This is a genomic window from Polynucleobacter sp. MWH-Jannik1A5, from assembly GCF_018881795.1.
In the GTDB taxonomy this organism is placed as follows: Bacteria; Pseudomonadota; Gammaproteobacteria; order Burkholderiales; family Burkholderiaceae; genus Polynucleobacter.
Window position 1 is genome coordinate 1,227,976 of the sequence record NZ_JACVPQ010000001.1, and the last position, 46,534, is coordinate 1,274,509.

The 46,534-nt window shown below is 46.2% G+C and carries 51 protein-coding genes and 1 pseudogene; 33 read left to right on the forward strand and 19 right to left on the reverse strand.

What is annotated here, in order from left to right:
* The first annotated feature begins 110 nt into the window (after positions 1-110).
* From ICN23_RS06280 to ICN23_RS06300, 5 genes are all read left to right on the forward strand, one after another.
* Positions 111-2,345 (forward strand): NADP-dependent isocitrate dehydrogenase, encoded by a 2,235-nt coding sequence (locus ICN23_RS06280; protein ID WP_216231370.1) that lies wholly within the window; start codon positions 111-113, stop codon positions 2,343-2,345.
* 108 nt (positions 2,346-2,453) lie between these two features.
* Positions 2,454-2,861 (forward strand): BLUF domain-containing protein, encoded by a 408-nt coding sequence (locus ICN23_RS06285; RefSeq protein ID WP_216231371.1) that lies wholly within the window; start codon positions 2,454-2,456, stop codon positions 2,859-2,861.
* A 56-nt stretch (positions 2,862-2,917) separates the two neighbouring features.
* Positions 2,918-3,880, forward strand: coding sequence for a protein-methionine-sulfoxide reductase catalytic subunit MsrP (gene msrP, locus ICN23_RS06290; protein ID WP_216231372.1), 963 nt, complete (start codon positions 2,918-2,920; stop codon positions 3,878-3,880).
* Positions 3,881-3,882: 2 nt separating this feature from the next.
* Positions 3,883-4,449, forward strand: a complete 567-nt coding sequence (locus ICN23_RS06295; protein ID WP_216231373.1) for a lipocalin family protein — start codon at positions 3,883-3,885, stop codon at positions 4,447-4,449.
* A gap of 30 nt (positions 4,450-4,479) precedes the next feature.
* Positions 4,480-5,403 carry an MBL fold metallo-hydrolase gene (locus ICN23_RS06300; RefSeq protein ID WP_216231374.1) on the forward strand — a complete coding sequence of 308 codons (924 nt, stop codon included), beginning with the start codon at positions 4,480-4,482 and terminating at the stop codon, positions 5,401-5,403.
* Positions 5,404-5,412: 9 nt separating this feature from the next.
* Here the strand turns inward: ICN23_RS06300 and ICN23_RS06305 are convergent, their stop codons facing one another.
* Together ICN23_RS06305 and ICN23_RS06310 are read right to left on the reverse strand one after the other, a co-directional pair.
* Entirely contained in the window at positions 5,413-6,210 is a 798-nt protein-coding gene (locus tag ICN23_RS06305) for a hypothetical protein (protein ID WP_255532719.1), read from the reverse strand.
* 18 nt (positions 6,211-6,228) lie between these two features.
* Positions 6,229-6,762, reverse strand: coding sequence for a DUF2889 domain-containing protein (locus ICN23_RS06310; protein ID WP_216231375.1), 534 nt, complete (start codon positions 6,760-6,762; stop codon positions 6,229-6,231).
* A 101-nt stretch (positions 6,763-6,863) separates the two neighbouring features.
* Between ICN23_RS06310 and ICN23_RS06315 the strand changes: the two genes are divergently transcribed.
* Positions 6,864-7,589, forward strand: a complete 726-nt coding sequence (locus tag ICN23_RS06315; protein WP_216231376.1) for a pseudouridine synthase — start codon at positions 6,864-6,866, stop codon at positions 7,587-7,589.
* A 32-nt stretch (positions 7,590-7,621) separates the two neighbouring features.
* Positions 7,622-7,894 carry a 4a-hydroxytetrahydrobiopterin dehydratase gene (locus ICN23_RS06320; protein WP_255532720.1) on the forward strand — a complete coding sequence of 91 codons (273 nt, stop codon included), beginning with the start codon at positions 7,622-7,624 and terminating at the stop codon, positions 7,892-7,894.
* Here the strand turns inward: ICN23_RS06320 and ICN23_RS06325 are convergent.
* Complete coding sequence (locus tag ICN23_RS06325; RefSeq protein ID WP_068322043.1) at positions 7,891-8,106, reverse strand: hypothetical protein; 216 nt, start codon at positions 8,104-8,106, stop codon at positions 7,891-7,893. The two genes, ICN23_RS06320 and ICN23_RS06325, sit on opposite strands and share 4 nt — an antisense overlap.
* A gap of 103 nt (positions 8,107-8,209) precedes the next feature.
* On the opposite strand from ICN23_RS06325, the gene msrQ reads away from it, so the two are divergent.
* The gene (gene msrQ, locus ICN23_RS06330; protein ID WP_216231378.1) at positions 8,210-8,803 is read left to right on the forward strand and encodes a protein-methionine-sulfoxide reductase heme-binding subunit MsrQ; all 594 of its coding nucleotides are present in this window, start codon (positions 8,210-8,212) and stop codon (positions 8,801-8,803) included.
* A 13-nt stretch (positions 8,804-8,816) separates the two neighbouring features.
* Here the strand turns inward: msrQ and ICN23_RS06335 are convergent, their stop codons facing one another.
* A complete protein-coding gene (locus ICN23_RS06335) occupies positions 8,817-9,707 on the reverse strand; it encodes a transporter (RefSeq protein WP_216231379.1) in 891 nt (296 codons plus the stop codon).
* Positions 9,708-9,765: 58 nt separating this feature from the next.
* On the opposite strand from ICN23_RS06335, the gene ICN23_RS06340 reads away from it, so the two are divergent.
* Entirely contained in the window at positions 9,766-10,092 is a 327-nt protein-coding gene (locus ICN23_RS06340; RefSeq protein WP_255532721.1) for a hypothetical protein, read from the forward strand.
* On the opposite strand, the gene ICN23_RS06345 is transcribed toward ICN23_RS06340, so the two are convergent.
* Positions 10,089-10,709 (reverse strand): SOS response-associated peptidase, encoded by a 621-nt coding sequence (locus ICN23_RS06345; RefSeq protein ID WP_216231380.1) that lies wholly within the window; start codon positions 10,707-10,709, stop codon positions 10,089-10,091. The two genes, ICN23_RS06340 and ICN23_RS06345, sit on opposite strands and share 4 nt — an antisense overlap.
* 84 nt (positions 10,710-10,793) lie before the next feature.
* Between ICN23_RS06345 and ICN23_RS06350 the strand changes: the two genes are divergently transcribed.
* The gene (locus ICN23_RS06350) at positions 10,794-11,636 is read left to right on the forward strand and encodes a peptidylprolyl isomerase (RefSeq protein ID WP_255532722.1); all 843 of its coding nucleotides are present in this window, start codon (positions 10,794-10,796) and stop codon (positions 11,634-11,636) included.
* A 43-nt stretch (positions 11,637-11,679) separates the two neighbouring features.
* On the opposite strand, the gene ICN23_RS06355 is transcribed toward ICN23_RS06350, so the two are convergent.
* Genes ICN23_RS06355 through fdxA form a run of 4 tightly spaced genes read right to left on the reverse strand, consistent with a single transcriptional unit; the run spans position 11,680 to position 14,409 of the window.
* Positions 11,680-12,168 (reverse strand): dihydrofolate reductase, encoded by a 489-nt coding sequence (locus tag ICN23_RS06355; RefSeq protein WP_216231381.1) that lies wholly within the window; start codon positions 12,166-12,168, stop codon positions 11,680-11,682.
* An 11-nt stretch (positions 12,169-12,179) separates the two neighbouring features.
* Positions 12,180-12,974: a thymidylate synthase gene (locus tag ICN23_RS06360; protein WP_068322059.1), complete on the reverse strand. Its 795-nt coding sequence runs from the start codon at positions 12,972-12,974 to the stop codon at positions 12,180-12,182.
* Between the two features lie 45 nt (positions 12,975-13,019).
* On the reverse strand, positions 13,020-14,066 hold the full coding sequence (locus ICN23_RS06365; protein ID WP_216231382.1) for an FAD-dependent oxidoreductase: 1,047 nt from the start codon (positions 14,064-14,066) through the stop codon (positions 13,020-13,022).
* A gap of 19 nt (positions 14,067-14,085) precedes the next feature.
* Positions 14,086-14,409 carry a ferredoxin FdxA gene (gene fdxA / locus ICN23_RS06370; protein WP_068322070.1) on the reverse strand — a complete coding sequence of 108 codons (324 nt, stop codon included), beginning with the start codon at positions 14,407-14,409 and terminating at the stop codon, positions 14,086-14,088.
* Positions 14,410-14,528: 119 nt separating this feature from the next.
* On the opposite strand from fdxA, the gene ICN23_RS06375 reads away from it, so the two are divergent.
* Positions 14,529-15,542: a D-glycerate dehydrogenase gene (locus ICN23_RS06375; RefSeq protein ID WP_216231383.1), complete on the forward strand. Its 1,014-nt coding sequence runs from the start codon at positions 14,529-14,531 to the stop codon at positions 15,540-15,542.
* A gap of 88 nt (positions 15,543-15,630) precedes the next feature.
* On the opposite strand, the gene ICN23_RS06380 is transcribed toward ICN23_RS06375, so the two are convergent.
* The 5 genes from ICN23_RS06380 to ICN23_RS06400 form a co-directional block, all read right to left on the reverse strand.
* Entirely contained in the window at positions 15,631-15,924 is a 294-nt protein-coding gene (locus ICN23_RS06380) for a hypothetical protein (protein WP_215348514.1), read from the reverse strand.
* A 12-nt stretch (positions 15,925-15,936) separates the two neighbouring features.
* On the reverse strand, positions 15,937-17,253 hold the full coding sequence (gene glp / locus ICN23_RS06385; protein ID WP_216231384.1) for a gephyrin-like molybdotransferase Glp: 1,317 nt from the start codon (positions 17,251-17,253) through the stop codon (positions 15,937-15,939).
* Positions 17,250-17,855 carry a molybdenum cofactor guanylyltransferase MobA gene (gene mobA / locus ICN23_RS06390; protein WP_216231385.1) on the reverse strand — a complete coding sequence of 202 codons (606 nt, stop codon included), beginning with the start codon at positions 17,853-17,855 and terminating at the stop codon, positions 17,250-17,252. Before mobA ends, glp begins: the two co-directional genes overlap by 4 nt.
* Positions 17,855-18,970 carry a GTP 3',8-cyclase MoaA gene (moaA, locus tag ICN23_RS06395; protein WP_216231386.1) on the reverse strand — a complete coding sequence of 372 codons (1,116 nt, stop codon included), beginning with the start codon at positions 18,968-18,970 and terminating at the stop codon, positions 17,855-17,857. Before moaA ends, mobA begins: the two co-directional genes overlap by 1 nt.
* 93 nt (positions 18,971-19,063) lie before the next feature.
* Complete coding sequence (locus ICN23_RS06400; RefSeq protein ID WP_216231387.1) at positions 19,064-21,700, reverse strand: Rne/Rng family ribonuclease; 2,637 nt, start codon at positions 21,698-21,700, stop codon at positions 19,064-19,066.
* A 464-nt stretch (positions 21,701-22,164) separates the two neighbouring features.
* Here ICN23_RS06400 and ICN23_RS06405 point away from each other — a divergent pair, with 464 nt between their 5' ends.
* The 3 genes from ICN23_RS06405 to ICN23_RS06415 are packed head-to-tail and all read left to right on the forward strand — an operon-like array spanning position 22,165 to position 24,821.
* Positions 22,165-23,172: an RluA family pseudouridine synthase gene (locus tag ICN23_RS06405; protein ID WP_216231388.1), complete on the forward strand. Its 1,008-nt coding sequence runs from the start codon at positions 22,165-22,167 to the stop codon at positions 23,170-23,172.
* Between the two features lie 8 nt (positions 23,173-23,180).
* Positions 23,181-23,861 (forward strand): HAD-IA family hydrolase, encoded by a 681-nt coding sequence (locus ICN23_RS06410; protein ID WP_216231389.1) that lies wholly within the window; start codon positions 23,181-23,183, stop codon positions 23,859-23,861.
* A gap of 12 nt (positions 23,862-23,873) precedes the next feature.
* A complete protein-coding gene (locus ICN23_RS06415; RefSeq protein ID WP_216231390.1) occupies positions 23,874-24,821 on the forward strand; it encodes a S49 family peptidase in 948 nt (315 codons plus the stop codon).
* Positions 24,822-24,863: 42 nt separating this feature from the next.
* Here the strand turns inward: ICN23_RS06415 and ICN23_RS06420 are convergent, their stop codons facing one another.
* Positions 24,864-25,634 carry an SAM-dependent methyltransferase gene (locus ICN23_RS06420; RefSeq protein ID WP_216231391.1) on the reverse strand — a complete coding sequence of 257 codons (771 nt, stop codon included), beginning with the start codon at positions 25,632-25,634 and terminating at the stop codon, positions 24,864-24,866.
* A gap of 23 nt (positions 25,635-25,657) precedes the next feature.
* Positions 25,658-26,257: a Maf family nucleotide pyrophosphatase gene (locus ICN23_RS06425; RefSeq protein WP_216231392.1), complete on the reverse strand. Its 600-nt coding sequence runs from the start codon at positions 26,255-26,257 to the stop codon at positions 25,658-25,660.
* A gap of 43 nt (positions 26,258-26,300) precedes the next feature.
* Here ICN23_RS06425 and ICN23_RS06430 point away from each other — a divergent pair, with 43 nt between their 5' ends.
* The 17 genes from ICN23_RS06430 (at position 26,301) to nagZ (ending at position 41,621) form a co-directional block, all read left to right on the forward strand.
* A complete protein-coding gene (locus tag ICN23_RS06430; RefSeq protein WP_216231393.1) occupies positions 26,301-26,876 on the forward strand; it encodes a DUF177 domain-containing protein in 576 nt (191 codons plus the stop codon).
* Between the two features lie 105 nt (positions 26,877-26,981).
* Positions 26,982-27,161 carry a 50S ribosomal protein L32 gene (gene rpmF / locus ICN23_RS06435; protein ID WP_011902241.1) on the forward strand — a complete coding sequence of 60 codons (180 nt, stop codon included), beginning with the start codon at positions 26,982-26,984 and terminating at the stop codon, positions 27,159-27,161.
* Between the two features lie 83 nt (positions 27,162-27,244).
* The gene (gene plsX, locus ICN23_RS06440; RefSeq protein WP_216231394.1) at positions 27,245-28,258 is read left to right on the forward strand and encodes a phosphate acyltransferase PlsX; all 1,014 of its coding nucleotides are present in this window, start codon (positions 27,245-27,247) and stop codon (positions 28,256-28,258) included.
* Complete coding sequence (locus tag ICN23_RS06445; protein ID WP_216860545.1) at positions 28,255-29,241, forward strand: beta-ketoacyl-ACP synthase III; 987 nt, start codon at positions 28,255-28,257, stop codon at positions 29,239-29,241. The genes plsX and ICN23_RS06445 overlap by 4 nt, the downstream gene beginning before the upstream one ends.
* 43 nt (positions 29,242-29,284) lie before the next feature.
* Complete coding sequence (gene fabD / locus ICN23_RS06450; protein WP_216231395.1) at positions 29,285-30,220, forward strand: ACP S-malonyltransferase; 936 nt, start codon at positions 29,285-29,287, stop codon at positions 30,218-30,220.
* Between the two features lie 41 nt (positions 30,221-30,261).
* Entirely contained in the window at positions 30,262-31,005 is a 744-nt protein-coding gene (fabG, locus tag ICN23_RS06455; RefSeq protein WP_216231396.1) for a 3-oxoacyl-ACP reductase FabG, read from the forward strand.
* Positions 31,006-31,107: 102 nt separating this feature from the next.
* Entirely contained in the window at positions 31,108-31,347 is a 240-nt protein-coding gene (acpP, locus tag ICN23_RS06460) for an acyl carrier protein (RefSeq protein WP_028819177.1), read from the forward strand.
* Positions 31,348-31,368: 21 nt separating this feature from the next.
* Positions 31,369-32,616, forward strand: coding sequence for a beta-ketoacyl-ACP synthase II (gene fabF / locus ICN23_RS06465; RefSeq protein WP_216231397.1), 1,248 nt, complete (start codon positions 31,369-31,371; stop codon positions 32,614-32,616).
* A 50-nt stretch (positions 32,617-32,666) separates the two neighbouring features.
* On the forward strand, positions 32,667-34,115 hold the full coding sequence (locus tag ICN23_RS06470; RefSeq protein ID WP_255532723.1) for a DegQ family serine endoprotease: 1,449 nt from the start codon (positions 32,667-32,669) through the stop codon (positions 34,113-34,115).
* 136 nt (positions 34,116-34,251) lie between these two features.
* A complete protein-coding gene (lepA, locus tag ICN23_RS06475) occupies positions 34,252-36,057 on the forward strand; it encodes a translation elongation factor 4 (RefSeq protein WP_216231398.1) in 1,806 nt (601 codons plus the stop codon).
* Positions 36,057-36,863 (forward strand): signal peptidase I, encoded by an 807-nt coding sequence (gene lepB / locus ICN23_RS06480; protein WP_216231399.1) that lies wholly within the window; start codon positions 36,057-36,059, stop codon positions 36,861-36,863. Before lepA ends, lepB begins: the two co-directional genes overlap by 1 nt.
* A gap of 5 nt (positions 36,864-36,868) precedes the next feature.
* The gene (rnc, locus tag ICN23_RS06485) at positions 36,869-37,660 is read left to right on the forward strand and encodes a ribonuclease III (protein WP_216188027.1); all 792 of its coding nucleotides are present in this window, start codon (positions 36,869-36,871) and stop codon (positions 37,658-37,660) included.
* 44 nt (positions 37,661-37,704) lie between these two features.
* Positions 37,705-38,598, forward strand: coding sequence for a GTPase Era (era, locus tag ICN23_RS06490; protein WP_216860546.1), 894 nt, complete (start codon positions 37,705-37,707; stop codon positions 38,596-38,598).
* A 5-nt stretch (positions 38,599-38,603) separates the two neighbouring features.
* On the forward strand, positions 38,604-39,338 hold the full coding sequence (recO, locus tag ICN23_RS06495) for a DNA repair protein RecO (protein WP_216231401.1): 735 nt from the start codon (positions 38,604-38,606) through the stop codon (positions 39,336-39,338).
* A 12-nt stretch (positions 39,339-39,350) separates the two neighbouring features.
* Entirely contained in the window at positions 39,351-40,100 is a 750-nt protein-coding gene (pdxJ, locus tag ICN23_RS06500) for a pyridoxine 5'-phosphate synthase (protein ID WP_216231402.1), read from the forward strand.
* A 21-nt stretch (positions 40,101-40,121) separates the two neighbouring features.
* Positions 40,122-40,514: a holo-ACP synthase gene (acpS, locus tag ICN23_RS06505; protein ID WP_216231403.1), complete on the forward strand. Its 393-nt coding sequence runs from the start codon at positions 40,122-40,124 to the stop codon at positions 40,512-40,514.
* A 30-nt stretch (positions 40,515-40,544) separates the two neighbouring features.
* On the forward strand, positions 40,545-41,621 hold the full coding sequence (nagZ, locus tag ICN23_RS06510; protein ID WP_216231404.1) for a beta-N-acetylhexosaminidase: 1,077 nt from the start codon (positions 40,545-40,547) through the stop codon (positions 41,619-41,621).
* Between the two features lie 36 nt (positions 41,622-41,657).
* Here nagZ and ICN23_RS06515 read toward each other — a convergent pair whose 3' ends face one another.
* The 3 genes from ICN23_RS06515 to earP form a co-directional block, all read right to left on the reverse strand.
* Positions 41,658-42,656, reverse strand: a complete 999-nt coding sequence (locus tag ICN23_RS06515; RefSeq protein ID WP_216231405.1) for a GNAT family N-acetyltransferase — start codon at positions 42,654-42,656, stop codon at positions 41,658-41,660.
* Between the two features lie 78 nt (positions 42,657-42,734).
* Complete coding sequence (gene efp / locus ICN23_RS06520) at positions 42,735-43,295, reverse strand: elongation factor P (RefSeq protein WP_012357464.1); 561 nt, start codon at positions 43,293-43,295, stop codon at positions 42,735-42,737.
* Between the two features lie 87 nt (positions 43,296-43,382).
* Positions 43,383-44,453 (reverse strand): elongation factor P maturation arginine rhamnosyltransferase EarP, encoded by a 1,071-nt coding sequence (gene earP / locus ICN23_RS06525; RefSeq protein WP_216231406.1) that lies wholly within the window; start codon positions 44,451-44,453, stop codon positions 43,383-43,385.
* Between earP and uvrC the strand changes: the two genes are divergently transcribed.
* Both uvrC and ICN23_RS10025 read left to right on the forward strand, forming a co-directional pair.
* Positions 44,452-46,362: an excinuclease ABC subunit UvrC gene (gene uvrC / locus ICN23_RS06530; RefSeq protein ID WP_216231407.1), complete on the forward strand. Its 1,911-nt coding sequence runs from the start codon at positions 44,452-44,454 to the stop codon at positions 46,360-46,362. The two genes, earP and uvrC, sit on opposite strands and share 2 nt — an antisense overlap.
* A gap of 30 nt (positions 46,363-46,392) precedes the next feature.
* A pseudogene (locus ICN23_RS10025) lies at positions 46,393-46,534 on the forward strand (CDP-diacylglycerol--glycerol-3-phosphate 3-phosphatidyltransferase); the annotation flags it as partial.

Here is a 46,534-nt window from a genome sequence, read left to right on the forward strand (position 1 = left end):
ACTCGCCTCATTGGCAATAAGTGCGCTAAAAGCGACTTGCAAAATGGGGATTTGAGGGCGACAGGGTAAAAACCTGACTCTGTAATTTTTTCAAAATTGAGGAAACATTCATGGCTTCAGAGAAATCAAAGATTATTTATACGCTGACAGATGAAGCGCCGCTTTTGGCGACTTGCGCATTTCTGCCAATTATTCGTACTTTTACGGCACCTGCTGGCGTAGAGATTGTGAAGAGCGACATTTCTGTTGCCGCACGTATCTTGGCTGAGTTTTCTGATTGCCTAACTCCTGAGCAGCAAGTTCCAGATAACTTGGGTGCGCTCGGTAAGATGACTTTATTGCCTGACACGAACATCATTAAGTTGCCAAACATTAGTGCTTCTGTACCTCAGTTATTGGCGGCTATTAAAGAGTTGCAATCTAAAGGCTATAAGATCCCGAATTTCCCTGAAGATCCAAAAACAGATGAAGAGAAGGCAATTCGCACTCGTTACTCTAAGTGCTTGGGTAGCTCGGTTAACCCAGTGTTGCGTGAAGGCAATTCAGATCGCCGTGCGCCACCCGCTGTAAAGCGTTACGCTCGTAAAAATCCGCACTCCATGGGTGAGTGGAGCCAAGCTTCACGTACACACGTATCTCACATGCATGGTGGCGATTTCTACTCTAGCGAGAAGTCCATGACAATGACCAAGGCTTGCGATGTCAAGATGGACTTGGTAACCAAGAGCGGCAAGACTATCGTCCTGAAGCCAAAAGTTTCCTTGTTAGCTGGCGAAATTATTGACAGCATGTACATGAGCAAAAAAGCGCTATGTGAGTTCTACGAGAAAGAAATCGAAGATGCTTACAAGACTGGCATGATGTTGTCCTTGCATGTGAAGGCAACCATGATGAAGGTTTCACATCCGATCGTATTTGGTCACGCCGTGAAGATTTTCTACAAAGACGCCTTTACTAAGCATGCTAAGTTATTTGACGAGTTGGGTGTGAATGCCAATAACGGTATGAGCAGCTTGTATGAAAAGATCAAAACTTTGCCAGAATCTAAGCGCGAAGAAATTATTCAGGACTTGCATGCTTGCCACGAACATCGTCCAGCATTGGCGATGGTTGACTCTGCTAAAGGTATCACCAACTTACACTCTCCAAGCGACGTGATTGTGGATGCTTCTATGCCTGCCATGATTCGTGTTGGCGGCAAGATGTGGGGTGCAGATGGTCGTTTGCATGACACCAAGGCTGTTATCCCAGAAAGTACTTTTGCCCGCATCTATCAAGAAATGATTAATTTCTGTAAGACACATGGCAACTTTGATCCGAAAACGATGGGCACTGTACCTAACGTTGGCTTGATGGCTCAGCAGGCTGAAGAGTATGGCTCACATGACAAGACTTTTGAGATTCCAGAAGCTGGTGTAGCGCGTATTGTTGCGGATGATGGCACTGTATTGCTCGAGCAAAATGTAGAAGAGGGCGATATCTGGCGTATGTGCCAAGTGAAGGATGCGCCAATTCGTGATTGGGTCAAGTTGGCTGTTAACCGTGCGCGACTCTCTGACACTCCAGCAGTCTTTTGGCTCGATGAGTACCGTCCACATGAAGCCGAATTAATTAAGAAGGTAAAAACTTACCTTAAAGATTACGACCTCGAAGGGGTTGATATTCGGATCATGTCTCAGACTCGCGCAATGCGCTACACCTTAGAGCGTGTGATTCGTGGCAAGGACACCATTTCTGTAACTGGTAATATTTTGCGTGACTACCTTACCGACTTGTTCCCGATTATGGAATTAGGAACTAGCGCGAAGATGTTATCTATCGTGCCTTTGATGGCTGGTGGTGGCTTGTTTGAAACTGGTGCAGGTGGTTCTGCTCCAAAACACGTTCAACAGTTAGTGGAAGAAAACCATTTACGTTGGGACTCACTGGGTGAGTTCTTGGCTTTAGCGGTGTCTCTTGAGGATATCGGCGATAAGACAGGTAACAATAAAGTGAAAATCTTGGCGCGTACATTGGATGAAGCGACTGGCAAGTTGTTGGATAACAATAAGTCACCTTCACCGCGTACAGGCGAGTTAGATAACCGCGGTAGCCAGTTCTACTTGGCAATGTACTGGGCTGAGGCTCTGGCTGCTCAAACTGAAGATAAAGAATTGCAGGCCTTCTTTGCACCTTTAGCTAAGACTCTGATTGCGAATGAGCAAAAGATCGCAGATGAACTCAAGGCTGTTCAAGGTAAACCAGCGGATATTGGTGGTTACTTTGTAGCTGACCCAGAAAAGTGCAAGGCTGTAATGCGTCCTAGCCCTACTTTCAATGCAGCCCTCAAGGCCGCAAGAAGTTAATAGGTAAAAATGCTAAGTACTTAATTTTTGAATTAGGTATAGTATTTATAGGCAAACCTTCGGGTTTGCCTTTTTAATTTATAAATCCTTACTTACTATCTTTGAGTAATGCCAAAACCAAAAGACCTGGTGGAATTGAGTTATCTGAGCGAAGCAGTCTCGAATATGTCTTTTCTTGGCTTAATGCGTTTGCTAGAGTCTGCACGTGCCTTCAATCAAAAGCACGGCGTCACCGGTATTCTTTTGTATGACAACCAGCAGTTTGGACAAGTCATTGAAGGCGAGCGCGCCAATGTAATGAAAGTGTGGAAGCGCATTCAGGAAGATAAGCGTCATCATCGGGTCGAGCTCTTGGAAATTCGCGAAATCTCAGAGCGTAGCTTTCCAGATTGGTTGCTACGCTTCTACGGCGGTGAAACACTGACTCGAGACTATCCCGCTCTCGCTGAGATGGTCGGTGGTATGGATAAACATAGCCTAGCTTTGATGAATAGAATGCGCGAGAGCCAGTCTTAAGCAAGAAATAATTATCGGTAGCAAAATAGGAGAATTACAGTCCTAAGGGGTGCGGCATGCGCTTTATCGATAAGACCATTCATGCGAGTGACATTACTCCACAAGCCGTTTTTGAAAATCGTAGAAATATCATTAAGACTGCAGCCGCTGGTGGCTTTGGGTTAGCCTTAGCCCCTTGGTTTTCACGGCAGGCTCTGGCGGCGACCCCAGAAAAACTGGCAGCTACATTGAATCCAGCTTTTGCGGATATGGATGGGTTGACCTCATACAAATACGTGACTGGCTATAACAACTTTTATGAATTTGGCACGGATAAAGAAGATCCAGCAGTCAATGCAGGAAGTTTACAAACTCGACCTTGGACAATTTCTATTGAGGGTTTAGTTAAAAAACCCATGACCTTGGATATTGATGCGCTGCTCAAATTGGCGCCAATCGAAGAACGTATTTATCGGATGCGTTGTGTCGAAGGTTGGTCGATGGTCATTCCTTGGGATGGCTACTCACTCTCTAAGCTTATTAATAAAGTAGAGCCACTGGGATCGGCCAAGTATGTGGAGTTTGTTTCATTGGCTGATCGCAAGCAAATGCCAGGGATTAAAAGCAATATTATTGATTGGCCCTATCGCGAAGGTTTGCGTATGGATGAGGCTATGAATCCCTTAACGCTACTAACCTTAGGCTTGTATGGCGAAGTCTTGCCCAAGCAGAATGGTGCTCCAGTACGCATTGTGGTGCCTTGGAAGTATGGCTTCAAAAGCGCGAAGTCTATTGTCAAAATTCGCTTTACCGAAGAGATGCCCAAGACTAGCTGGAGTCAGTTTGATGCCAGAGAATATGGCTTTTACTCTAACGTTAACCCCCAAGTAGATCATCCACGCTGGAGTCAGGCGACTGAGCGGCGTATTGGTGATCCAAAAGGGATGTTCGCACCGAAGATTAAAACCCAAATGTTTAATGGCTATGGTGAGCAAGTCGCCAGCATGTATACGGGCATGGATCTGAAGAAGTACTATTAGTGATGAGCAAAATTTATTTAGCATTATTTGGTGCATGCATTTTTTTAACTAGCCTCTCTACTTATAGTCAGACATCTGATGTAGCGGTAAAGACAATTCCCTCTCTGGACGTGCCGCGCTATTTGGGCACTTGGTATGAGATTGCTAAATATCCCAATTGGTTTCAAAGAAAGTGCGTCAGTAATACCAAGGCGGTTTACTCCCCTAGGGCTGATGGCACACTCAAGGTATTGAATAGCTGCAAAACTGCTGAAGGCGAGATTTCTGAGGCAGAAGGTACCGCTCGCCAAATGGGGCCAAAAGACTCGCCTAAATTGGAGGTGCGTTTTGCTCCAGCCTGGCTATCATTTATTCCATTGGTATGGGGTGATTATTGGGTTGTTGATCTAGACCCTCAATATCAAGTTGCAGTAGTGAGTGATCCACGCCGTGAATACCTCTGGATTCTGTCGAGAACACCGCAATTGGATAAAAAAGTTTATGAAGATACGCTGCAGCGCATACAAGCTCAGCAGTTCGATGTTCGTAAGCTAGAGTTAACGATGCAAACTCCCTCCCAAAAGAATTAAATCATTCAAAGCCAATAAAAAACTGCAAGCATGACGGCGCATTTATTACCACCTGGAATTGAAGTTTTTGAGAGGGGGTGGCTCTCCGCAAATAATATTTTTCACTTTGGTGATGGTGATGTTTCCTTGGTGGATTCAGGTTACTGTGCCCATCAAAAGATGACTTTAGATTTAGTAAATAGCGCTCTAAAAAAACATCACTTAATCACGCTAAATAAGCTAGTAAATACACATCTTCATTCGGATCACTGTGGAGGCAATGCTGCTCTAGCAGAGGCGTTTGATTGTGAGGTCTATATTCCAGCGGCTGAAGCATTAGCAGTGAAGAACTGGGATAGTGCTTTATTAAGTTATGACAATCTAGGGCAGGAATGCCCACAGTTTTTACATCATCAAGTATTGGTGCCTGGTGAGGAAATATTGCTGGGAAGATACCTCTGGAAAATATTGGCCGCTCCCGGACATGATCCCCATTCCGTGATGTTGTATCAAGCTGATCATCGTATTTTGATTTCTGCGGATGCTTTGTGGGAAGAGGGTTTCGGGGTTATTTTTCCTGAGCTATGGGGTGAGGCTGGATTTGAAGAGGTGGCACAAACTTTAGATCTGATTGAGACCTTGCCAATTGATTTAGTGATCCCGGGTCATGGTGCACCATTTTCGGATATTACGAAGTCGCTTGCTACGGCTCGTTCAAGACTGGATTACTTGGCATCTGATCCAGATCGTAATGCGCGTCATGGCGCTAAAGTCTTGCTGAAATATCGCTTATTGGAGTGGCGTAGTCGCGATATCAAAGATGTGAATGATTGGATTATTAATACGCCTGCACTCATCAGTACAGCAAAATTACTGAATATGAGTATGGATGAATTTACACAGTGGCTACCCAAGTCTCTAGTGAAGTCAGGTGCTGCAAAATTAGAGGGTAACTTCTTGCTTGATCTTGCTTGAATGTTTATTTTAAAAGCTCAGCGAAATCTTTCCGTATAGAGACCAATTATAAAGTTGGTAGGTTTGCACCACTTGTTTAGCGCCACCAACTGCAACTAAAAGATGTTTATTAAATCGGTGGGTCACCATCGCATCGATCGGTACAAACCACCCACCACCCGCAGCGTTATAGACTGCGCCATTCTCATCCCAAAATCTTAGCTGCGTGCTAGGTCCTAAGTTCAGACCTACGGTTGGATATAGCTCAAGACGGCTTGCCAGTGGCGGTGGGCTAACGCCAGATGGCGCTTTAGAATTAAACCCAAACATATATCTAGCAAGCGGTGAAATATCTGAGAGTACTTTTTGCTCACTACTAGCTGGTGCAAATGAGGTGCTTACTTGTGGTCCGGCCAGCCATTGGCCTAAATTACTCAGTGGCGCGAATAATCTTGCGCCAACATTGCCAAACCAGCCAGCTTGACCACCCCAAATCGTGAGCATTGCATTATTAGCTGAAAAAGTTCCGGTGGATTGAGCGGGAAGCTGGGGGCCATAAGCAGCTGAATAAGCCGTATCAAGTCTCATGGTGCCGTGCCAATCCCCAAGGTTTACGGGATTGTAATAACGGAGTTTGAGAGTATCGATATAGTTCTCGGAGCCTTGAGAGTCATGGTAGCCCCAGAATTCAAGTATGTGATCTGATGACCTTTGTTGTGATGTATTGACGAGTCCTAGAATGGGCGCGGATGTACTGGGTTCTGTAACCGCCATCAAGGTAGCGGGAATACATAATGAAAGCAGGACCAGTGTGCGTAGAAATATCATGAAGGTCCGCTCTAAATTTTACGGCTTCCAGCGATAAAATTTAGGGAAGACACGCATCACCACTGGCCCATTGAAGTCCCAGGATTTGCAGGTGCCCAAGTACAGTGGTGGCTTTTCTCCGGTGGGATCAAAAAATGCTCCCGGAATAGATTGATAGGCTGCTGTAGCAAGGCTCGTGAGGAGCTCGCGTAAATGCGTACAACCCTTGATTCCGCCAAGATGGGTATCAATTGTCTTGCGCCAACCTTTGCCTATCTGTGCTCCAATGAGTGAATCCATTGGTGGAATCACAGCAGTACATTCTGCATGTGGGTGACCATCCATCACTGCTTCAATATCTTGAATCACAAATTCTTTATCAAGTGTCACGCGCACCCACATGTCATGAAAAGCCTCACCAGGCCCCCAGACTTTTGCACTTGTTTTAAAGGGGTTGGTTTTGAAATCTTTTAAATGCCCTTCAATATCCCATAAGCCATCTTCCCGCGCGTAACCCTGGAAAGTGATTTCACGGGTATGCAGCAAGGATCTTGGTTTGGGGTTAGAGAGCATGGTTTTTATGTTGTGTGAAGTTATTACTTCTAATGATAATGAATTGGGTAAATAAATGAGGGGCTTAATAGAGTCCTGCTCTGTAGTATCCTTTGCAGCATATGGCAAAACCTATTTCTCTCGAAAAAATTCTTTTTAGCCAAGGCTTTGGTACGCGGCGCTACTGTAGTGATTTGGTATATGCAGAGCTGGTAAAGGTAAATGGCGTTTTAGCTGAGGACCCGGAAGAAAGAATAGCCACCGAGAATCTCATGCTTAATGTAGAGGGCAGGGATTGGGAGTACCACGAGAAGGCTTATCTAGCATTTAATAAGCCGGCTAATTATGAATGCTCCCATAAGACGACACACCACCCGAGTGTGTATAGCTTATTGCCTAGTCCCTTTATTGAAAGAGGTTTGCAATGTGTGGGGCGCTTAGACTACGACACCACGGGTTTGCTCTTGATTTCTGATGATGGTCAATTCATTCATAAGATGACGACTCCTAAGAAAAATATTGGGAAGGTATATCAAATCACTACCCCAGAGCCCATCACCCAGAAGCAAATCGATCACTTATTGAATGGCGTTGTATTGGATGACGATCCTAAACCTTGCTTTGCCACTGCCTGTAAGCAGATTTCAGATCATGTTCTGGCAATGACGATTGTGGAGGGGCGCTATCACCAGGTAAAGCGCATGATGGCTGCGGTTGGTAATCACGTTGCCCAATTGCATCGTACTGAAATCGGCGCCTATCAGATGCCTGTTGATTTGGCAGAGGGTGAATGGCGCTGGCTGTATCCAGAAGATTTGAAGCAGCTTTCTCAAAGTGTTGCTACCTAAAGGAGCGTATCTTGATAGTTCAGGGTATTGATATGGAAAAAGAACTTCCTCTGTGGACTCTTGAGCTTGATGGAAAGGCGATAGGTCGCAATTTTGTTTTTACAAACTTCAAACAGGCGTTTGAATTTATGACGCTAAGTGCCGAGTACGCAGAAGAAATCGACCACCACCCTGACTGGTCAAATTCTTGGAATAAAGTTTCGGTATCTCTGTCCACTCACTCTGCTAGCGCTTTGACAGCACTGGATATTCAGTTAGCAAAAGCAATGGATGCTTTTGCCTCCCAAGTGAGCTCTAAAAATTAGTGCTCATCACCTTCATGTTCTTCCTCATTCATGCTCATGAGGATAGTTGCTAGCAAACCGTAGACTACTTCGGTCGAGATCATGCCATCTTCATCGAGCTCATCAATTAAGTCATTCAGACGATCCTCAGTGGGCTCGTTGAGCAAGGTCATTGCACACTCGCACCCATAGTCAAAATCTTCATCATTCTGGGTTTGGTTTTCTTCGGTCATATTTATCCTTAATTGAGCCCTCAGAATAGCAAATTAAAGTCTAATTCGATAGAGCTAAATAACCAAAGGGGCTCTTCACCATGCTTGGTTTACAGTGATGCTTATGAAGCTATTAAAACCGGCCATCTTTCTTCTCTGCTTGCTACCGCTGGCGCGCTTAGTTTGGTTCGGAATTCATGACGACTTAGGCGCCAACCCCATTGAATTCATCACTCGCTCAACCGGTACCTGGGCGCTTGTGTTTCTGTGTATTACCTTGGCAATGACCCCATTACGCTTAATCACGGGTTTAACTAGCTGGATCAAGTTGCGCCGTATGTTGGGCTTATTTTGCTTCTTTTATGCCAGTATTCACTTCTCTATCTGGTTTTGGTTGGACCAAAATTTAGACCTGCAATCCATGTGGAGTGACGTTGTTAAGCGTCCATTTATTACTATGGGCTTTCTGACTTTAGTGCTGTTGATTCCTCTGGCGCTAACCTCTAATCAGTGGTCGGTTCGCCAATTGGGCAAACGCTGGTCTTTATTGCACAAGCTGGTGTATTTACTTGCGTGCACTGTAATCGCTCACTATTGGTGGCACAAGGCGGGTAAAAATGATTTGGATACTGTCTCAATCTATGGAGCAGTCATTTTGATGTTGCTAGCTTGTCGGTTGCCAGTAGTGAAGAGCTTTCTACAGAGACTCAGAGGTTAAAAGCTTTGCGACCTTAAAACTCGGTTGTATACCGAATGGCCAGCCGCCGTGTCTCCACAAAGCCATTCTTAATTTCCATATCGCGTCCGTATTGGAGGCTAATTCTGCCAAATGGGTAGTAGGCTAATGCACTCAATAAAAATCGTTGAGTGTTGACGACATTATTTTGATAGGTATTACCAATCGTCGTTGCGCCCCCAGCTACATAAAAGTAAGAAGCGCCAAAAGTGTAGTTTTGGTTGAGTTTATAAATGGGGCCGAGCTGAGTGGTTGTGAGCGGCTTCTGATTGAGGGAGGTATTGCTGGTAGATAAACAGGCTGCAGCGCATTGGCCATTGCCCCCAAACCACATGGTGTCGACGGCAACCATTCCATCCAGGCTCCCAACAATAGGTTGCTGATAGCCCATCTGAATATCTGATCTGTAACGGTTCTCACCCATATTAAAAGCTTGTTGACTGTTATAGCTACCAGTCGGCGCTGTTAAGTAGCCTGCCACACCAAAGTATTTTCTTTGCTCTCTATCGGCATAGGGCCAAATAGCTGTTGCAAAAGTAAGATCACCAATTCCGGTGCTAGCAGGCGATGATGCTAATGATCCCGCGGGCTTGATTGTGCCGTAAGGTAGTTGAAGATAAGAAATGGCTGGTAAGTCCGTAATAGAGTAGCTAGTGCTGATACGGGCAATCGCACTTTGAATACCAATAACGGGACTGCCAAAAGGTCTACTAGAAACTACGGAGCCATTTCTATAGTAAGTACCACTCTCTGAATTGACATAGCTGATCATTGCATGATTTTTGCCTGGTAGTGGCGCAACAATGTCATTTGGTTGTAAATCAATGGCCAAGCAAATTGATGGAAGCATCAATAAAGTGATTACAAAGGCTCGGCAGAAATTCATCGGAGTATTGTAATTAATATAAAAACAAGATGTATGTGCTTGCCATACAATGGGCCTTATGAATACATACGCCCTACGGCTAGCACCCTGTCTAATATTGATGAGTATTTCGGCCTGTACTCAAGCGCCTCCCAAGCCCCCCGGTTCGACCACTTTCTCCCCTTACACCCCTCAGCAGATTCAGGAATTTAATAGACAGTCTCTGTCGCCGGTAGAGGGGCCATTTGGTCCCGTTGACCCAGAGGCAGAAGATCTGCGTTTGGCTAAACAACGCTCGTTGGATGCAAAATTTTATAATCAACCTCAGGGTGAGGAAGAGGCTGAGGCGATAGAAACACAATCCGCCGATCCATATCAATCAACGAAACCTATTTTGACTTTCTAGGCGATTGCAATTTCAGGAATGGAATCCAATTGCATTAAAGCCTGGGCTTCTTCTGGCGTAGCATTAAGCCATGCGTTAAAAAGCTCAGGGCGTAACGGAACCACAGTGCGTTTTTCATCTTCAGGTTTATGCATGCGTTTCATTACCGGATGATCACTAGCATCAATGGTGAGCATAGAAAAAGAAACAATGAGTTCGCCCGTCTCAGGTTCAGTCCAGGTATCCCAGATTGAAGCAATTGCCATGGGCTCTTGATTGACTTGTTTAATGGCAGTACGCACTGCCTTGCCCGATTCATAACAGGGCTCATAAAAAGAATCTGCAAGAGCTAAGGCGTAATGTCGCTTTACCCAGGCATTTTTATAGGATGGTTTTTCGGCTACAGTTTCTACTCTGGCGTTATACGTTTTTCTGCCAAAAGTTTCCTCTTTAGCCCAGGAAGGCAGTAAGCCAAAGCGCGCCAAGCCGATCGCTGTACGGCCAGTATTGTGACTTTTCAAGATGATGGGTCCTGGATAAGTCGGAAATACATCATGAGCGGGGGATGCGGGTAAATCTAGGTCAAAATGGGCTTTAACCCATTCAACATTGGCGGTCGAGAGATATTGAACACACATAAAGTCATTTTACTGTGGCTTATTATGAACCGCCCTATGCCTGCTGGTAGTATTGAGGCTAAATTTTAGAAAGACATTCTTCATATGAAATCCTTTTCCCCTGCATTCAATCCGATGATCGTGCGCTTTCTTGCAATCGGTCTCCTGACTAGCGTTTTTGCTGGCAGCTCCATCGCACAGCAAAGTGGCTTGCCAATTAATGCTGCAGCCTCCGTAAACGGTACCATCATTACCAATGATATGGTTGAGCAAGGAATTAGAGCTGCTATTGCTCAAGGACAAAAAGAATCTCCTCAGCTGCGCGGTGCGGTGATTGAAAAGTTTATCGAGGTATTGCTACTTTCTCAGCAAGCAGAAAAAGATGGCTTAGCGAATTCAGAAAGAGCTAATACCCAGCTGGCGATTATTCGTCAGAATTATCTAGCCGATCTTGAGTTATCTACTTATATGTCTCAAAACCCAGTTACTGATGCTGATGTACAAGCTGAATACAACCGAGAGCTTGCCTCTTTGGGCCCCCAAGGGATGATCGTGGAATATAAGGTGAGCGATATTGCGGTTGCCTCTGAAGCGGATGCTCAAGCTGCTTTGGCGCGTATTAAAAAAGGTGAGCCATTTGATAAGGTTGCTAAGAGCGTTTCTTTAGCCCCGAATAAGGTGCAAGGTGGCGCTGTAGGCTGGATTCAGCCCGGTCAGGTTGCTCCTCAATTGGCTTCGGTACTAGTGACCCTTTCTAAGGGGCAAGTATCACCATCACCAATTCAGATGCAGCAAGGTTGGTATTTGCTGAAGTTGGAAGATAAAAAATCAAGTAAACCACCAACATTTGAGCAGGCTAAGCCGGCTATTCGAGCAGGTTTAGTGCAAAGAAAGCAGTTTGATTTTTTAGGAAAACTTGCAAAAGATGCAAAAATTATTGTTCAGTAAAAAAGCTTGCTCTCAATATAAAAAGGGCCCCTTAGGGCCCTTTTTATTTGCGCTCTAAGGTAATAAAGCTAAAGGTAATATTGCCTTCAGACCCGGGCGTACGCTCTACCTCTTTCCAGGCGGATGCATTGGGCACCTCAAAGAAGGTATCACCGCCTTCAATATCTAAATCGATTTCAGTAATGTAAAGACGGTCTGCTTTATCAAATGCCTGTGTAAAGAGTTGTTCGCCGCCAATCACAAATACCCGCGGAAATTCGCTTAAGCTCTTTAAGGCTTCATCAAGTGAGCCCACTAGTTCGCCACCAGTTAAAGAATAGTTAGCATTGCGGCTCACTACGATATTGCGACGACCGGGAAGTGGACGGCCGATAGATTCCCAGGTCTTGCGGCCCATGATGACGGGGTGACCCATCGTCACGCGTTTGAAGAACTGTAAATCAGCTGAGATCTTCCAAGGCATTTGATTGTCACGGCCAATGACGTGATTGCGCGAGCGCGCAACAATCATAGAGATAGCTGGTTGAGTCATAGAGGCAATTCTTAAATGGCTACAGGAGCCTTAATGTGAGGATGAGATTCATATCCAACAATTTCGAAGTCTTCAAACTCGTAATCAAAAATTGAATCAGGCTTGCGCAAGATATTCAGCTTAGGTAGAGGAAAGAAGTCCCGAGACAACTGTAGCTCTACCTGCTCAAGGTGGTTACTATAAAGATGGCAATCGCCACCAGTCCAGATAAAGTCGCCTACTTCTAAATTGCATTGTTGCGCCATCATATGAGTGAGAAGGGCATAGCTGGCAATATTAAATGGAACGCCTAAGAAAATATCTGCACTACGCTGATAGAGTTGGCATGACAATTTCCCGTCAGCCACATAGAACTGAAAGAATGCATGACAAGGCGCTAAAGCCATACGGGGAATATCAGCAACATTCCATGCAGAGACAATTATGCGACGCGAGTCTGGATTCTTTTTGATGGTTTCTACGACTTCGGAGATTTGATCAATATGTTGACCGTTTGGAGCAGGCCATGAGCGCCATTGATACCCGTAGATTGGACCTAAATCACCATCAGGTGCAGCCCATTCATTCCAGATAGAAACACCACGTTCTTTGAGCCAGTTGTTATTTGTGCTCCCTTTGAGGAACCAGAGCAATTCATAAATGATGGATTTGAGGTGCAGCTTTTTGGTCGTCACCATCGGAAAGCCATCGGCTAGGTTAAAGCGCATTTGGTGTCCAAAAACGGAAACGGTGCCCGTTCCGGTTCTGTCGGACTTTTGCACCCCTTTAGCGAGGACTTCCTTCATGAGATCGTGATATTGACGCATATATATTGGCTAAAAATGATTGTGTATTAATGAATTATGGATAGCTTACTCGAATGTTGGCGACTTCACCCCCAGAGCCTTGTGAAGCTTTGGTGAGGTCGTGGTGTATTGGAGCTGAATCTGCTTTTCGGGGTTGAGGTACTCTGCGGCCGCAAAGGCGGCTAAGGCAGCCTCATGAAACCCGGAAAGGATTAGTTTTTTCTTGCCTGGATAGACGTTGATGTCGCCAACTGCATAAATACCTGGGATGCTGGTTTGGAATTTATGAGTGTCCACACAAATTTGTTTGCGATCGATATTCAGGCCCCAATCCGAAATGGGCCCTAATTTAGGTGAAAGTCCAAAAAACACCAGCAGATCATCCAGCGGTATCTGTTTTGTTTCGCTATCAATATTCGTGAAGGTAATTTCTTTTAGCTGATCATCGCTAGCCTCATAGCCGCTCACTTGTCCAATCAGTAGTTCCAATTGATGATTGGCACAAAGCTCACGCATTCTCGCAATCGATTTAGGTGCAGCCTTGAATTCATCACGGCGATGAATTAAGGTCACGCTAGCAGCAATTTCAGAAAAATGAATAGCCCAATCTAGAGCAGCATCGCCGCCTCCACAAATCACAATTCTTTTGCCTGTAAATTGCTCTGGGCTTTTAACATGGTAGAAGAGTTGTTTGCCGATAAAGCGATCAATACCATCAAGATTGATGGTGCGCGGCTGGAAGGCGCCAACTCCTGCTGCAATAAAGACGGTCTTGCTGAGGAAGTGCTTATCTTGCGAGGTGATAATAAGAAATCGACCATCGGCTTGGCGCTCAAGCTTGGTCACCTCTTGACCGAGATGAAATTGCGCACCAAAGGGCTCAATTTGCTTCAGTAAATTATTGGTGAGTTCACGTCCAGTGCAAACTGGAATAGCGGGGATATCGTAGATGGGTTTATCTGGATAAAGCTCGATGCATTGACCGCCAACTTCTGGCAGAGAATCAATCACATGAGCTTTGATTTCTAGGAGCCCTAACTCAAAGATCTGAAAGAGACCCACAGGACCGGCGCCAATGATGACAGCATCGGTTTGTGTGGGTGAGTGTGACACGAATTATTTTGCTAGAAAATTACTTTACTAGCTGATCGAGTTTGTTTTTAACGTCTTTCCATTCCTCGGCATCAGGCAGCGCTGCTTTAGACTTGGTAATTGAAGTCCAGGAAGGAGAGAGTTCAGCATTGAGCTTAATAAATGCTTGTTGATCGCCAGGCACATCATCTTCAGCGTAGATTGCATTGACAGGGCACTCAGGAACGCAAACTGCGCAATCGATGCACTCGTCTGGGTCGATCACGAGAAAATTGGGACCCTCGCGAAAGCAGTCAACTGGGCAAACATCAACGCAGTCGGTGTATTTGCAGCGGATACAAGATTCGGTAACAACGTAAGTCATGGTGGATTTGTTTCAAGAGCCCCAAAAAGCCGGGTGCTAAGTTATAAAAGCTCAATTTTAGCTGAAATAGCCTATTTTTCAGGTCAAAGCGTCAATTTACTTGAGGTAAAGTTCCTCCTATGAATACACAGTCCAATACCCAATTTAACAAGCAAAAACCCAAAATTTTGGTTGCGAGAGCCATTTTTCCTGAGGCTCTGGCCAAGTTGGAGGAATCTTTTGATGTGCGGTCTAACCAAGAGGATCGAATTTTTAGTCCAGAAGAGTTGCAAAAAGAACTCTCTGGGGTTGTAGGGGCTTTAGTTGCGGGGAGCGAAAGAATTGATGCGAATGCCCTAGCTCTCGCTAAAGACCTAAAGATCGTAGCCAATATCTCTGTGGGATATAACAACTTTGATGTTCCGGCAATTACAGCTGCTGGTGTGATGGCTACCAACACCCCAGATGTATTAACAGATACAACCGCTGACTTTGGATTTGCATTGTTGATGGCAACTGCAAGACGCATTACTGAATCAGAGCACTGGGTTCGTGCTGGTCATTGGGATAAGTGGTCTATCGTGAATAATCCTCTTGGGATGGATTTGCATCACAGCACAGTAGGCATCATTGGCATGGGCCGCATCGGTCAAGGCATTGCTAAGCGCGCATTGGGTTTTGGAATGAATGTGATCTATCACAATCGCAGCCATCTATCTGATGCTGATGAAAAAGCCTGCGGTGCTAAATACGTTTCTAAAGAAGAGTTGCTGCGCACTGCAGATCATGTTGTCTTGGTATTACCATACAGCGCTGAGAGTCATCATACGATTGGCGCCAAAGAAATTGCGCTGATGAAACCGACTGCAACCCTGATAAACATTGCGCGTGGTGGCATTGTGGATGATGCTGCGCTGGCTCAGGCGCTTAAAGAAAAGAGAATATTTGCAGCCGGTTTAGATGTCTTTGAAGGGGAGCCCAACGTGCACCCAGATTTACTAAAGCTCAGCAATGTTGTGCTGGCTCCGCATATTGCAAGTGCGACAGAAAAAACACGCAGAGCGATGGTTGATCTAGCAGTAGATAACTTGCGTGCTGCACTTGATGGTAAAAAGCCGCCTAGCTTGATTAATGCGGAAGTTTATATAGCTTAGTTGAATCAGATTTACTAAGCAGCAAAAAATAAAGCCGAGTGAGAACTCGGCTTTATTGCCTGGAGTAGAACTCCAAATATCAGCTCATTTATTCAGCGTCAATTTCTTCTGGTAGTTCGCGCATTGCTAATTCGATACCGCCGAACTTACCTGCAACCCAGTTGTAGACTTTGCATGCAATCCACAGCAATCCAAAGCCGAGTAATGCATTCAGAATCAGGGCTGATAGCACGGTAAATCCAGGGATAGCACCGTCACGAATGAAGGCAACAAATAGCGCCAACAAAACGATTGGAACGGAGAAGCAGAGGTAAACCAAAACTAATGTTTTGGCGGTATGCATTGGGTCAAGAAAGACCAGTTCTTTTTTGCTAAGTTTCATGATGACGCAATCTTAAAGCAGTCCATCAAAAAGTGCTATATCTACCCAGTCCCCAGCGGCAACATTTCCTTGATCATGACCAAGGATGACAAAGCAATTAGCCTCACTCATAGAGCGTAAGATCCCAGCGCCTTGGCTGCCGGTCAGTTTGACCGTTGGCTTGCCATCAGCGTTACGTCCCAAGATGGCACGCTGAAATTCAGTGCGACCAGGCTTTTTCCGAATGGGGGCTTCGGCCACAGCCTGGGTTAGCAGCGGCTGTGTTTGATTGGCGCCGTTAAGTTGCAAGAGGGCGGCGCGAACAAATTGATAGAAGGTCACCATGACTGCTACTGGGTTTCCGGGCAAGCCAAAGAAGAGCGTTTTTCGAGCAGGGGATTTTCCAGCGACTGGCTTAAGTACACCAAATGCCATTGGCCGTCCTGGACGCATGGCGATTTTCCAGAAGCCCACATCACCTAACTCTTGCATGATTTGCTTTGTGAAATCCGCTTCACCAACAGATACGCCGCCAGATGAAATTAGTACATCCGCTTTATTAGCGGCCTCAATAAATGCTTGCTTCAAAGAGGCGGGGTCATCACGCACAATGCCGCAGTCAATGATTTCTAAATTCAATCGATTCAGTAAGCCTGTAAGACTATAGCGATTACTGTCGTAAATGCTTCCAGCATCCAATGCTTGATCTAAAGATCGCAGCTCATCTCCGGAAGACAGAATAGCTACTTTCAGTTTTCGTTTTACTTGTAGCGTTGGAATACCCAATGAAGCTGCGAGACCTAAATCGGATGGACGGAGCAAGCGGCCTGTAGCAATAGCGGGTTTACCTTGTTGCAGATCTTCACCGCGTAAGCGTCTGTTCTCACCAAGCTTTAGTTGATCTTGTTTAAATTCAATGGTGAGCTCGTCTTTTGCAGCAGTGAACTCTTGAGGAATTACTGTATCGCAGCCAGCAGGCATCACTGCGCCCGTCATGATCTTCAGGCATTCGCCGGGCCCTACTTTGCCTTCATACGGCTTGCCTGCTAAGGCGGTCCCGACAATACGCAATGAAATAACTGGACTGCTTGTATTGAGGCATATGCCATTAAAAGCAAAGCCGTCCATCGCTGAGTTATCTGAGGACGGAACATCAATTGGCGAGAGCAGGTCTACTGCCAAGATGCGGTCAATGGCTTTGTCTAGAGCTACTGTTTCAATATCAGCCGGATTATTAATGGCCCTGGACTCTTGAATGAGGTCATCTACTAACGCTGCAATTGCTTTGCGCGCATCATCAACATGCAGTGATGAAGTCAAAAGGATTGGCTGATTTGGGGAGTGACTCATGCAGACACTTCTTCTAATGCTTTAAGTTCTTCAGGAGTATTGACGTTGGCAAATACTTGCGGATCATCAAAAATGACTGTGCTACTACGCAACTCTTTAAACCAGCGATCAATTTTCAGATCACCCTTTTGGAGGAATTGATTTAAGGAGTCTTGTAAATTACTACGCATTAAGCAGAAAACCGGTTGTGCCCATACTTTGCCGTCCGCCTCTTTGCTTGAGGCATAAACTAATTGAAAGTCACCGCGCTCCATCTCAGCGATTAATAGTTCAGAAAGATTGCTGGGTAGTAGCGGTGAGTCGCAAGGTGAAGTCATCAGGTAAGAAGTCTTACATGCTTTCAAGCCCACTGAGAATCCAGCCAATGGCCCTGAAAAATCAGGCGTCTCGTCCATGATGACAGAGTAGCCATAAGTTGCATACTTTGTGATGTTGCGATTGGCATTAATCACAATGGTTTGTACCTGGGGCTTGAGTTTTGCAATGGCAGATTCGATTAGTGGTTTGCCGTGAAATGGGATCAGACCCTTATCAATGCCACCCATGCGTTGTGCACGTCCGCCTGCAAGGATTAGCCCAGTAATATCTTTAGTAGAAATCATTAACCACCAATATAAGACATTTCAACCTTGCGATTGCCTGAGGTTAGTTTTGCGGTATTAGAGCCTCTAATCTCAGAATAGTGATCCTCGCGGGCTGCCCAGGTATTCATCACGGCGTTGGCAATTTCTAAATCAGATTTGCCAGAGCGTAACAAGGTTTTGAAATCAAAGCCTTCGTTAGCAAAGAGACAGAGGTACATTTGCCCATCAGTGGAGATGCGTGCTCTAGAGCATTCGTGACAGAAGGTCTGCGTGACACTGGAGATCACGCCAATCTCACCTGATTCATCAACATAGCGCCAACGCTGTGCAACTTCGCCAGCGTAGTTCGCCTCAATAGCTTCCAATGGAAATACTTCTTGAATGCGGGCAATGACTTCTTTAGAAGGAAGGACTTGCTCCATATTCCAGCCATTAGAGCTACCTACATCCATAAATTCAATAAAGCGCAGAATGACTCCGCTGCCTTTAAAGTGTTTGGCCATTGCAACGATCTCATGATCATTAGTTCCTTTTTTAACGACCATATTGACTTTGATGTTCTGAAAGCCTACCTCTTGTGCTGCGGCAATTCCATCAAGTACATCCGCCACTGGAAAATCAACGTCATTCATTTTCTTGAAGATGGCGTCATCTAAGCCATCAAGGCTGACGGTTAATCTCTGTAAGCCAGCCGCTTTCAATGCAGCGGCTTTCTTACGCAAGATACTGCCGTTAGTGGTGAGAGTGAGATCTAATGGCTTGCCATCTAGTGCTGAAATTTTTGCCAGCATCTCAATGAGCACTTCTAAGTTTTTACGAAGCAAGGGCTCACCACCAGTCAGTCGAATTTTTTCAACACCCAGGGTGCTGAAGATGGATGTGAGTCTGGTGATTTCTTCGAAGCTCAGTAATTCTTTGTGAGCAAGATACGGATAGTTTTGATCAAAGACTTCTTTAGGCATGCAATAGGTGCAGCGGAAGTTGCAACGATCAGTAACAGATATGCGTAAATCTCTTAAGGTGCGCCCCCGAGTATCTTTAGTATGACCATGGGGTGTGACAAGCTGCGCGCCAATAGATGGCGTCAGGCCTTTGCCTTCGTCAAGTCGGATGGGGATTACTTTTTCAACCATGTTCGCAATTATGGCTGTGAAACGGGGTTTCTGCCAAACCGCCAAATATCCTTTTGGGATAAATGGCAGTCTGGAGAAAAAGCTTTAGATGGCTTAGACCGTTTTTTCTTGGCCGCCGGTTTCAACTAAAACCATTGGGCCTTCAGGAAGTTGGGCAGCAGGCTTAGGTGTTCTACCTAAGTTATGTGCCATAGGCTCTGCCTGAATCTGACTTTGCGCTTCAGCATGCTTTGACGAGTCTGTGGCGACCCAGATCATGCCAGCAGATTGCACAACACTATGCAATGGAGTTTCTTCAAGCGCCTGGAAAGACACCTTTGGAAGTTCTGGCGCAGGCTTGCTGATGACTTCAGCTGCAGCAGCCATTACTACGGCAACTGGTGCTGTAGTTTGGGCAACTGGAGTTGCGGTAGGCGCAGAGGTAGTATTTTGCGCAGGGCGATTAGATTGACGTGGGGCACGGGGTGCGCGTTCCTGCCTTTCCTGTTTCTGCGCAGCAGGCTTTGCATTACCAAAACTATTGGCAAGGTTTTGAATTGGCATTGATGCAGATGCACCAGCCATTCCCGCTGGAGGGCCTGCAAATGGACTTGCTGACACAGCAGTAGCTGGTGCGTTAGCAGCGTCATTGCCGCCCTCTGCACGCTCACCACGTTGACCACGTCCACGACCACGACGATTGCGTCCACGACCACGACGCTCTTCACCATCTGCGCCTAGAGTGGCTTCACCACCAGGTGCAGCTTCAGTTGCAGGTGTTACTGCGGCTGGATTGGCTTGACGCTCTGGCTTAGGACCATTTTGATTGCCCTGATTGCGGTTACCGTTTCGGTTGTTGCGGTTGCGATTATTGTTACCACCTTCGCTTGGCGTGCCTTCAGCTGCATTTGCTGCAGGACGCTCAGTGCGCTCGCCGCGACGATTGCGACCACGATTGCGATCACCGCCGTTGCCGTTACGACCTTGGTTACGACCACGATTGTTGCTTGGTGCTGGCTTTTCTTCAACGGCTGGAGATGAGCCAAAGAGGCTCTTAATAAATCCAAAGAATCCGCCGGAGCTTTCTGCTTTTACTGTTTCAGTACGAGCAGGGCGTGGTTGGCTAATTGGCGCTGGTTGTGTTGGCGTAATGCCTTTAACTGCTGCCTCAGGACGCACTTTGACATCAGCATCTTTCTTGCTAACGGTTGTGTCTGTCTCGAGTTCACGAGCAGCTTCTTCAGCCATGACATAACTTGCTTTTTGATCGTCAAGACGTGGATCATCATGACGTAAACGCTCTAGTTTGTAATGCGGCGTTTCTAAATGCTTATTTGGAACCATCAAGACGTTCACTTTGAAGCGAGTCTCAATCTTGATTACTTCAGCGCGTTTTTCATTTAAGAGGAACGCAGCCACTTCGACTGGTACCTGAGTATGAATCGCTGCTGTGTTTTCCTTCATCGCTTCTTCTTGGATGATGCGTAGAACTTGCAATGCAGAAGACTCGGTATCGCGGATGTGGCCAGTGCCATTACAACGTGGGCAGGTTACATGGCTACCCTCAGACAATGCTGGACGCAAGCGCTGACGTGACATTTCCATCAAGCCAAACTTGGAGATCTTGCCCATTTGAACGCGGGCGCGGTCATGACGCAGAGCATCGCGCAAGCGATTCTCAACATCCTTCTGAGCCTTGCTTGATTCCATGTCGATAAAGTCAATCACGATCAATCCGCCCAAGTCACGTAAACGTGCTTGACGGGCGATTTCATCGGCAGCTTCTAAGTTGGTGCGCGTCGCAGTCTCTTCAATATCAGAGCCGCGAGTTGCGCGTGCGGAGTTCACGTCTACTGAAACCAAAGCTTCAGTGTGGTCGATCACGATTGCGCCGCCTGATGGCAATGGCACAGTGCGTGAGTACGCAGTTTCAATTTGATGCTCAATTTGGAAACGTGAAAACAAAGGCACATCATCTTGATAGCGCTTTACGCGTGGCAAGTTGTCTGGCATTACAACAGACATAAATGCAGCAGCTTGTTCGTAGATATCATCGGTATCGATGAGAATCTCGCCGATATCCGGCTGGAAGTAATCGCGAATCGCACGAATGACCAAGCTAGATTCAAGGTAGATCAATAGTGGCGCTGAGTTGCCTTTAGCAGCTTCATCAATCGCTTTCCACAATTGCATGAGGTAACTTAAGTCCCACTGCAATTCAGTAGCATCGCGACCGATACCAGCAGTACGAGCAATGATGCTCATACCATCAGCCACTTCTAATTGAGACATGGCTTCACGGAGTTCTTGACGGTCTTCACCTTCAATACGGCGGGATACGCCACCTCCACGTGGGTTGTTTGGCATCAAGACCAAATAACGACCTGCCAAGGAGATAAAGGAGGTGAGGGCTGCACCTTTTTGGCCGCGCTCTTCTTTTTCTACTTGAACAATGATTTCTTGACCTTCGCGCAAGGCATCCTTGATGGAAGCATTGCGAACGTCGATACCTTCTTTAAAGTAACTGCGGGCTACTTCCTTGAATGGCAAGAAGCCATGACGCTCTTCGCCGTAATTGACAAAGCAGGCCTCAAGGGAAGGTTCAATACGGGTAATGACACCTTTGTAGATATTGCCTTTGCGTTGTTCACGGCCGGCAGCTTCAATATCGATATCAATGAGTTTTTGACCATCAACGATGGCAACTCGCAACTCTTCTTGTTGAGTTGCATTAAACAACATGCGTTTCATAACACTCTCCTATGGGGGAGGGTGACCTTGCGCGCTGCGTTAGGGGACAAGTTAAATACCACTTAGGACTGAGCCTAAGGCGGTTTATGAGTGTGGATCATGCAAATCTAAGCACTTTTTGCTTAGTTCACCCAGTTAACGGTTGGTTAAATCGGTGCCACACTTGACGATCGCCGCAGAGACCTCCTTTAGGTCATCAATGCAGGCGCGCGCCTGAAAACTGTCTTCTAATCGCGGGTCGCGGCATACGGCACACCAACCCTGCGCCTCATTGCAACGGGGGAGGGGCAACCCCGGGAGTCTTTTAAAGGGCGACTCCAAGCTCCACGATTCAAACCTGACTTCAGGTTGGTCTCGGGCCAATGAATTGGCTAGAGCGTTGATTATACGGCACAAGTTGCGTGACAATGGGGTATTGTTGAGTCCCTTGTCGTCCCCTGCCGGGGTCACAAGAGAGATAAATCATGAAATCTGAACCTATTTCCAAGCCTTCCAAGGTAAAAACGTCCGCTCCCGCAGCAGTCCACCTCCAGACAATTGGTCCGGAAGAGGCTGGCCAGCGCTTGGATAACTATTTACTACGTTGGGCCAAAGGGGTCCCAAAAAGCCACGTTTACCGAATTATTCGATCTGGCGAGGTCCGGGTTAATAAAAAACGGGCTGAACCGACAACCCGACTGGTTGAGGGTGATGTGGTGCGCCTCCCCCCTGTTCGCATTGCCGAACCTGCTCAAATGGCTGCTGTTAACTCCGCCCAAACCAAGTCTCGGGCGCATAGTTACTCAGACAAAATGCCAATTCTGTTTGAAGATGAAGCACTCTTAATAGTGAACAAGCCAGCAGGTTTGGCTGTGCATGGTGGTTCTGGTATTGCACTTGGGGTAATCGAAACTTTGCGTATTACTCGCCCCGAACTCAAATTTTTGGAATTGGTACATCGCTTAGATCGAGATACCTCAGGCGTTTTGCTTTTGGCTAAAAAACGAAGCGCCTTGGTTGAGTTGCATCGCCAAATTCGTGAAGGTCAAACAGATAAGCGCTATTACTTGCTTGCACATGGTGAAATTGTTCAGGGCGCGCAAACTATGCAGCTTAAATACCCGCTACATAAATATCTTCTTCCGAATGGCGAACGCCGTGTGAAAGTTGACCCAGATGGGTTACCGAGTCATACCGCATTAAGGGTGACTAAAACGCTCAAGCGTGAAGATGCCACTATTACCTTGGCTGAGGCGCAACTCAAAACGGGGCGCACCCACCAGATTCGAGTGCATTTATTAAAGTTGGGCCACGCGATTTTGGGTGACGATAAGTATGGCTTTGAAGATTTAGATAAAACGATTAAATCTAAGCGCCTTTATTTACATGCCCATCTAGCTGGATTTACACATCCTCGTACTGGCGAAAAGATGCGCATTGAATCACCATTGCCCCCAGAATTTACCGCCATGATGAAAACCTTTGAGCAGTAAAAATAAAAATGCCTCAAACAAATAAATTGAATCGACCGTATGACCTGATTGTTTGGGATTGGGACGGAACTATTATGGATTCCACGCCAACGATCGTGCATTGCATTCAGCAGGCCTGTCGTGATCTAGGCTTTAAGGCGCCAGACGATACCCTGGCAAGTTCAGTGATCGGCTTGGGAATTCAGGACTCATTGAGAAGAGCGGTGCCTTGGATTGAGCCGGCTCATTTTCCAAAGCTAACTGAACGTTTTCGATATCACTATTTAGCAAAAGATCACGAGCTCGATTTGTTTGTTGGCATTCGTGAGCTTTTAGAAGAATTGCATGCTCAGCAATATTTATTAGGCGTCGCTACTGGTAAATCACGAGTAGGCTTAGATCGCTCACTCAAGCATCATCAGATTGGTCACCTCTTCCACGAGACCCGTACAGCTGATGAGTCATTCTCCAAGCCCCATCCAGGAATGCTGTTGGAGTTATCGGACGTTACTCAGGTTCCTACACGCCGTATGCTCATGATTGGCGATACCACGCATGACTTGGACATGGCTGCTAATGCTGGTGTAGATGCTGTAGCTGTTACTTATGGCGCCCATCCCCCAAGCGCTCTGAAAGAATCGCCATCATTGGCGCATGTTGATGATGTTGCGCAGCTCTCGCAATGGCTTAAAAATAAACTGCAACACTAAGGAAGTAAAAAGATGGAAAACAATCCAAACCCAAATTGGGAGCGTCAAGCTCTAGAGCATCTCTTATTAGAAAATTTAAAAGAGACTCGTAAGGCACGTCGTTGGAAAGCGGTATTACGAGTGCTGACTTTGTTGGTGATCGTAGGCGCCCTGCTAGCAATATTTGATTTTCATCTTCCGGGCAAAGGTATGGGAGTTGAAAAACATACTGCGCTAGTCACTCTTGAAGGTGAGATCTCTTCTAGTTCATTGGCCAATGCGATGGATGTGAATTCATCCTTATTGGCAGCATTTGAAAATGAAAGTAGTGCCGGTGTTGTATTGCGCATCAACAGCCCAGGTGGCTCCCCTGTACAAGCGGGGATGATTAATGATGAGATTCATCGCTTACGCAAGCTCTACCCCAAAAAACCATTTTATGTAGTGGTAGAAGATATCTGCGCATCTGGCGGCTACTACGTTGCTGTGGCAGCAGATCAAATCTTGGTAGATAAGGCAAGCTTGGTGGGTTCCATTGGTGTGATCATGGAAGGCTTTGGTTTTACAGGCTTGATGGATAAATTAGGTGTAACTCGCCGTATGATCACTTCCGGCTCCAATAAAGGCATGCTGGACCCATTTAGCAAAGAAGATCCTAAGCAAGTGGAGATGGTGAGAACCATGATTGATGAGATTCATCAACAATTTATTGCGGTAGTTAAGGAAGGTCGAGGTGATCGATTAAAAGATGTTCCGGATTTATTTTCTGGACGCATTTGGAATGGCGAGCAAGCGGTGAAGATTGGCTTAGCTGATGGATATGGCACGGTGGATACAGTAGCACGCGATATCTTTAAAGCCCCGGATATTCTTGATTACACCTTGAAAGAAAATTTTGCTGAACGTGTTGCTAAACGCTTTGGTGCAGAAGCTGGAGCTGCTGCTGGCAAGGCTTTAGTTAAGGCGCCTGATCTTAAATAAACTAAGCAAAAAAACGTAACCTAAAACTAAAGCATTAAAGACTTAGGCCAATAGTAGAAATACTGTTGGCCTATTTTGTAATGAGGCGCAAGCAGCTTCATTGGGGTAGCGCTTACGCCATTCTGCAACCGACAACGTGGCAATCATTTCTGATGGGAGGCTCAAATCTACGCCAAGACATAGCAAGCTCTGAGGTGCTAAAGAGTTCATGCAAGCCATCAGCATTGCGGTATTGCGATAGGGCGTCTCAATCCAAATTTGGGTTTGCTGCAATTTACGAGACTCAGCTTCCAGCTGCTTGAGTTTTGCTGTGCGCTCATGAGTATCGTGAGGTAGGTAGCCTTGAAATGCAAAGCGCTGGCCATTGAGCCCACTAGCCATGAGCCCTAGCAAAATTGAGCTTGGCCCAACCAATGGCTTTACTTGTGCGCCTAACTTATGAGCTGCTAGAACCAACTCTGCGCCTGGATCAGCCACGCCAGGTACTCCTGCTTCTGACATGAGGCCCATATCGTTTCCGGCAAGCAGAGGTTTTAGTAAGTCAGCAGGTTTTACTGAATCACCATACTTCGCATTACGCGCTGCACCGCGCCATTCGCTCATCTGCATTTCTTGAATAGTGCAGACTACTGGTGAAACAGAATCAATTGCTTTTAATAGGGCGCGTGCTGTTTTAGCGTCTTCCACAATCCAATGTTTGAGCTTGGCTGATTGTGTAATTGTTTCCGCAGGAAGCACCCAGGGCAGTTGTTCAGCACGGCCATCATCACCTAAGGTATTGGGAACTAGATATAGAGTGCCGAGTTTGCTCATAAATAAACTTCTTTGTTTTTTAATTACTTAGTATTTGATGGGATTACAAAGCCAGCGTCTCGTAGTAAACCTGTTAATGCAATGAGAGGTAGACCAATGAGTGCAGTAGGATCATCGCTCTGAATGGATTCCAGCAGGCTAATACCAAGGCCTTCAGACTTGGCGCTACCAGCACAATCATATGGTTCTTCCGCGAGTAAGTAGGACTCTAAGACGCTATCTGGAAGTTTGCGAAAGGTGACTTTGGTAGGAACGCATAAAGTAGTTTGGGTATCACCCTTCATTAAGCAAAAAGCTGTTTGAAAAATGACTGTTTGACCGCGCATGAGTTGTAATTGCGCTAGCGCTCTTTCGAAATTACCTGGCTTACCAATTGCTGCGCCACAAAGATCTGCAACTTGATCAGATCCAATCACCCAAGCATCGGGATGTTCATTTGCAACCGCAGCTGCCTTTGCGTGCGCGAGACGCATTGCTAAATCGAGAGTGCTCTCACCAGTGAGGGGTGTTTCATCTACCTTTGGTGAAATGACTTCAAAAGGAATCCGCAGGCGCTCTAAAAGTTCGCGGCGGTATTTGGAGGTAGACCCCAGAATTAAAGGTGGGTTTTGGAAACTACTCATCGTGTTCTGTGCTTTCTAGTGCCGCTTCATTTAGACTGATGCTATGAATCGTAATCAAGTTTTACCTCAAGTCGAACTATCTTCTGAGCCTAGTGCCTTAAAGAGGATAGATTTTTGTGCCCCTCAATCTTATAAGGGTGCTGGTTTTTTAAGCATCCCAGATCTGCCAAGAGTGGCTGAGGAGGCTTCAATTATCAATCCGGGTGACGGGTTTGACTGGTCGGTTCAAACACATTTTGAAGATTCACCTGGCAGTGAGCCGCGTCAAATCCTCGTATTGGACCTAAAAGGCCGTCTGCACCTAGTTTGCCAGCGCTGTTTACAGGATTGCGCGGTGGATTTGGAAGAAAAGCGGCGTTTTGTCCTTGTGGCCACTGACGAAGAGGCTGACGCCTATCCCTTGGAGGATGAAGAGCAAGAGCCTTTGGTCATTAGCCAGCATTTCAACCTCCTGGAAACCATTGAGGACGAGATTTTGCTGTCTTTACCCTTGATTCCTAAGCATCCAGAAGGCTTTTGTGAGCCTCATGCCTCTACTTTCGGGGGTGAGGGGGATGAAACGGCCGAAAATGAGCGGGAAAACCCCTTTAACATATTGAAAAATATGAGGAAAAACTGAAATCAGGAGTTTGATTTCAGTTGTTGTTTTGCGTGCCTTTTGTCAATAAATCAAGCATTTAGGCGCTTTTCCATGCTAGAATGTCGCCTTGCTTAGGAGTTCAATATGGCCGTTCAACAAAACAAAAAATCACCTTCCAAACGTGGCATGCATCGTGCGCACGACTTTTTGACCGCACCTGCTACGGCTGTTGAAGCCACAACTGGTGAGGCTCATTTGCGCCACCACATTTCACCTAACGGCTACTATCGTGGTCGTAAAGTTGTTAAAACTAAAAACGACTAATTTTTTAGTCTAAACAGATAGAAGCGGCTCCAGTAAAAGCCGCTTTTTTCTTGGATAAATCACTTGCAGCAATCAATGAGTTTATGAGCGTTACTCTAGCTATTGATGCCATGGGCGGAGATCATGGAGTCGTCGTGACGGTTCCAGCTGCCTGCGATTTTTTAGAAAAACATGCTGATGTGAAGATCGCCCTTGTCGGCGATCCCGATTTAATCAAGCAAGTCTTGAGTAAATCTTCTAAAGCTCCCATGGAGCGCATTCAAATTATTCCCGCTAGTGAAGTGGTCTTGATGGATGATCCCATTGAGGTAGCTTTGCGTCGCAAAAAAGATTCTTCAATGCGTGTTGCCATTGAGCAAGTAAAAGAGGGTGCGGCAGACGCAGTTATCTCTTCTGGTAACACTGGTGCACTCATGGCGATCTCTCGCTATATCCTTAAAACCCTTGAAGGTGTTGATCGTCCGGCGATTGCTACAGCTATCCCCAATGAATTAGGACGCGGCACAACGATGCTGGATTTGGGTGCGAACGCTGATTGTGAGCCAATGCACTTGGTTCAGTTTGCTCAAATGGCCAACGTGATGGTTCAAGTAGTTGATGGTAAGCAAAATCCTTCGATTGGCCTTCTCAACATTGGCGAGGAAGTCATTAAGGGGAACGAAGTTGTGAAGCAAACCAGCGAGTTGCTACGTGAAACTTCCTTAAACTTTTATGGCAACGTAGAAGGTAATGACATCTTTAAAGGCACAACAGATATTGTTGTGTGCGATGGTTTTGTGGGTAACGTTGTTTTAAAGGCTAGCGAAGGCTTGGCAAAAATGATGAGCGGCATGATTCGAGAAGAATTCAATCGCTCATGGTTAACTAAGTTAATGGCGATCTGTGCAATGGTGCCATTACTCAGGGTGCGTAAGCGCGTTGATCATCGTCGTTATAACGGTGCAGTATTGTTGGGTTTACGTGGTTGCGTCATTAAGAGCCATGGCTCTGCTGACCGCTTTGCGTTTGGTTTTGCTTTGGATCGCGCCTATGAGGCGGCCAAGAATCGCATGGTAGAGCGCATTGCTGCAGCCTTTGTGGTGGAGACAAAAGAATGAGTATCTTTGCAAGAGTAGCTGGCACTGGAAGTTATCTTCCTGAACTGCGTTTAACTAATCAAGATTTAGTAGAGCGCCTCGCTAAGTCAGGCCTAGAGACTAGCGACGAATGGATTAAAACGCGCAGCGGTATTTCCGCGCGTCACTTTGCGGCTGAGAATGAGCTCACAAGCGATTTGGCTGTAAAGGCTGCAGAGGCTGCACTCACTAGCGCTGGGATTACCTCTGAAGATTTAGATCTCATTATTTTGGCTACTTCTACACCTGATCATTTGGGTGGATTTCCAAGCACGGCTTGTGTAGTGCAAGATAAATTAGGTGCGCATACATCTTGCGCGGCTTTCGATGTACAGGCAGTTTGTGCCGGCTTTACTTACGCACTCGCTATTGCAGATGCTTTTATCCGCTCTGGCACATACAAAAAAGTACTGGTGATTGGTGCTGAAACCTTCTCACGTATTCTGAATTTTCAAGACCGTGGCACTTGTGTTTTGTTCGGCGACGGCGCTGGAGCAGTTGTACTTGAAGCCTCAAAAGAGGCCGGCATCCTATCTACAGCATTACATGCTGATGGTAGTCAACGCGATATCTTGTGTGTGCCTGGGCGTGCTGGTAATGGCGAAGTCCATGGCTCACCATTTATGACTATGGATGGTCAAGCAGTATTTAAATTGGCGGTTAAAGTTCTCGAGCAGGTAGCTCATGAGGCGCTTGATAAAGCCAATCTCAAAGCAGAGCAGATCGACTGGTTAGTTCCTCATCAAGCTAATATTCGCATCATGGAGGGCACTGCCAAGAAGATGGGCATGTCAATGGATAAGGTCATTGTGACTGTGCATGAGCATGGCAATACATCTGCAGCCTCTATTCCATTGGCCTTAGATTCTGGCGTGCGCTCTGGACAGATTAAGCGTGGTCAACATCTCTTATTAGAGGGTGTTGGTGGCGGCTTTGCTTGGGGTGCGGTAGCTCTCAAGTATTAAAAATTTTTCCTTCATTAATTTAATTATTTAGCGAATTATTCTCATGACATTTGCATTCGTATTCCCAGGTCAAGGTTCTCAATCTGTTGGCATGCTCAATTCCATTGCCGAGCGCCCAGAAGTGCGTACAACATTGCAAGAGGCGTCTGATGCCTTGGGTGAAGATGTCACAAAACTGATTGCCGAAGGCCCTGCTGAAGCATTGTCTTTAACAACCAATACTCAGCCTGTAATGCTGACTGCTGGCGTGGCGTTTTATCGCGCCTGGTTGGCTGCTGGTGGTACTGCTCCTAAAGTGATGGCGGGCCATAGTCTTGGCGAGTACTCTGCCTTGGTTGCTGCAGGCGTGATTTCATTTAAAGATGCTGTACCTTTGGTGCGTTTTCGTGCTGAAGCAATGCAAAGTGCCGTCCCGGTTGGTACTGGCGGTATGGCTGCTATTTTGGGCTTAGATGATGCAACCGTGATTAAAGTTTGCGCTGAAGCAAGTGCTGCTTCTGGAGGTGTGGTTGAAGCGGTCAATTTCAATGCGCCAGGACAAGTGGTGATTGCAGGTGCAAGCGATGCTGTTACTAAAGCGTGTGAGCTACTAAAAGCTGCAGGCGCTAAGCGTGCTTTGCCATTGCCAGTGTCAGCACCATTTCATTCTTCCTTATTGCAACCTGCTTCTGAAAAGCTACAAGGTTACTTGGCAAATATCGAATTTAAAGCGCCGACTATTCCGGTGATTAATAACGTCGATGTCGCCATCTTGAATGATCCGATTGCCATTAAGGATGCTTTAGTGCGGCAGGCCGCCAAGCCTGTGCGTTGGCAGGAAACGATTCAGGCGATGGCTGGGCAAGGTATTACTCAGGTTGTAGAGTGCGGGCCAGGCAAAGTATTGGCAGGCTTGACTAAACGGATTAATGATCAGGTCACTGGTGTGCCAGTGTTTGATGAAGCTAGCTTGACTGAAGTTCTCGCAAGCCTTAAATAAAATCCAGATTACAGAAATAAATAAGACAGCGGAAGATAAATATGAATCTCGACTTAAGCGGACAAATTGCCCTCGTAACAGGTGCCTCACGTGGCATTGGCCAAGCGATTGCAGATGAGCTGGTAAAGTGCGGCGCCAAGGTAATCGGTACTGCCACATCTGAGAGTGGAGCTCAGGCTATTGATGAGCGTTTAAAAACTTCGGGCGGTGCAGGGAAGGTATTGAATGTCACCTTACCAAATGCTTGCGAAGAAATGATTGATTTGATCGTCAAAGAATATGGTGGCATCAATATCTTGGTAAATAATGCCGGCATCACTCGTGATAACTTGGCAATGCGTATGAAGTCAGAAGAGTGGACTGATGTGATCGATACCAACTTAAGTTCAGTTTTCCGTCTTTCTCAAGCTGTATTGCGTCCAATGATGAAGGCGCGTGCCGGACGCATTATTAACATTACCTCCATCGTTGGTCATATGGGCAATGCAGGCCAGGCAAATTATGCTGCCGCAAAAGCGGGTGTTTCTGGGATGACTCGTGCTCTAGCCCGGGAAATCGGAAGCCGAAACATCACCGTGAATTGCGTGGCGCCTGGCTTTATCGATACTGATATGACCCGTGCTTTGAGCGAAGAGCAGCAAAATGCCCTAAAAGTGAACATTCCTTTGGCTCGATTGGGCAGCCCAGAGGATGTGGCTCAGGCAGTGGCGTTTTTAGCCTCTCCAGCTGCTGGGTACATTACGGGTAATACCCTACACGTCAATGGCGGACTATATTTAGCCTAACGGCAAAGCGAGGATTTGGTCATTTTTAGGCGAATTTGCTAATTCGGTCCGCCAAACTGATAAAATCCTTTTCATCGTTTTTTACAACCCCTGGGGAAATTAATGGACAACATCGAACAACGCGTTAAGAAAATCGTCGCTGAGCAATTAGGCGTCGCAGAAGGAGATATCAAGAATGAATCTTCTTTCGTGAACGACTTGGGCGCTGACTCTCTTGACACTGTTGAGCTGGTTATGGCTTTGGAAGATGAATTCGGTATCGAAATTCCTGATGAGGAAGCTGAAAAGATCACTACAGTTCAGCTCGCGATCGACTTCGCTAAATCAAAAGCTCAGGGTTAATTCCCTAGCCTAGGTATTACTGTGTCAGCATCAAATGGCCGACGCCGGGTAGTAGTTACCGGCCTTGGTCTCATCTCACCTGTTGGTAATTCAGTTGATGTAGCTTGGTCTAATTTGCTCGCGGGCAAATCAGGCATCGCTACCATCACTAAGTTTGACCATACTCCGCTAAGCGTTCATTTCGCTGGAGAGGTGAAAGATTTCAATGTCGAAGAATATGTTTCTGCCAAAGAGGCGCGCCATATGGATACCTTTATCCATTACGGTATCGCTGCTGGTACGCAAGCACTACGCGACAGTGGTTTAGAGATCACCGAACAAAACGCCGAGCGTGTTGGCGTCATGGTTGGCTCCGGTATCGGCGGCCTGCCAATGATTGAAGAAACAGGCGCTGAGCTTTTAGCTCGTGGCCCGCGTCGTATCTCACCATTCTTTGTTCCAGGTTCAATCATTAATATGATTTCTGGGCATCTGAGTATTTTGTTTGGCCTTAAGGGTCCAAACGTTGCTGCGGTGACTGCCTGTACAACTGGTTTGCACAGCATTGGTTTGGCTGCGCGTTTAATTCAGTATGGCGATGCTGATGTCATGGTTGCCGGTGGTGCTGAATCAACTATCTCTGCTTTGGGTGTTGGCGGTTTTGCCTCTGCAAGAGCGCTGTCTACACGCAATGATGATCCCGCAACTGCATCACGCCCTTGGGATAAAGACCGCGATGGTTTTGTTCTCGGTGAAGGTGCTGGCGTTGTGGTACTAGAAGAATACGAACATGCAAAAGCTCGTGGTGCAAAAATCTATTGCGAACTATTAGGCTTTGGCATGAGTGGTGATGCTTATCACATGACTGCTCCCAATATGGATGGCCCACGTCGTTGCATGGTCAATGCGATGCGCGATGCCAAACTGAATCCAGATCAGATTCAATACCTGAATGCTCATGGTACTTCTACGCCACTAGGTGATAAGAATGAAACTGAAGCAATCAAAGCTGCTTTAGGCGATCACGCTAAAAAGGCTTTAATTAACTCTACCAAGTCGATGACTGGCCACCTTTTGGGCGGTGCAGGTGGCTTAGAGTCTGTATTTACTATTTTGGCGCTTCATCATCAGAAATCGCCGCCTACCATCAATATCTTCAATCAAGATCCAGAGTGCGACTTGGACTACTGCGCCAATACCGCTAGGGATGTGAAGATCGACCATGCAGTCAAAAACAATTTTGGCTTTGGGGGTACTAACGGTACCTTGATTTTTGGCAAACTGACCTAATATTCTTAGTATCTTCATTGTTGGTCTTTACCAAGTAGGTCTATAGCATTATGAAAAAGTACTTAATTGCGCTCATGGCTATCTTTAGCTTTGGGCAAGTTGCATTTATTCCATCAGCCTCTGCGCAAAATCCACGGGTAACGATTCCTGATTTTGCTGATTTGGTTGAGCGTGCGAGCCCAGCGGTTGTGAATATTCGCACGACTGAAAAGGTTGTCCAACAGCAGGCTCAAGGCGGCATTCCTGGGATACCCGAGGATCAAGCTGAATTCTTCCGCCGTTTCTTTGGCGTGCCTATTCCTGGAATTCCAAATAGTCCTAAGCAAGCGCAACCGAACTCCGGTAAGCCGCAAGAAGCGGATCGTGGTGTGGGCTCTGGTTTCATTATTGAATCTAACGGCTTAATTTTGACAAACGCTCACGTAGTCGAGGGTGCAACCACTATTTATGTCACCTTAACTGACAAGCGTGAATTCAAAGCAAAGTTACTTGGTATGGATAAACGTACCGATGTTGCTGTTGTCAAAATTGAAGCACGCGATTTGCCTAAGCTGCCTTTAGGCGACTCTTCAAGAGTGCGTGTGGGTGAATGGGTTTTAGCTATTGGTTCCCCGTTTGGCCTTGAGAATACGGTCACCGCAGGGATTGTGTCTGCGAAGAGTCGTGATACTGGTGACTACTTACCATTTATTCAAACAGACGTTGCAGTGAACCCAGGAAATTCTGGCGGCCCATTGTTAAATACTGCTGGCCAAGTGATTGGTATCAACTCGCAAATCTTCAGTCGCTCCGGCGGTTATATGGGAATCTCTTTTGCGATTCCGATTGATGAAGCAATGCGTGTTGCAGATCAATTGCGTACGAACGGAAAGATGACGCGTGGTCGTATCGGTGTAGCTTTAGGTGAGATGACTAAAGATGTTGCTGAGAGTCTTGGCTTAGGCAAGCCTCGTGGCGCATATGTTCGTAACGTTGAGCCAGGTGGCCCAGCTGCTGCTGGCGGAATTGAATCCGGCGATGTGATTCTGAGTTTCAACGGGCGTGAAATTGCTAGATCAACTGATTTACCGAGAGTGGTGGGTGAAATTAAACCGGGCACTTCAGTGCCGTTGCAAGTTTGGCGTAAAGGAGGCACTCGTGATTTAACGGTTACCGTAGCCGATGCTGAATCGAACCAAGCTGCCAATAAGAAATCGGATGCTCCAGCTGCGACTGGCAATAGTATGAATGCCCTTGGAGTGGCTGTGGGAGAGCTTTCAGATGCCAAAAAGAAGGATTTGAATATCAAAGGCGGGGTTGAGGTTACTGGATTAGGGGATGGCCCCTTGGCTAGAGCCGGAATTCGGCCGGGCGACGTCATTATTCGGGTTGCAGATGCTGATATTACTGGCGTCAAGCAGTTTGAGTCCTTGGTCAAAGGCCTAGATTCCAATAAGGCTGTGCCGGTCTTTATACGCCGCGCTGATAGCACCTTGGTAGTCCCTGTAAGGCCAAAATAACCCTATTTTGAGCTTAAAAATGAGGTTCGGCGCCTTTTGGGCGCCACCCATTACAATCACTTTAAGACACCTTTTTGCAGCGCATCATTGTGGTGCGTTCTGACAAGGCGTTTTTTGAATGACCTATTAAGACGCTATGGATTTAATCCGCAATTTTTCTATCATCGCCCATATTGATCACGGCAAATCGACGCTTGCTGATCGTATTATTCAACTCTGTGGCGGCCTTTCTGATCGCGAAATGGAAGCTCAGGTGCTCGACTCAATGGATATTGAGCGTGAGCGTGGCATCACCATTAAGGCCCAAACGGCTGCTTTAAATTACAAAGCCAAAGATGGCAAGATCTACAACATCAATTTGATCGATACCCCGGGACACGTTGACTTCTCTTATGAGGTTAGCCGCTCTTTATCAGCGTGTGAGGGTGCTTTATTGGTGGTTGATGCTAGCCAAGGTGTTGAGGCGCAAACAGTGGCTAACTGTTACATGGCTCTGGAGTTGGGTGTCGAGGTGGTGCCAGTACTGAATAAGATCGACTTACCTCAGGCTGATCCTGACCGCGCTAAAAAAGAAATTGAAGACGTCATTGGTATTGATGCATCAGAAGCGGTCACCTGCTCAGCTAAGACAGGCATGGGCGTTGAGGATGTGATCGAAGAAATGATTGCTAGAGTACCTCCGCCAACGGGTAACGCAGCAGATCCCTTGCAAGCCTTAATTATCGACTCTTGGTTTGATAACTACGTTGGTGTTGTTATGTTGGTGCGCGTTGTGAACGGCACTCTGAAACCAAAAGAAAAAATTACCTTAATGGCTAACGGTTCTAGTCATTTAGTTGAGCATGTTGGTGTATTTAGTCCGAAGTCAGTAGATCGTCCAGAGTTATCTGCTGGTCAAGTTGGTTTTGTGATTGCTGGTATTAAGGAATTAAAAGCTGCCAAGGTTGGTGACACCGTTACCCATTCACCGGGACAGCAAGGTCGAGTTCCTGCAGCTGCGCCACTTCCTGGTTTTAAAGAGGTTAAGCCACAAGTATTCGCTGGCTTATATCCTGTTGAATCCAGTGAATACGATCAGTTGCGCGAATCTTTAGAAAAGTTACAACTGAATGATGCTTCGCTCTTGTATGAGCCAGAGGTATCACAAGCTCTTGGATTTGGTTTCCGCTGCGGCTTCTTGGGTTTATTGCACATGGAGATTGTGCAAGAGCGCTTAGAGCGTCAATACGGCATGAATCTCATCACTACTGCTCCAACGGTGGTGTATCAAGTCGAGCAGTCCGATGGAACTATTGTGCTGGTTGATAACCCATCAAAGATGCCTGAGGCTAGCAAGATCAATACGATTCTTGAGCCTATCGTGACAGTCAATTTGTATATGCCTCAAGAGTATGTGGGCGCAATTATTACCTTGTGCGTTGGTAAGCGCGGCATTCAGATGGATATGAATTATCTCGGTCGACAGGTAAAGCTCACTTATGAGTTACCGATGGCTGAGATCGTTTTGGATTTCTTTGACAAGATGAAGTCCATTTCACGTGGGTATGCCTCGATGGACTATGAGTTCAAAGAATATCGTCCAGCAGATGTAGTGAAGGTCGACATTCTCATTAATAGTGAGCGGGTTGATGCACTTTCAGTGATTGTTCATCGCAGTAATAGTCAACATCGTGGTCGCGAAGTTGTAGCGAAGATGCGCGGCATTATTCCCCGTCAAATGTTTGATGTAGCAATTCAGGCGGCTATTGGTAGCAATATTGTTGCCCGTGAAAACGTGAAGGCATTGCGTAAAAACGTTTTGGCTAAGTGTTATGGTGGCGATATCTCACGTAAGCGTAAGCTTCTAGAGAAGCAAAAAGAGGGTAAGAAGCGCATGAAGCAGGTGGGTAACGTAGAGATCCCACAAGAAGCCTTCTTGGCTATTTTGCAGGTGGAAGATTAATGAACTTTGCTTTAATTCTTTTTATCCTCGTAGTCATTTCTGGCATCGCTTGGGTTGCCGATAAGCTGCACTTTGCACCGCAAAGACGTTTAGTGGGCAATGATCGTATGCCCTTATGGCTTGAGTACACGGCAGGATTTTTCCCTGTTATTTGTGCAGTTTTCATATTGCGCTCTTTCATTGCCGAGCCATTTAAGATTCCTTCTGGTTCGATGATTCCGACATTGCAAATTGGCGACTTTATCTTGGTCAATAAATTTACCTATGGAATTCGTTTGCCGGTATTGAATCAAAAAGTAGTGGATTTGGGTGCTCCAAAACGAGGTGATGTGGTGGTCTTTCGCTACCCACGTGATGAATCAGTCGATTACATCAAGCGTGTAGTGGCTTTGCCAGGCGATGAAATCACTTATGAAAATAAGCGACTCACAATTAATGGTCAGCCCTTGCAATACAGCGGTGGCGAGTCCTATCTTGATCCCGAGAATATGCGTTATGCCAAGCGTTTCACAGAAACCTTCCCAGCAGACTTAGGGGGCAATCGCCATGAGATCCTCAATGATCCAGATCGTCCAGCTAAAGTGTTTCCAACCGAGCGCTTCCCTGGCTCTGAATTTTGTCGCTATCAACAGTCCGGCATGACATGCAAGGTGCCTGCGGGACATTACTTCGCTATGGGCGATAACCGCGACAACAGTGCAGACTCCCGTTATTGGGGTTTTGTGCCAGATAAAAACATTGTCGGTAAGGCATTCTTCGTTTGGCTTAACCTTGGTAACCTTGGCCGTATAGGCGGATTCGAGTAATCATCATGAATGCGCGCGCCGTTATCGAAACCGGACCACTGCAAGAGCGCCTCGGCTATACATTTAAGAAGCCTGAGTTACTAAATCAAGCTTTAACTCATCGCAGTCATAGCAAAAAGAATAATGAGCGCCTAGAGTTTTTGGGCGACTCTATTCTCAATTGCGTTGTCGCTGAAATGCTCTACGAGCGCTACTCCGATTTGGATGAAGGTGATTTATCTCGCGTGCGTGCGAATTTAGTAAAGCAGCAAGCCTTATATGAAATTGCTCAAACCCTTTCTTTGTCAGATTACTTGCGCTTAGGCGAGGGTGAATTGAAGAGCGGTGGATTTCGTCGCCCTTCAATCTTGGCAGATACTTTAGAAGCCGTCACTGGCGCCATCTTTATGGATGGTGGATTTGAAGCGGCTAAGACAAGCTTACGTAAGCTGTACTCCATCATTTTGGAGCATGTTGATCCCAAAACCTTAGGTAAAGACGATAAAACGCTTTTGCAAGAGTGTTTACAAAGCTATCAACTGCCTTTGCCCGCCTATAACGTCACTGGCACTACTGGCGCAGCGCATAACCAACAATTTGAAGTGGAGTGCTTAATCCCTAGCCATAAGGTGGCGGTAAAGGGTGAGGGTGCTTCACGCCGTGCTGCCGAGCAAGCGGCTGCAAAGTTGGCCTTGATAGCCATGCTCAAAGCTTTGCCACAAGAATCTCGTAAACCCAAGAAGACTCGGTCGGCGAAAAAGAAAGCAGCAAAAAAAGAAGTAACCGAAGAGCAGTTCAATCTTAAGCTGAAGGGCTAATCGTGTTTAGATGCGGCACCATCGCCATTGTTGGGCGTCCTAATATGGGTAAATCAACGCTGTTAAATGCGTTGGTTGGCCAAAAGATCAGCATTACTTCTCGTAAAGCACAAACTACGCGCCATCGTATTCTGGGAATCCAGAATCGCGAAGAAGCTCAGTTCATATTTATCGATACACCTGGTTTTCAGACGCGTTTAATGAATACGCTGAACAAAGCGCTCAACCGTACCGTTACCACTGCGTTGCAGGATGTGAATGTCGCTTGCTTTGTGATTGAGGCGGGTTATTTTGGTGAAGATGACAAGAAGGTATTGAAGTTGTTGCCAGATGATCTACCGGTTGTGCTGGTGCTGAATAAGTTGGACTTATTCAATAGCCGCTTTCAGACACCATCAGAGCGTGATCAGGCCTTACTAAACTTTATTAAAGATATGGCTCGCCCTTGGTGTGAATTAGGCGGTCATGAAGATCAGAAGTGCGAGTTTGCAGAAATTGTTCCGATGAGTGCGAAGAGCCCGGGGGATATTGAAAGATTGCTAGACGTGCTTGAGGGTTACCTGCCTGAGGCACCAGCTGTATACGACGGCGACACTATCACCGATCGCAGCGAGCGTTTCTTGGCTGCCGAGATTTTGCGTGAAAAAGTTTTCCGCTTCACTGGCGAAGAGTTGCCCTACACCAGTACGGTAGTAATTGATCAGTTCAAGATGGATGGCAAGATGCGTCGTATTGCTGCAACTATCCTGGTTGATCGCGATAGTCATAAGGCGATGATCATTGGTCAAAAAGGCGAACGTCTGAAAAAGATCTCAACAGATGCTCGCATTGATATGGAAAAGCTCTTTGATGGCAAAGTCTTTTTAGAGACTTGGGTAAAGGTCAAGCGTGGTTGGGCTGATGATCGTGCCGAATTACGGGCGCAAGGGCTGGAATAAATTCAATGGCCTCGATTCGAGTTGCTGACGAACCTGCTTTTGTATTACACAGCATTCCCTATAAAGAGACTAGCTTAATTCTGGATGTATTTACTCGGCAATATGGCCGTATGGCTTTAATTGCCAAGGGCGCTAAACGTCCACATTCCACATTGCGTCCCGTTTTGCAGCGTTTTCAGCCATTACTGGTTTCTTGGAGCGGCAAGTCTGAGTTACGTACCTTAACCAAGTCAGAGTGGGTGGGTGGCATGCCCTCTTTAGTTGGCGATGCCCTGCTTTGTGGTTTCTATTTAAATGAATTACTCGTCAAGTTTTTAGCGCGTGAAGATGATTACGAAAAGCTTTACGACCGCTACGCAGAAACGATTAATGCTTTATCTAATTTGGAGTTTGAATCTAAGGGGCTTGAAGAAATTCTGCGTCCATTCGAATTATCGCTCTTACAAGAGACGGGCTATGCGGCAGCCTTGGATCGTTGCGTTGAGACTAATGAAATTCCACTGGCGCACGAGCAATATGTTTATCAACCGGAGCGTGGTGTACGCCCAGTGCAAGTGGATGACCCTGGGCATTGGCCTGTTCTTACTGGAAAATCGTTGTTAGCGATTGCAGTTAGTGATTTTTCGGATCCCGAGACGCTTTCCGAGAGTAAGCAGTTAATGCGTTTTCTGCTGGGCTTGCATTTACAGGATCAAGTTCTGACTACGCGTCAAATTTTGATTGATCTGAAGAAAATCTAGTAATCTACAGAGATGAGCAGCCACCCAAGCCTTGAACTAGGTATCAATATCGACCATGTCGCCACCTTACGTAATGCACGAGGAACGGTCTATCCCGATCCATTAAGAGCGGCAGCGTTGGCTGAGGAGGCTGGCGCAGATCTCATTACCTTGCATTTGCGTGAAGATCGTCGACATATTAAAGATGCCGACTTATTAGCTTTGCGACCGCTGATTAAAACCCGCATGAATCTTGAGTGTGCAGTAACGCCGGAGATGATTGATATTGCGTGCCAAGTAAAGCCACATGATGTGTGTCTAGTTCCGGAGAAGCGTGAGGAAGTGACAACTGAAGGCGGCTTGGATGTTTTAGGTCATTTTGATGCAGTAAAAGCTGCCACGAAGAAATTGGTCGATGCCGGAATCCGAGTCTCTTTATTTATTGACCCAGAAGAAAAGCAAATTCAGGCAGCTAAAGATGTGGGTGCAACTGTAGTGGAGTTGCATACCGGTCGTTATGCAGACTTATCTGGCGCTGATCAAGTGAAAGAATTAGAACGTATTCGTAAGGCGGCAATCTTTGGAAAAAGTATTGGTATGAGAGTCAATGCGGGCCACGGCTTACATGAAGGCAATGTAAAGCCGATTGCGGCTATTGCTGAATTATCGGAGCTCAATATTGGTCACGCTATTGTTGCTGAAGCCCTATTTAAGGGTTGGCAAAAGGCAATCATCGATATGAAAACCTTGATGGCCCAGGGTAGAGCGCTCGCACAAGAATAATCAATAGCTACAAATTAAAAAATGATCATCGGTATCGGTACAGACATTCTGCAGATTGAGCGCTTACAAGCGGCTTACGATCGCACTAATGGCCGTCTTGCTGAAAAAATTCTGGGGCCTGATGAGATGTTGATTTTCAAGCATCGTCTCGCTCGTAATCACAAGCGCGGCATTGCTTTCTTGGCTACACGTTTTGCTGCAAAAGAAGCCTTCTCCAAAGCAATTGGCTTGGGCATGAGAATGCCCATGACGTGGCGTTCACTCCAGACTTTGAATGAGCCTAGTGGTAAGCCTGTCACCAGCTACTTAGGTGCTTTGGCGCAATTTATGCAAGAAAAAAATTGGGAAGCTCACGTTACTGTGAGTGATGAGCAGGATATGGCAATTGCACATGTCATCGTTACTCAAAAGTAAATAAAAAATAAAATTGAAATAGAGGAAGAAATGAGCAAGACAACGATGGCCCCTGGCCCAGTTACCTTAGATGTAGTTGGTTTGGAATTAAATGCCGAGGATCGTCGACGTATCTTGCATCCTCTGACTGGCGGGGTTATTTTGTTTGGCCGAAACTTCGCCAATCGCCGGCAACTCACCAAATTGACTGCCGCCATTAAGAAGCTTCGCCCAGATGTGCTCATCTCTATTGATCATGAGGGTGGACGAGTACAGCGCGCCAAGACTGATGGCTTTACTCATTTACCTGCAATGCGCAACTTGGGTGAATTGTGGGGTGCCAAGAGTAAATCCAGCCATCCTGCTGAATCCGCTGCGATTGCCATGGCTGCAGCTACAGCCTGTGGTTATGTATTAGCATCTGAGCTACGCGCATGTGGTGTTGATTTCAGTTTTACGCCAGTTCTTGATTTAGATTTTGGTCGCAGTGGTGTTATTGGTGATCGATCTTTTAGTCGTGACCCACAAATTGTTTTTGCTTTATCAAAAAGCTTGAATGAGGGTTTACGTCTCGCAGGAATGGCTAACTGTGGCAAACACTTTCCAGGGCATGGTTGGGCTGAAGCAGATTCACACGTGGCTATTCCGGTGGATGAGCGTAGCCTCAAAGAAATCTTGAATGATGATGCCAAGCCATATGAATGGCTCGATCTAAGTTTGGCTTCAGTAATGCCAGCGCATGTGATTTATCCAAAGGTAGATAACAATCCAGCAGGCTTTTCAAAAGTTTGGCTGCACTCCATTCTTCGCCAGGAGCTAGGTTTTGAAGGTGTGATCTTCAGTGATGACTTATCTATGGAAGGTGCCAGCGTGGCAGGATCGGTAGTGAAGGGTGCAGAAATGGCTCTTGAGGCTGGCTGTGATGCGGTGCTGATCTGTAATCGCCCAGATCTGGCTGATCAGTTATTGGGTAAATTAAAAGTATCAAAAGCGAAGTTGCAAGAGTCAACGGGGCGCTTAAATAAGCTCATGCCAACAGCTTTGGCATTAAATTGGCAAGAGCTCCAAATTGAGCCTCAGTATCAGCACGCTAAGGGATTATTAGAGCAACTCAATCTAATTAACTAAGCTAACCCAGTAAGTTAATTAACTAGGGTTTAGCTATTACTTTGAAACTCTTTTCCACTCGGAGACAACATACTTCTTGACGTTTTCGCCTTGCTCGCGTGCGCAGATAATTTTATTCACATCGACGGATTGATAGATTTTCTGTAACCGCAAAATATCTTTATGGCCAGTGTAATTTGGTATCCAAGAGCCCCAAAAAAAGCCTAGTTCTTCTAGTTCGGCATAGGCGCTAGCAGCTGCTTCTTGCTCAATAGGTAGGTCTAGGTAAATAGTCGCTAAATCCAAAGCCTCAACTTTTCTTAACTCTGCTGTGACTGTATCGGTCAAATTTCCGCCAATATGACTAATGTTCATATTCGCAGTTTGATCTAGTGCGTCCACCTCAGTCATAATTTTTGTTTCTCCGGTGCCCTTAAGGTTCGAAGTCTGAATATCGCGCCTCATATTGAGGCTCTCAACTAGCGCCTTAACATGTTCAATATGTTGTGGGGGAGAGTAAATAGTATGGGGATGGTCTTTTAACGATAGATAAAAAGCCAGTAAAGACATCCGTGTATCAGTGTTGTTCTCTAGACCTTGCATTGCAAGTGTCGGAGGAATATCACCAATGAACAGGCCTGTTTCTTTTGCATCAAAGGCAATCATTTCATGTTGACTGTAGGGGTGATTTGTAACGCATTCAGTCCAAAAGCCTGCTAACCCAAGGGATTGGGCAATCTCTATGCGTTTCTTAGCAATTAATTCTGCAATGTGGTGTCCCCTGAAGTTAGGGTCAACCATCATCTTTCCTGCTTCAGGCGCAGTATTTTTAGAGTCGCTAAAAGTCAGTGCGCAATGACCAATAATTTGATCGCTACCTAGCTTTGCAACCACAGAATGAATTTGTTTTGTTTCAATCGCAGCTTTTAGTTTTTCCGCATCATACATGATGGGGTTGGGATAGCTTTCCCCATAGCATCGCCGTACACAATCAATTAAGTGCGGTATATCTTTGAGCTCAAGAGAGGCAATGTTTGGGGTTAAATTAGCATCCATAGTGTGCTCATTATGATCCGAAATATAGAAATAAAAAAGCCCGGCATGCCGGGCTTTTTAACATCTGTAGCTTGCTAATTAGTTAGCGCGGCTACGGTATTCACCAGTGCGAGTATCAATCTCGATCTTGTCGCCAGTATTACAGAACAGTGGAACTTGCAATTCATAGCCAGTTGCCAATTTTGCGTTCTTCAATACTTTTCCTGAGCTGGTGTCGCCCTTCACTGCTGGTTCTGTATAGATAATTTCGCGAACCAACGAATTAGGCATTGCTACTGACAGCGCCTTACCTTCGTAGAACACTACTTCGCATGGCATGCTTTCTTCAAGGTAATTCAATGCGTCACCCATGAACTCGGCTTCGACTTCATATTGGTTGTAGTCACCATCCATAAACACATACATTGGATCTGCAAAATAAGAGTAGGTACATTCTTTCTTATCGAGAATCACAACATCAAACTTGTCATCCGCTTTGTAAACGCCTTCGTTTGGCGCACCGGTTAACAAGTTCTTAAATTTCATTTTCACAACAGAGGAGTTGCGGCCAGAGCGGCTGTATTCGGCTTTTAAAACGACTTGGGCATCGGTGCCGATCATTACTACGTTACCAACGCGGAGTTCTTGTGCTGTTTTCATCTTGCTATTCCTGGGGGCAGAGCTATTTTTCTGCGGTTTTTATCAAAAACAAGATTGTAACCGCCCGCAAGCCTTTATTGCTTGGGATTAGGCGACAAAGCGGATTAGACGTGCTGGCAAGCCACCATCTGCTTGTTTTTCAAGTAAATGGGTTCGCCAATGCGCGGCATGTGCACTCCAGGGCCCTAAGCTATTAATCCATTCGCTGGGCATTGCCCAGGTCATGGCAGCAATCGTGGCCAACCTTAACTCCTGGCTGGCATCTTCGAGATAGAGGTCTAAAAAAGCCGCTAATTTGACTTCATGAGCACGATCTTCTTGAGGATAGATGTGCCAAATAAATGGTTTGCCTGCCAGTTGGGCACGCACAAAAGAATCTTCTCCACGCACAATATTGAAGTCGCATTGCGATAAGACCCAGTCATACTCATCCTGAGAAACGAATGGCATAGATAGCAGCTGTAGATTTTCTGGCAGGGATATTGGCTGCTCTCCATAAAGATTGAGTTGCTCTACATGACCCTGGGCAAGCAAGACATCAATATCTTCGCCAAGGCCACCTAAATCATCTAACCATTTTTTAAGAGGTGCCCCTGGATAGCAAAAGACGCTAATTCGTTTTGCATTGGGGCGCATTTTTGACCAGATGGTTTGTAGGTCTTTCGGTATTTGTTTCTCGGTGAGATGACCTTCTGGTGGAATGGGATCGAGCAATAGCCCGCCGACTTCATCTTGAAAGCCGGGAAAGAAAAAATACTTAGGAATGCCGTGTGATTGTGGTGACGCCTTACCGTGGAACTCAATCACCCAAGGCTCAGCGCTAAGGTATTCCAGGTTGATGATGATGGGCTTAATGGGGGCAATAAACAGGCCTGCAAGATACCGCTCTGGTAATTCACAACCAAAGGCCTCGATGACGACATCGGGGGTTTGGACTGGGTGCCGCGCATTCGTATAGCTAACTTCCCATGGTTGCAGATCAATTTTTTGCTTCATGGCAGGATCTACACCTGAAGCGAGTAAATTAAGGGTTGGCAGATCATCGCAAAAAATACGCACCTCTTGCCCATGAATGCTTGATAAGCTTCGGGCTAGACGCCAGCAAACACCAGCATCACCATAGTTATCGACGATTTGACAGAAAATATCCCAACGCATGAGCAATTCGCTTTTTGAAACCCTTCAGCAGGATGTTAAACGGCTACCCGGATTGCCGGGGGTATATCGCTTTTTTGATGAAGCGGGACATATTCTGTATGTAGGCAAAGCTCGTAACCTTAAAAAGCGCGTTTCAAGTTATTTTCAGCGAACACAGCTATCGCCGCGTATCGAGCTGATGGTAGGCAAAATTGCCCGCTATGAGACAACGGTAACACGGACCGAAACTGAAGCCCTCATTCTAGAGAACAACCTGATTAAAGAGTTGGCTCCACCATTCAATATTCTGTTCCGTGATGATAAGTCCTACCCTTATGTGATGTTAACGGGGCATCAGTTCCCAAGATTAGCCTCTTATCGCGGGAAAGTAGACAAACGTAATCATTACTTTGGGCCATTCCCGAATAGCTGGGCAGTGCGCAATAGTGTGCAGATTCTGCAAAAGGTATTTCGACTGAGGACTTGTGAGGATTCGGTATTTAAAAATCGCAGCAGACCATGCCTATTGCATCAAATTCATCGCTGTAGTGCGCCATGCGTAGGGCGTCTTAGTGTTGAGCAATATGGCCAAGATGTTGCTCAAGCAACACGTTTTTTAGAGGGCGACCACACTCAAGTTTTATCTGAGCTTGAAAAAGAAATGCACAAGCATAGCGAATCAATGGAATTTGAGATGGCCGCCGTATTGCGCGATCGCATTGCAGACTTATCTAGTGTTTTACAACAGCAATCCATGGATGTCGTTGCTGAAGGCGAGGGTGACGTAGACATCATTGCTGTAGCTCAAATGGAAGGCATGGTCTGCGTAAACTTAGCAATGGTCCGCGGCGGTCGTCATTTAGGTGACAGAGCTTATTTCCCTAAGGGTTTGCGCACAAGCTCTGGTGAGTTGCCAACACCCGCGGAAATATTGCAAGCCTTTATCACCCAGCATTATTTGGAAGAAAACATTAGTGAGACAAGTAGCAATTTGATCCCACCGGTATTGGTTTTAAATCACGCCTTGCAATCGGCAAGTGATGACCTCACGCAGTTAAATGAATCTCCCCCTGAAGACTTGCATGAGCTACTCAATACGCAGGCAGGTAGAAAAATTACTTTCTTACATCAGCCTCAGGGCCAAAGGCGGCACTGGTTAGCGATGGCTGAAGGCAATGCCAAGATTGCATTGACTAAACGCTTAGTAGAAACCGGTGGGCAGTTAGCTAGGGCAAGATCCTTGGCGGACATCCTGGGTCTCGAGTTAGAAAGTCTGGAGCAGTTGCGGATTGAATGTTTTGATATTAGCCATACTTCTGGTGAAGCTACTCAAGCATCTTGTGTGGTCTACGCTAAGAATGCAATGCAATCGAGTGAGTATCGACGCTTCAATATCAATGACATCACCCCGGGGGATGATTACGCAGCTATGCGTCAAGTTTTGCAAAGACGTTATGCTAACTTTCAAGAGCTACCAGTAGAAAAAATTCCGCAAGTTGTTTTGATTGATGGCGGCAAAGGTCAAGTGGAGATGGCACGCCAAGTGCTCTCTGAGTTTGGTATGGATGTGGGTTTAATTGTTGGTGTTGCCAAGGGTGAGGGCCGCAAGGTCGGTCTCGAGACGCTCATTTTTGCCGATGGCCGTGAGGCTTTAGAGCTGGGTATAGATAGCGCAGCATTGCTATTAGTAGCCCAGATACGGGATGAGGCTCATCGTTTTGCGATTACAGGCATGCGTGCAAAACGCGCTAAAGCAAGAACCATTTCTCGCCTAGAGGAGATTGAGGGCATCGGCGCCAAGCGTCGTCAAAAATTACTTGCTCGATTTGGTGGTTTAAAAGGGGTTGCTAACGCTAGTATTGAAGAAATAGCTAGTGTTGAGGGGGTCTCTTTAACCCTAGCTGAGCAAATCTATCGTCAGCTCCACTAGGGCCAACGTCACTTGGTTTATGCTTAACAAATGCCATTCAATTTACCAATAGCCCTAACCTGGTTACGCGTTGCTGCTATCCCGCTGTTGGTGGCAATTTTTTATCTACCCAATGCTTGGCTTACCCCTTTTGAAAAGAATTTATTCGCGGCAATTATTTTTATCTCTGCTG

Coding starts and splice junctions, on each gene's coding strand:
- ICN23_RS06325 (WP_068322043.1), bottom strand. CDS start 8,106: ATGACCGAAGAAAACCAAACCCAGAATGATGAAGATTTTGACTATGGG.
- efp (WP_012357464.1), bottom strand. CDS start 43,295: ATGAAAACAGCACAAGAACTCCGCGTTGGTAACGTAGTAATGATCGGC.
- nagZ (WP_216231404.1), top strand. CDS start 40,545: ATGAGCAAGACAACGATGGCCCCTGGCCCAGTTACCTTAGATGTAGTT.
- mobA (WP_216231385.1), bottom strand. CDS start 17,855: ATGATTTCTACTAAAGATATTACTGGGCTAATCCTTGCAGGCGGACGT.
- lepB (WP_216231399.1), top strand. CDS start 36,057: ATGAACTTTGCTTTAATTCTTTTTATCCTCGTAGTCATTTCTGGCATC.
- ICN23_RS06335 (WP_216231379.1), bottom strand. CDS start 9,707: ATGAATTTCTGCCGAGCCTTTGTAATCACTTTATTGATGCTTCCATCA.
- ICN23_RS06345 (WP_216231380.1), bottom strand. CDS start 10,709: ATGTGTGTTCAATATCTCTCGACCGCCAATGTTGAATGGGTTAAAGCC.
- ICN23_RS06470 (WP_255532723.1), top strand. CDS start 32,667: ATGAAAAAGTACTTAATTGCGCTCATGGCTATCTTTAGCTTTGGGCAA.
- ICN23_RS06375 (WP_216231383.1), top strand. CDS start 14,529: ATGAATACACAGTCCAATACCCAATTTAACAAGCAAAAACCCAAAATT.
- rpmF (WP_011902241.1), top strand. CDS start 26,982: ATGGCCGTTCAACAAAACAAAAAATCACCTTCCAAACGTGGCATGCAT.
- recO (WP_216231401.1), top strand. CDS start 38,604: ATGGCCTCGATTCGAGTTGCTGACGAACCTGCTTTTGTATTACACAGC.
- ICN23_RS06300 (WP_216231374.1), top strand. CDS start 4,480: ATGACGGCGCATTTATTACCACCTGGAATTGAAGTTTTTGAGAGGGGG.
- rnc (WP_216188027.1), top strand. CDS start 36,869: ATGAATGCGCGCGCCGTTATCGAAACCGGACCACTGCAAGAGCGCCTC.
- msrP (WP_216231372.1), top strand. CDS start 2,918: ATGCGCTTTATCGATAAGACCATTCATGCGAGTGACATTACTCCACAA.
- uvrC (WP_216231407.1), top strand. CDS start 44,452: ATGAGCAATTCGCTTTTTGAAACCCTTCAGCAGGATGTTAAACGGCTA.
- ICN23_RS06285 (WP_216231371.1), top strand. CDS start 2,454: ATGCCAAAACCAAAAGACCTGGTGGAATTGAGTTATCTGAGCGAAGCA.
- msrQ (WP_216231378.1), top strand. CDS start 8,210: ATGAAGCTATTAAAACCGGCCATCTTTCTTCTCTGCTTGCTACCGCTG.
- acpP (WP_028819177.1), top strand. CDS start 31,108: ATGGACAACATCGAACAACGCGTTAAGAAAATCGTCGCTGAGCAATTA.
- ICN23_RS06360 (WP_068322059.1), bottom strand. CDS start 12,974: ATGCGTCAATATCACGATCTCATGAAGGAAGTCCTCGCTAAAGGGGTG.
- fabG (WP_216231396.1), top strand. CDS start 30,262: ATGAATCTCGACTTAAGCGGACAAATTGCCCTCGTAACAGGTGCCTCA.
- ICN23_RS06315 (WP_216231376.1), top strand. CDS start 6,864: ATGGCAAAACCTATTTCTCTCGAAAAAATTCTTTTTAGCCAAGGCTTT.
- ICN23_RS06415 (WP_216231390.1), top strand. CDS start 23,874: ATGGAAAACAATCCAAACCCAAATTGGGAGCGTCAAGCTCTAGAGCAT.
- ICN23_RS06350 (WP_255532722.1), top strand. CDS start 10,794: ATGAAATCCTTTTCCCCTGCATTCAATCCGATGATCGTGCGCTTTCTT.
- ICN23_RS06420 (WP_216231391.1), bottom strand. CDS start 25,634: ATGAGCAAACTCGGCACTCTATATCTAGTTCCCAATACCTTAGGTGAT.
- fabD (WP_216231395.1), top strand. CDS start 29,285: ATGACATTTGCATTCGTATTCCCAGGTCAAGGTTCTCAATCTGTTGGC.
- plsX (WP_216231394.1), top strand. CDS start 27,245: ATGAGCGTTACTCTAGCTATTGATGCCATGGGCGGAGATCATGGAGTC.
- moaA (WP_216231386.1), bottom strand. CDS start 18,970: ATGGTTGAAAAAGTAATCCCCATCCGACTTGACGAAGGCAAAGGCCTG.
- lepA (WP_216231398.1), top strand. CDS start 34,252: ATGGATTTAATCCGCAATTTTTCTATCATCGCCCATATTGATCACGGC.
- ICN23_RS06355 (WP_216231381.1), bottom strand. CDS start 12,168: ATGACTCAACCAGCTATCTCTATGATTGTTGCGCGCTCGCGCAATCAC.
- era (WP_216860546.1), top strand. CDS start 37,705: ATGGGTAAATCAACGCTGTTAAATGCGTTGGTTGGCCAAAAGATCAGC.
- ICN23_RS06340 (WP_255532721.1), top strand. CDS start 9,766: ATGAATACATACGCCCTACGGCTAGCACCCTGTCTAATATTGATGAGT.
- ICN23_RS06320 (WP_255532720.1), top strand. CDS start 7,622: ATGGAAAAAGAACTTCCTCTGTGGACTCTTGAGCTTGATGGAAAGGCG.
- ICN23_RS06515 (WP_216231405.1), bottom strand. CDS start 42,656: ATGGATGCTAATTTAACCCCAAACATTGCCTCTCTTGAGCTCAAAGAT.
- ICN23_RS06410 (WP_216231389.1), top strand. CDS start 23,181: ATGCCTCAAACAAATAAATTGAATCGACCGTATGACCTGATTGTTTGG.
- earP (WP_216231406.1), bottom strand. CDS start 44,453: ATGCGTTGGGATATTTTCTGTCAAATCGTCGATAACTATGGTGATGCT.
- glp (WP_216231384.1), bottom strand. CDS start 17,253: ATGAGTCACTCCCCAAATCAGCCAATCCTTTTGACTTCATCACTGCAT.
- ICN23_RS06280 (WP_216231370.1), top strand. CDS start 111: ATGGCTTCAGAGAAATCAAAGATTATTTATACGCTGACAGATGAAGCG.
- acpS (WP_216231403.1), top strand. CDS start 40,122: ATGATCATCGGTATCGGTACAGACATTCTGCAGATTGAGCGCTTACAA.
- ICN23_RS06405 (WP_216231388.1), top strand. CDS start 22,165: ATGAAATCTGAACCTATTTCCAAGCCTTCCAAGGTAAAAACGTCCGCT.
- fdxA (WP_068322070.1), bottom strand. CDS start 14,409: ATGACTTACGTTGTTACCGAATCTTGTATCCGCTGCAAATACACCGAC.
- ICN23_RS06305 (WP_255532719.1), bottom strand. CDS start 6,210: ATGATATTTCTACGCACACTGGTCCTGCTTTCATTATGTATTCCCGCT.
- ICN23_RS06430 (WP_216231393.1), top strand. CDS start 26,301: ATGAATCGTAATCAAGTTTTACCTCAAGTCGAACTATCTTCTGAGCCT.
- ICN23_RS06380 (WP_215348514.1), bottom strand. CDS start 15,924: ATGAAACTTAGCAAAAAAGAACTGGTCTTTCTTGACCCAATGCATACC.
- ICN23_RS06310 (WP_216231375.1), bottom strand. CDS start 6,762: ATGCTCTCTAACCCCAAACCAAGATCCTTGCTGCATACCCGTGAAATC.
- ICN23_RS06425 (WP_216231392.1), bottom strand. CDS start 26,257: ATGAGTAGTTTCCAAAACCCACCTTTAATTCTGGGGTCTACCTCCAAA.
- ICN23_RS06400 (WP_216231387.1), bottom strand. CDS start 21,700: ATGAAACGCATGTTGTTTAATGCAACTCAACAAGAAGAGTTGCGAGTT.
- ICN23_RS06445 (WP_216860545.1), top strand. CDS start 28,255: ATGAGTATCTTTGCAAGAGTAGCTGGCACTGGAAGTTATCTTCCTGAA.
- pdxJ (WP_216231402.1), top strand. CDS start 39,351: ATGAGCAGCCACCCAAGCCTTGAACTAGGTATCAATATCGACCATGTC.
- ICN23_RS06295 (WP_216231373.1), top strand. CDS start 3,883: ATGAGCAAAATTTATTTAGCATTATTTGGTGCATGCATTTTTTTAACT.